Source organism: Neobacillus sp. D3-1R (genome assembly GCF_052180215.1).
GTDB lineage: Bacteria > Bacillota > Bacilli > Bacillales > Cytobacillaceae > Pseudoneobacillus.
The window spans coordinates 633,458-691,128 of sequence record NZ_CP197471.1 but is presented as its reverse complement, the minus strand read 5'-3'; the positions used below and the strand labels follow the sequence as shown (position 1 = coordinate 691,128).

Sequence of the window (57,671 nt, the reverse complement as noted above, 5' to 3'; positions counted from 1 at the left end):
ATCAAATGTGACGGTATATCTGCTGCCTTTTTCAAAAAGTAAATCCTTCTGAAAAATCTGAGGTGAATACGAGGCATATCCTACTTGCTTAATAGCTACCTTTAACTCACCTGACTCGGCTGATATCGTTCCTTCTGCATATCCACTCCATTGGTCACCCCACCAGGAGGACCAGCCTTCAGTGCCTTGATCGAAGGTACCATTATCAATTCCCGGGGTAGATAATTCAACCTCAGGTTCGCCAGCATCCTTTACCTTAACTACAACATGATCGATCATGATATCATGTGCACCAACTGGAGATTGAGAAGATTTCCCCATTAAGAATTTAAGGGCAGCAAGGTCATCCGTTGGCATTTTAAACGTAAATTGGTAACTCTGATTTTGTTCTGTGAGTGCTATTGTCTCACTTAAAAATCTTATATACTGGGCATTTTCAATAGAAAGCTCGATATCCCTTGGTTTTGTCGATCGCGCTTCAAAGGAAACCTCATAATTGACCCCTTTTGCAAGTGACATGTTTTCCTGTTGGAGGATCACACTCCACGTTTCATCTCCCTCACTTCCGATGGCTGCTTTTGCCTCACCATTTTCCAAAGTAATGGCTGCATTGGCATCATAGTGAACGTATTGACTCCATGAAGTAAATCCATCTTCAAAATCGCCATTTTTTAATGGAAAAAGATCAATATTTCCATAGTCAGGTTTGTCACTTGTTTTGATTAGCACGATATCATCTAAATAAACATCTGCATCATTTCCACCAAGATTAAAAACAATCTGACCATTCGGATCCGTTATCTCTTTAGGCATTGTAAAGCTTACCGTTTTTTCTTCCATATTTGTAGTAAGCTCTATCACTTGCGGACTTGAATAGCTTGTATTACCATCCTCACTCTTAAAATCAACTTCTATCGTTCTCGGTTCGGTAGCTCTTGCTTTAAATGTAGCTTTATAGTCATTGCCTTTTACAAGATACAATCCTTTTTGATTTACTTTTATATTGGATGGATGACTACCCCCATTTTGTATAGCAACCTGCAATTCTCTTGATTCCTCATTAACAGATGCAAACGCGGTAGCTTCTTCTACTTCGAAATTCCAATAATTAAATCTACTCATATCTCCTTGATCAAATGTTCCATTATACACATGGTTTCCATCAGCTAAAGGCTGTTTAGAAGCGTTATAGTCTTCTGGCAATCCCGTAATATCCTCGACTCGAACATTCCCAATCCAAACAGGATTGGAACCATTTCCTCCAAGGTTAAATTCTAGTCTCGATTGAATATCCGTTTCATTGAGCATATCAAAGGTAAATTCATAGGATTGGATTTGATCGGTCAGTTTATAGGTTTCCTCATTCGAGTATTTCACCCAACCTCTCGATGCACCTGCACCGACTTTTACCATCATATTTCTTGAACCATTTGACTTAGCATCAAAACTAACTTTATATTTTCCACCATTTCCAAGAGAAAGGTTCTGTATTAGCTGTAAGGAATACAACTGAGAGCCTGGATTGGTGATAGTCGTTTTAGCGAAATTGGTTTCATTCAGCGGTTCCACACTTAAGGCTCCACTGCCACCAAATTCAGGCAGATGAACAAAATTCCAGTAGGTTGGATGTAAATCGATCTCTGGACCGTCGACCACTGTAATGTTTTCAAGATAACGATTGTCATAGATCAAATTGCCATCTTCCAATGGCTGCTTGGCACCCTCAGGTAAGACAATCGGCTCTGCAACAGGTTCAATCGGTTCTTGATAGTCTCTCTTCTTTAAGTCATAAACGCGGACATAATCAATGGACATTTCTTTTGGAAAAAGTGTTGTTTCATCAGGGTCGCCATCAAACCAGCCCCCAACTGCTAGATTCATAACAAGATAGAATTCCTGATCAAATGGTGCTGGAAAAGCATATTTAGCTGCTGTATCCTTCCCTTTTGAATACCAATTGTTTTGTGTTTGATATAACTCTCCATCTACATACCAACGAAGCTCTCCCGGCTCCCATTCCAAGACGTATGTATGCCATTTATCGATCCCTCTTTGTTCTGGAAGTTCATATTCTTTACCTGAATATTTATTATTCGGCCAACCTTCACCATAATGAATCGTCCCCGCTACTGTATGAGGTCTACTGCCCCATGCCTCGACAATGTCTATTTCACCTGATGCAGCCCAAGCCCCATATTTGTCCGCTTCCGGAAGCATCCATATTGCTGGCCATAGTCCTTTTCCAACAGGAAGCTTTGCTTTTATTTCGTATCGGCCATATTTTTTACTAAATAAACCTTTTGATTTAAGTTTGGCAGAGGTATAATCATATGTTCCGAATGCATCTGATTTCTGTTCTTTTTTTGCTTTTATAACAAGATTTCCGTCTCGGATGAAGGCATTTTCTTTTGAATCTGTGTAATATTCTTTTTCGTTATTTCCCCATCCAGGAGTAATGCCGTTTCCTTCACCGTCTACAATCCAGTTCCCAATATCATATGTCCATTTACTGCGGTCAATTTCATTACCGTTAAATTCATCTGACCATACAAGTGACCATTCTGATTTGTTAGACTTTCCCTTTGGAGTTACCTCATTTTCATCCCCACTGCTTGAAGCCGCAAAATTTGTCCCTGGTAAAACCAGTAAAGTACTCATTAAAATGGCTAATGTTTTCCTCAAACCTTTCCCTCCTTTGTATTTATTATTTTGGCTGTGTTATTACTGAATGTTGATTTCAATGTGTTTGAAAAATAAACGGAAAAATTCCGTTTATTTTGGGAAATATCCATATTTCCTTAAAAATAAGGGAAGTTTTTCCGTTTATCCTATCCAAACCTTTGGATTTCCGTCGTTTTTAGAACACTTAAACGGAATTTCTCCGCTTATATCTGCTTCTATAGCTTCCACTATATACATTAGCCGGAATTTCTCCGCCTATTAATTCTCATACCTAAACAAAAACCAACAATGAATAATTTTTTATATCTATTAATCTTCCAATCTTTGATAGACACGAATATAATCAATCATCATCTTTTGTGGAAAAGTGGTGGATTCATCAGGATATCCTGGCCATTTTCCGCCTACTGCCAGGTTCAATTGCAGATAAAACTCCCGATTAAATGGAGCTGGGTAAGGATGTTTAGACCCATCATTTATATTTTTGCTAAACCATTCTGTTTGCTTGGCATATAGAACATCGTCTACATACCATTTGAACTCATTTGGTTCCCAGTCTAAAGTGAATACATGAAAGTCATCCGAAAATTTCTTATCTGGAAGTGTAAAGCTTTTACCTGTATATGTGTGAGGTACACCATAATGAAGTGTGCCATGCACAGTCTCAGGTTTATGTCCAACCAATTCCATAATGTCGATTTCCCCACAGGCGGGCCAGCCAGAATAAGCTTCCATATCTGTTGGCATCATCCAAATAGCTGGCCAAATCCCCTGGCCTTCAGGAAGCTTGGCACGAATGGAAAAACGACCATACTTCCAATCTGCCTTCCCCTTTGTCGTAAGCTTGGCAGAAGTATAGAATCGCTCTTTGTACGTTTCCTTATGGGCTTCCATCACGAGTTGATGGTTTTCGATTCGGGCATTTTTAGTTCGGTTAGTATAATATTGCCACTCCTCATTTCCAAATCCCCAGCCTCCATCCACAAAGTTCCATTTCGTTGTGTCAATCTCTGGAGTGTTAAAAACATCTTCCCAAACTAGCTTCCACTTTTGATCATCGGTGTCTCCTTCGTTTGAAAGCGCAATCATTTTTGAGTTTTCTTTCTCCAAGCCAACCATCCTCCTACAAACATGACTTTATAATTCATTTTACCTTTGAAAAGAAAACTTCTTGAGATAGATAATTTTGAAAAAGGGCTCAATATTTTAGAAACGAAAAGCGGAAGCGCCTTGATTAGCCCCGACAAGCAAATGTTCTCTAGCGTAAGAAGTCTGAACTTTGACTTCTTACGCTAGAGGTTATTTGACCTCGAGGGGCTAGGCGCTGGAGCTAGACAATTTTCAAAGTCCCAAAAAGTTATACTTTCTTTCCTATAAAAAAAAATGAGCTTCTCAAAAAAGCTCATCTTTACACATGTTCCCGATATTCAGTTGGTGAGATGCCTTCGATTTCTCGAAAAACTCTTGTAAATTGCTTTGGATTTTTGTACCCAACCATTTCACTTACTTCAAATACTTTATATTCTGGTTGTCTTAAAAGGATTTTTGCCTCTTCAATCCGAATTTTTTTCAAGTAATCCACAAAGTTTTGCCCCGTATATTCCTTAAACATATGACTGAAATAAGAGTAATTGAGAGAAATATGATTAGACACCACGGCAAGATTCAAATCTTTATAATAATTTTCTTTTATAAAACAAACTGCCTGTTCCAGGTATTTTTGCTCTGAATACACTAATTTTATTTGTTTGTTATATTCGTGCAATCTCATCAGTAAGTCTTCTACAGCTTGAAAATATTCGTTGAAGTTATCAAAGTTATACATATTTTCTACTTTATTAAGCATCTTAAAAATTTCAACAGACTCATCCCCCAGCTTTGAGAAGAAACATTCAAAAACAAGTTGATTGAGCGACTGATTCAGTGACTCCATATATTCTATTGGAGAACCGGATATTTTTTCATAATCAAGTACTTTTAATAACGTAGATTTTAATTCTTTATCTCTTTCTGTACCTAGCATATTCGCAATCTTTTTAATCAGATCAATTGGAATTTCCATAGATTCCGGTTTGTATTCCGCAGCTTGAAATGAAAAAAGTTGATTTCTTGGGAAAAGAAAATGATATTTAAGAGCATAGTCTGCTTCATTATAGGCTTCTTTAAAATCTCTTATGTGTCTGTGGTGTTTACTAACTCCAGTGGAAAAAGTAATATATTTTTCTTTTTTCAAGTGATCCTTTATTCTCTTAAAAATACTTTCCTCTGATATAACTACCACACGGTCGTTACTATCGATAAAACAAATCGTTTGATAATCTGATTCAATATTGCATTGGGCAATGAATGGTTTAATTCTAATTAGTAAATCTTCCCCATCCATTTCCCTTTTATGATCAAATATTCCCACATAATAACCATTTTCAAATGGAGGTAATTGCATTTTTTGAATTAAATATTCGATAACTCCAGGTTGAATATTTGGATTCAGTAAAATGAAATTAAGTTGACTAGTTCGATATTCTTCTAGATGTTGATAGGTTACTTGATTATTTTTTTCTAATTCTTCTAAAATATTGGTTAACGTATGATATAGTTCATTTCGATTAACAGGCTTAAGTAAATAATCTTTCACCTTATTTTTAATAGCGGCTTTTGTAAATTCAAAGTCATCATAGCCACTTAAAATGACCATAGCAGGTGCTTTTTGATCGGATTGTTGAATGTGTTCAATTAGTTGTATGCCATCCATCCTCGGCATTTTGATATCTGTAATGAGGATATCTACGTCCTTTATTTTTTCAATCGCCTCAAGACCATCCATTGCCGTTTCGACTTCAACTTTACTTTCAAATTGCCTTTTAATCATGGCTTGTATCCCTAAGCGAATATTCTTTTCATCATCTACGATCAAGAGCTTATACATTTAACTCGCCCCCTTGATGTTTTTATGTGGCAAAGTAATGGTTACCATTGTACCCTTTGTTTCTTCACTCGTGAAACTCATACCATATTCTTTCCCATATCGTAATTGAATTCTTTCATTCACGTTTCTTAAACCAATTCCATTTCCCGTTTTTCTGATGTTTTCTTGGACTTCAAGTTCAGGATTGATATTATCATTGAGTTTTTTTATTTTTTCTTCTGACATACCAATACCGTTATCAATTATTTGGATAAAGATGGTATCCCTTTCTACATAGGCTTTTACAAGAATGATCCCTGGCTGGAAAGGGATATTGGGTCTTACTCCATGAATAACAGCATTTTCTACGATTGGTTGAAGGGACATTTTTAGAATTTCTTGATCTAAAAGCTGAGGTGGAATATCAACTTCTAAGGATAATAAGCCATCCAATCGTAAATTCATAATTTCTATATAATTTTGAATGTGTGCGATCTCCTCATTACAACTCACAACATCGTTTTTCCATTTTAGGTTATAGCGCATCATTTCTCCCAATGAAGTCACCGCATCCGATATCGAATAATTCCCCTCTATTTCTGCCATCATCTTAATATTTTCCAACGTATTATAAAGAAAGTGTGAATCAATTTGTGTTTTGAGAGCCTTTAATTCAGCTTCTTTTGTTGCAGCTTCTTTATTGACGGCATCTGCTATTAATCCTTTAAGCTTATTAAGCATATTCCGATAATGGGTAGCCAGTTGACCAATTTCCCCATGACCATTAATATCCACTTCTACGGAAAAATCACCTTTTTCTACCTTTTTCATCGAATCAATAAGCTGAAACATTTTCTTGAACAGAATCGAAGTTAAAAAGAAAGTGAGCAGCGAAAGGATACCCACTAATAAAACAATACCCGCAAAAACAATATATCTCGTTTTATTTGTTTCTTTATATACGTCATCCAATGAGATGATATTTAACATATACGAATCCAGCCCATCAAGATAGGTAGACACAATCATATAAACCGTACCATGATCGTTAAATAAAAAGTGAAAGGGGACTTGTTCTTTATTTTTTTCAAATTCCTTTTTTAGTTTTTTTAGATTTATTTTTTCATCTTCTAAAAAGGTATTATAGGGACTGCTAATGATTTTCATATACGGGTCAAAGACGATTAACTCTGAACTTCCGTCATTTACGGAACTAAACATTTTCGGAAAAAAATTGTTTAATAGCATACTAATTTCAATAATGCCGAGATGCTCGTCTTTTGGATAGTCCAGTTCTCGCAACACCGACACTTTTGAGCTATTCTTCGACACAAGACGTCCTAGAATATCGTTATTCTGATCAAACCACCAGAGCTCTCTTCCATTTCGCTTAATGACTTCTTGTCGCCATGGTTCGTTTACGATCCGATTTTCACGGAATAAAATCGGCCACAATTCCGTTACGTAAGGATTAGAGGTATAGAGGTGAATATATTCGATTGTGGGGTTATTTACTTGAAGCTTTGTAACATCAGGAAATTCATTCATCTTAAAATCGATTAATTCGCTAATATTCGTTTCATTACGAGTTCTAACGAAATCGATAAACTGGCGATCTGCTACAACCATTTGGGCTGTTCTACGCATTGATTCAATATTATTCATAATATGAATTTTTTCGATTTCTAATAAATATTCATTTTTATTTTTAATATCTTTTAAGACACTATCAAATATTTGTCTAGTATAGATGAGGGTAAAAGCCATAATGGGGATTAAAATAATGAGAACGTATAAGCCCACTAGCTTATTTTGTAACGATAATTTACTTACCATCATGTTAGCTGTCTGTACTAGTTTACTGAGCTTTTTTATGAATGTCCCCATCATCGCTCACCTACCTTTCTACTATCTTTCTACTATGTTATCATTATAGTTTTTTACATTTATAAATAATAGCCTATTAACAAAATGGTCATAAAACGACTAATAGAGACTACCCTAAAATAAATTTTAGGATAGTCTCTGAAATGACGGTATTAGTTACCAAGCTTCTTTAAGTTAATTTCATACATATCTTGTTGATATTTTTCAACTTTGTCATAACCGTATGAATCACGTTTCTTTAAGAAACCTTCATATAACTTATCAAATTCTTTATCTGATTTGGCAAGTAATAATTTAGGTAATGTTTTACCCCATTCTTGTGCAATTTTACTTGCTGCCACACCTTCTGCAGATGTTCCGGTAGGACTGATACCGTCAAAGGCTGCAAAGCTAACTGTTTTACCTTTTGTCCAATCTTCCATTTGTTTGAAAGGTTCAGCTGCAGGTGGAGCCCATTCAAGGTTCATATTTGTATCCATTAACATCCAATATTTATAAGAAGCTCCATATTGTTGATCAAAAGCTGCACGGTCCTTGTTTAATAGGTCTAGTACTTCTGATTTAAATTGAGGCTTACCATCTACTACATCGTAAGTTTCGCCTTCTTTACCTAAGTAAAGGTCTTTTTGTCCTTCTTCACTAATTAGGTAACTTAAGAAGCGAATCGCTCTTTCCTTATCTTTCACGTCTTTAGAAATTAACGTAACGGTCCATCCAGCAATGCCGTCTCCTGCAAGAGTTGGTGCATCACCGTTTGAGTTTGCTGGTCCATCAACTGCCATGTAAATGGAATTAGGATCTTTTGCATATAATGCTTGTTGCTGAGCAGCTAAATCACTGCGTTGATATAACATCGCAAAGTATCTACCTTGGGCAATTTTTTCTTCCATTTGTGGACGCTTATCAATAAAAATATCTTTTGCTAATAAACCTTTGTCGTTTGCATTTCTAAACGTTTTTAACCAAGCTAAATATTCTGGATCTTGAGAACGGTCATAAACCTTTCCGTCTTTTTCCATTGGAATCGCTAAGAAATTTTGTAAATAACCCTCAAGCGAAGTGTTCCCAACATCTGTAAATTCATTTAATCCGAATGGAATTAATGGTGCACCATTTACTTCTGGGAATTTCTCCTTAGCTGCTTCAAGTGCCCCTAAGAATCCTTCAGGTGTACTCATATCAGGACTTCCAATTGCTTCATAAATATCTTTTCTTACTAAGAATGTTTGGTTAGATGGTTTAAGGTCCTTATAACGGTCAAAATCTTTTGGTGATGAAGACGCGTTTGGATAACCATACGTATTTCCGTTTTCTTGTTTATACCATTCGATTTTTGAATCATCTGTAACCTTAAAGAAATAAGGATCGTACTTGTCTGCTAGTTCATTTAATGGAAGAACTAGTTCTCCCTCAATCATTTTCTTAACTGCATCTTCCCACCAACCGATGGTCACGAAATCAGGTAATTGACCAGAGGCAATCATCGTGTTCATTTTTTCTGCTTCATTTCCTGCTGGAGAAATGAAGTTAACGGATACACCCGTTTTATCTGTTACATATTTAGAGACAAGATCATCTCCCCATTTTGCTGTATACCATGAAAAGTTTACATACCAATCAAATGTAATTGGTGATGTATCTAATTTCCAACCAGGCTCATCCGCAGATACAGGTGTTTTTGATTCTTCTTTATCCTCGGAAGCGGTTTCATTTGTCTTGCTAGTACATCCTGCCATCATAGCTAAAAATAGTGCCATTACAAGCATGAAAGTAAAACTTTTTGACATCATACTCTTTTTCATACTAGACCCCTCTCTCTCATTTTTTAGCCATGTTATCTTTATATCATTACTTTATTTTCAGTCTCTGAACAGGATCAATGATGAAAAATTCCTGTTCAGTTTTTTCTCAAATCATTTAGTAACTAATTATAAAATAACACGGCCATTGCATATTTTTTCTTTTACTATTTAAATTTCTTCTCAAGAAGAAAATTTAAAACGAATCATTATAAATCAACCTTTTACAGATCCAATCAGCATTCCTTTTACAAAATATTTTTGTAAGAAAGGATAAACTAACATGATTGGTAGTGTCGTTACCACCATTGTGGCTAATTTAATAGATTGTGAGGTTACTGTTTTCGTTGTGATTCCACCTGGTGCATTCATCATCATTTGGTTTGAACTGGACTCTGCCACAACTTTGTATAAATAGGTTTGAATCGGTTGTAAATCAGGATTGTTTACGAATATAACCCCTGCAAAATAATCATTCCATTGGTAGACTCCTTGGAATAAAGCGATCGTTGCGATAACGGGCATTGATAATGGAATAATAACTTTGATAAAAATCATGAAATCATTTGCTCCATCAATCTTTGCTGCCTCTTCAAGTGAAGTCGGTAATTCTCTAAAAAAGGAAACGAAAATGATTAAATGGAAAAAGTTAAACATGGTTGGAAGGATATACACAAGAAAGTTATCAAATAATCCTAAATCTCTAATAAGTAAGAAATATGGAATTAATCCTCCACTAAAGAACATCGTAATAATTCCGATGACCATGTAAATATTTCTTCCATATAAATCCCGTCTTGATATCGCGTAGGCAACCATAGCCGTAAAAAATACATGTGATAAGGTTCCAATGACTGTTTTAGCGATGGTGACTCCAAAGGAAGTAAGAATCCCCGGATTAGCAAAAACAGCTTTATAGTTTTCAAGGGTAAATTCTCTCGGCCACCAATAGATGCCACCACCCATTGCGTCAATTCCATCATTTAGAGAATTCACGACCACATACCAGATAGGATAAATCGTGATGGCGCATATCAGGATCATGATGAGAACATTGATATTATCAAAAATATACTCGCTCTTTGTTCTTCTATTTAGTTTAAAAAGTTTAAACATGCTCCCCTCACCTCCCTAGAACAATGATGACCCATTGATTTTTTTACCTATTTTGTTCGCTGATAATAATAAGATGAAAGCAATGACCGCTTTGAGTAACCCAACTGCCGTTGCATAGGAATATCTGGCATTTTGAATACCCAATTGGTACACATAAATATCGATAACATTGCTAGCGCTTTCATTAAGAGCATTACGAAGAATCAATATTTGGTCGAAGTTAGAATTAAGTACACCACTTACAGCTAAGATAAATAGAATCGTGATGGTTGGTCGAATCGAAGGTAACGTAATATGCCACATTTTTTGTAGCCGATTTGCTCCATCAATGGTAGCGGATTCATATAATTCCGTTGATACACCAGCAATCGCTGCTAAATAAATAATGGCTGACCATCCAAGCTCTTTCCAAATATCAGAAAGGATCACAATAGACCAAAAGTTATCAGGTTCTGCCAAGAAGTTCGTTCTTTCATCAATGACACCCATTCCCATTAAAATATCATTGATAATTCCAATATCCGCTAACCAGGTTGTTAGGATTCCACCTAACACGACCCAAGATAAAAAGTGAGGAAGATAAGAAATAGTTTGTACTGCTTTCTTAAACCTCAGTGAGGTTAATTCATTTAGCATTAAGGCAAATATGATTGGAAGGGGAAAACCGATAAACAATTTAATTAAACTAATTCCCAGTGTATTTTTTAATACAATCCAAAAATTTTCATCTTGAATAAATTCCTTAAATTGCATTAACCCTACCCAAGGGGCCTCTGATATTGGTTTAATAATGCTGTATTCCTTAAAAGCAATAATCAATCCATACATCGGAATATAATTGAATATAAACATCCAAACGACTCCGAGCAGTGCCATGGCTTGCAAATACTTCTGCGATGCTAGCTTCCTCAACAACCTTTTTCTTTTTTCCTTTTTTGTACTGGTGTCAATAAATGCTTCTGATGCTGGTAATTCTGTTGGTTGAACTTTGACATCCATGGTTTCACCACCTAAGCTGTGATTTCTTAACTTAATATTAAAAAAGTATAAAGAAGAATATAAGCTATCAAATTTTGCTTAAGGGTGCATAATTTTAGGTTCCTAGTATCTTGCCAAAGAATTGATACCACAGGAATGGTATCGTTTACATTCGGCAAATGATAAGACCGTTTTTCGAATGGAATCACTAATGTAAAAAAATGCTGCATCCCCAACTTTTTAAAAAGTGGGGATGCAGCATTTCTTCGTGTCTATAAAACTTCCTAAATAAGCCCTGTTACGATTGCCCCCGCTGGAACCACGAACTCTGTCACTTGACCAGCTAAACGTAAAGCAACTGGTACTTCTTCAGTAGAGCGGTTCAACATAACCACACATATTGAACCATTTGGATTTTTCAACGCAACTACGTTCATTTTATCTGTATATTTGGTTGAAGCGATTCGTTTCGCTCCTGGCTCAATATAGCGACTGAAATGTCCGATGTACGTGTAGGAAAGCTTTTCTTGAACTATATCGTTATCTGTATCACACATAATCGGAGCATCACAGAAGTTGCCTACGTGATTAGGTCCACCCTCTTTATTTAAAAGAATGTTCCAGTCGATAAACGCATTCATGCCAGCATTGATATTACCGATGATGTCATACGCATACATTTGCGCATTTTCTAGTTGTCCTGCCTCGCTAAACCGGCTATATTCCACACAACCTTCTGTAAAAATTAATTTCTTGTCAGGAAACTTTTCACGAACAAGTCGGATCGCATCAAAATGTTCACCTGTGTACCAATGGAAGGCAACCCCTGCAACCATCTTGTCTGTCTCAGCATCAATAATGGTACATGCCCGTTCAAACATTCTTTCTTTATTGTGATCCCAAATGCTAACCTCAATGTCTTCTAAGTTGTTTTTTACAAGTGCTGGATATAAATAATCGCGTAAAAATTCTTTTTCTTGCTCAGCTGTATATAAACAAGAATCCCAGGTTTGAGTGGCATTTGGTTCGTTTTGAATCGTTAGCATATCGATGTTGAACTCTTTATCACGATACTGTTTAATGTAATGGCAAATGTAATCGGCCCAAAACTCACGATATTCGGGTTTTAATGAGCCGCCAAATGTCCGTTGACCATTGGTTTTCATAAAGGCAGGCGGGGACCAGGGGGATAACATGACACTTAATGGTTGAACTGCAGTTTGCTTGGCTTGTGTTAAAAAAGGGATGATATATTTTTCATCTCGTTCTAGTGTAAAGGTTTTGAACTCTCTATCCTCAGGATCTTCGAGAGCGGCGTATTGCCCTAACGAAAAATCACTGCTATCGATGTGAGTTCGAACGAGGTTGTATCGATTTCCAGTAGGACCAAAATAGGCCTCTAAGATTCGTTTTTGCTTTTCCTCACTCATCAAGGAAAACGTGTAACCTGCCGCTTCTGTAATAGCTCCTCCAAACCCATCAAATGTTTGGTATTCCATTTCTGGGTATAGATTAACAACTTTCATCTCCACCCCTTGGTCAGTGGAAAAATCTTTGGTATCTTCATAGGTGTTTTTTTGGTCATCATGGTAGGTGGTTGTGATTAGTTTAATATTCATCTTTGTTAACTCCTTATTTTTGTATTAAAAAACATAGAGCGTCTAAAGAATACAACTGGATGAAAAATTTGGCAATCATCTTTTTTAAAAGATTTGGAGGTTAAAGGGATAAATCTCTTATCCAGCCTAGTTGAAATTTTTTTAATAGATTCTGTTTTAAGAAGTGGTTTTTATACGGTGAAGGAAGGCTGGTGGATGGTGGCTGATTCCTATCGGACACAGAATCCGTTATTTGTTCAAAAATTACCTTTTTTCGAGTCTTTAAGGACACAGGATCCATTATATGCCCAATTTCATTGAAAAAAACCGTATTTTAATGAATTAGCGGAACCTCTGTCCGATAACACCCAAAAATTACGGCTTTTTATTAAAATAACGGATCCTATGTCCTATATCTCGATCGGCAAACATACGCAAACTTCACAAAGCATCATGAGCAATAAAAGCATGAACTCCTTTATTTCCATTCACAATTTGGGTAATCCGTAAGTCCACTACCATTGACGCATAGGCATAAGCTTCCGCCCTGGGTATTCCGTACAATTCGCTCATTAAATCTAGCATTTCATTTAGAGCCATCCACATGGCTTCGTTTAAATCCTCGTGTATGCCCATCGTTAACCATCCTGTTGGCGTTTTAGCGCGCGGCATTTTTATGGAAACATCTTCGGAAACAGTTAACGTTACATCCACCTTCTCCATTGCACATTCTAAAGCTGGGCCGCACACCTCCCCATCACCCTGGGCCGCATGACCGTCACCTATTGAAAAAAGTGCTCCCTCTACTGGAATAGGCAAATAAAGCGTACTGCCAGCAATTAATTCTTTACAGTCGAGATTTCCACCCCATGGTCTCGGTTCAACCGTCGTATGCCTGCCTGGCAAATTCGGAGGCATCCCCATAATCCCCATAAAGGGACGCATCTTAATGCGATAATCAAATTTCCCAAACCTGCTTTTGGCTATTAGATTTTCTCTATCAAGATCAAAATCTAGTGTTACTTCATCTACATCCAGAAGATTTGTCTTCTGATTCCAATAGCTTGGGAAGCCTCCTGCCGAAACCCAGCCATAGTCCCCAGGTATGATTTCATTTATTTGAATTTCCAATGTTTGGCCTGCCTTTGCTCCATTAATCCATACGGGACCTACTAAAGAGTGTCCAAATTGATTGTGCACTCTTTCCTCGGCAAGTCCTGTGAATTTCTTTCTAGGACCACCTAGTTCTAATCGTTTTTCAATGGCCCAGGCGGAATCAAGTGTTTGAAAAATGACGGAGTCACCAGAATTGATTTCTAACGCCGGACGAAGATCCCTATCGAAAAAACCATGTAACGTATGTGAATCAGGATTAAGATAATGAGTGGTTGCCATTTTTATCATCCCTTTTTTCTAAAATTATCCAACTAAGCACATTATAAAATAGATTTTTTACTTTATAAAGTAAAATAATTACTTTTTGGAGAATATTTTAAATAACCTTAGGAACATCATTGTAACTAGAAGAAAGACTACTATTTAGGATAAAATTAGTAGGACAAATCAAAGAATTCGTTTCATAGACAAATCTAAACAAGAAAGGTTGATTACAATGAATGAACGGGATAATGAGACCCTTTCTCTGAAAGAAAAAGCCGTATCGTTTCTGAAACTCGTGGCGTCAGGAGAAGTTCGAGAAGCTTACCAAAAGTTCATCGGCCCAGATTTCCGCCATCATAATGCTTATTTCAAGGGTGATGCACATTCCCTTATGATAGCGATGGAGGAGAATGCTACCCAAAACCCTGACAAGACTTTTGAGATCAAACGATCGATTGAAGATGGGGAATTTGTTTGGGTTCACTCTCATGTGAAGCAAAATCAAAATGATCCAGGAGCCGCTTTGGTACATATCTTCCGTTTCCATAATGGCCTTATTGTTGAAGCATGGGACATTGGAATGGCTATTCCGGTGAATTCTCCTAATGAGAATGGGATTTTCTAAAAGGGAAAACCTATTTTGATTCTCAAGTAAATATTTTCAAAAAAAATAGTTGTTTTCCTATCAAGAGGAAAACAACTATTTTTCTAAATATGGTGATACTTGTAGAATTGGTTGTCATTTGCAAACAGTTATACAACTACTTATTTTGTTGTTTGATTAACGACATAATGAATCGCCTCAAGTACATACTCCGGACGTGGCATTTGCAAGCTATGTCCTTTTCGGTCACTCGTCTTGTGAAAATGGTTCTTTGAACGTGAAGCAAGCTCTTTCTGCATTTCTGTCCAGTTTCCGCCAAATCCTGGGTTGTTAACCACTGCAATGGGTAGGTCGCCAAATTGGGGATTTTCCTTACTTGTATTTAATCTTGATGCTGCCACTTCAATATGTGCTTGAGCCATTTTAAACTCTGCACCAGCTGTTCTTCCTGCAAAAACCTGATAAACCATTTCTTTCCATTGTTTAAATTCAGAGGAGCTAATTTGCTTACGATAATACGATTGTTCACTCCCAAACATGGGAAGGATTCCTAATACATTACCAAAGAAGCGAGGAATTCCCAATGGAGAAAGTATTCTCAGTATTTTTAACATGACACCCAGAGCAGCAAATCCTTGTTTAAATTTAACATCATCTTTAAGAAATTCGTGAGTTGAGTCTAAAAAGACTAAACCAGACACTTTTTCTGGATATTCCATTGCATAGAGACGGGAAATCAGCCCTCCTAAGGAGTGGCCTACAAGTATGCAGGGTCCCGTAATCGCCATTTTTTCCAATAAATCGTGTATTTCTTTGACAGTATGATCTGGGGTCGGGTCCGGGCCTAGATCACTCGATCCCATACCAGGTCGGTCAAACGTAATGACACGAGTAAATGTTGACAGTTCATTTCTTATATGTGTCCACGAATAAGAGGAATCACCAGCACCATGAATGATTACCACCGTAGGCCCATCTCCCCCAGAATCAGTAACGTGGAGACGGCGTCCTCCCATATCAATCATTAGACCGGGAATCGTCTTTTTTCTTACATTGCGACGTGAAAGTTGCTCATACAAAACCCCCACAAGGGCAAATATAATAATGGCAATAACGATTTTCATTTCAACACCTATCTTCCTATTAAAACTTTTTTATAATGTCATTTGTTAATAGGATTATCCTTAAATAGGATAAATTTACTAAATTAATATTATAATAGCATACATTTGATATTTTCAGAAAATAGTATAAAAATCCCTCTAGTAGGAATCTGCCCGATTTTGCTCTAATACGATTATTTTCAGATCCTTGTGGAAATACTTATAGGGTTATTTCAAAATATTTGAGGAAGTAGCAGGAGTAAAGTATGTACTTATTTTTGAAGATTATCATTTGTGTCGCCTTTATCTTTCTATGGTTGCGTGCTTGCAGAAAAGATATAGTACAGTCTTTAGGGCATTATTTTTTTATCCTTTTTATCACGAATCTCCTTTATGATGTGCTTGCCCTGAACCATGGGTGGATTACGATTAAAGAAAACAAATATAGTCTCATCCATCTCATCATGGACCGGATTATTTTACTGCCGTTTTCTCTTTTCTTTTTACAAGGAATTAGTAGGAATCTCTCTATCAAATTCTCCTTATCTCTATTATGGATATTATTATTTAGTCGTTTTGAAACCCTAAACGAGATGTTTCACATCGTTGAGTTGAAGAATATGACTTTTCTAAAATGGAGCTATATGGGAGGTTCTATAACGCTTCTCTCCCTAGCATTCGCCTATTTTTTAAACGAATTAGGAAGGAGTCGAATTCATAATGCCCATTCCAAGTAAATTTGATGAAAATGAAATTTACTTACTTATACTAGGTGTTCCCTTAATGATCGTATTCGTGAACCTATTACCTAAACGATTTCATTACTCCACAAGTACGGTTATTTTTTTATTGAATATTTCATTAGGAATAGCTGTAGACCATATTCTCGCCGGACCACCACTGGATTTCTACGATGTACTCGATACAGAAAAATTCGAGTTATTTGACTTAGTTTTATACTTATTTGTGTATGGACCATTCACTTATATTGTTGTTTATATATATTATAAATGGTTTTTTCATAAGTCCAACCTAAAGAAACTTCTTTTTTTGATCACTCTTACTATACTTAGTTTGGGATTGGAAATAATCTCAGCCAAACTCCATGTTTATGTTTACAAAGGGTGGCATGTTTATTATTCCATACCTTTTTACTTTTCTTCCTATCTTTTGAATTTTTGTTTATTGCATTTGTTGAAGATAAGTGAGAGAAGAATTTAGTGTAAAAAACAAAGCGGCTAGACTCCTTTATAGGAATCGGCCGCTTTTTCATCTGAATTTAAGCTAAAAGTTGATAACTGTTGGAAACCGGTTGATAAATGGTGGATTTCGGTTGATAACGCTCCTGTTCCGGTTGATAAAATCTTCAAAACGGTTGATAAGCATTTTTTTACCAAAAAATACATGTCTCGGAACCCTTTCCTTTCTTAGATTAATTTATTCCAATTTGGGCAAATTACTGTAAAAGTATCGAAAGGAGTGTCGAATAGTGAAAAGGTCTCTTTGGATTATTTTAACGATATTTGCTCTGATTCTTGGCGGTTGTAATACAAATCAAGATTCAAAGAAAAAGGAAACTGCTTCAGAAAAACAAAAGAAGGAAAACAAGGGCGAGGATAGCGTGCAGGGCCCCGATGATAATAATCCTAAGGATGAATTGACTAATACAGATAATCATTCTTATCAGCATATGGATTATAAAGCGAAGGCCGCTCCTAAATTTGATTCGAAGGAGTTAACCACTCCTCCATCTGGGAATTGGGTGACAAATGGTGGAGATATTCACAATAGCCGCTATTCTCCGATTAATAAGATTACTTCTTCTAACGTAAAGAATTTAAAAGTAGAATGGGTGACGAGTTTAGGCTCTGGATCTGAATTTAAATATTCTGGTGAGTCAACTCCACTGGTTTATGATGGCGTGATGTTCAGCATTACTGGGGCTGATCATGTCCAAGCTATTGATGTAAAAACCGGGAAAATCATTTGGGAATATCGACCACAGCTTGCCGAAGGTCTCAATACGGTCTGCTGCGGGTGGACGAGCCGTGGTGTTGCATTAGGAGATGGTAAAGTCTATGTTGGATTATTAGATGCAAGATTGATCGCTTTAGATCAAAAAAACGGTAAGGTTGTTTGGGAAACGAGAGTGGATGATTGGGAAAAAGGCTATACCATAACAAGTGCCCCCCTCTATTATGATGGTAAAGTCTATACGGGGATCGCTGGCGGTGAATATGGAATTCGCGGGTATGTGGCCGCTTATGATTCAGAAATGGGCAGACAAATCTGGAGAACCTATACACTGCCTGCACCAGGTGCTAAAGGAAGTGAAACATGGCCAAAGGATAGTAAGAACTGGTTAACAGGCGGAGCACCGGTTTGGCAGACTCCAGCTATTGATCCAGAATTAGGGTTTATTTATTTTTCCAGTGGGAATACCTCACCTGACCTTGATGGAAGCAAGAGGGCAGGCGATAATTTATTCGCCAACTCGATTCTGGCGCTTGATGCCAATACGGGTGAATATAAATGGCACTTCCAAGAAGTACACCATGATATTTGGGACTTAGACCCGGCTAACCCGGTCGTTCTTTTTGATGTAAAAATGAATGGAAAAATGCGCAAAGGGATTGTCCAAGCTGGAAAAACAGGATGGCTCTATATTTTAGACCGAACCAATGGAAAGCCGCTCATTGGGATCGAAGAAAAACCTGTTCCCCAGGATAAAAGGCAAAAAACATCTCCTACTCAGCCGCATCCAATTGGGGATAATTTTGTCCCACAAGAAGTGACGAAGGAAGATGTCGAACGAGATTTACCTAAGGATTTTAAAGGTCAATATGGGAAAATGTTTACTCCATTTTGGGATACACCGATTACCCTTAAGCCATCGCCTCAAGGGGGAGCAAACTGGCCGCCATCGGCTTATAACCCGAACACAGAGTATTTTTATGTGTTAGGAAATGATAATTACTTTGCCTATGCTCATTACGGCGAAGAAGAAAAGAATCGCTTTGAGGAAGGGAAAGAATATATCGGAAGTGTCTGGCAACCGGTTCAAAATTCCCCAAGCCGCGGAACCGTTACGGCACTCGATATTAAAACGAATAAGATCGTGTGGCAAAAGAACTGGGATGCGATTGCTTATAGTGGTCTTTTAACAACGAAAGGTAACCTATTGTTTACAGGGCATAATGATGGACGTATTATTGCCTATGATGCCAAGAACGGCAAAGATTTATGGGAGTTTAAAATGGATGCCGGTGCCAATGCGCCACCAATCACTTATGAAGTCGATGGAAAGCAATATATTTCGATCTTCGCTGCTGGAAATACGTTAGCAGGTTCCAAACATGGTGATAAAATCTATACCTTCTCCTTAGAAGGTAAATACGGATCTTTAGAAGATATCCCTAAGGATGCGATTAATATATCACCTGTTAAAAAAGATACAGAAAAACAGCAAGCAAATAATAATGAAAAAGCCAATAATGAAGGCGTTGATACGGCCGAAGGAGAAAAAGTTTATAAAAACAATTGCTTAGCCTGCCATGGTGATGCAGGAGCCGGCGGACATAATGGTCCAAACTTACAGGAAAGCAAAATGGATCGTGACGCGATCATCAAACAGGTGCAAAACGGTAAAGGTCAGATGCCTGGATTTAAAGATACATTAAGTGAAGATGAAATAAAAGCTGTTGCCGATTATGTATTGAGTCTTAGAAAGAAATAAGCAGTAAAAAAGGTAATCGTCCTATATTGGGCGATTACCTTTTTGATTATTTTTTATTGGCCGATGCCTTTTCTGTTAAAGATAGATGTATTAAACGGTCATCTTTTGCAGTTGGTTTCCCACGATTGTCACGATTACTCGTAATCGTATACAATTCATTGTTTTCAACCAACACATCTCTTAATCGACCAGCTTCTCCATAGAACTCATTAAATTGTTTGTTGGCAGGCTCATACGTAAATATTTTTTTACCCGCTAAAGAAGCCATATACAGTGTTCCATCATGAAAAGCCATACCGGATGGTGCCCAAGTTTGATCACCAGATTGAAGAACTGGTTTCATCATACCCTTTGCTTCTTCATCCCCTTGGATAACAGGCCAGCCATAGTTTTTACCGGCTTGAATCAGGTTAATTTCATCATGTCCGGATTCTCCATGCTCTGAGCTATAGAGGTTTCCATTACCATCCCAAGCTAATCCTTGAGAGTTACGATGGCCGTATGAGTAAACATAGGAATTTTTAAAAGGATTATCCACTGGAATATCACCATTAAGGTTCATTCTTAAAATTTTCCCAGCTAAACTAGCTAGGTTTTGGGCATTTTCTGACTTGCCTACATCACCCGTTGTAGCATATAACATTCCATCCGGACCAATTTTAATGCGTCCGCCATTATTAACCGTGCCGCCTGGAATTCCATCTAACAGAATCTTATCTTCCATCCACACATTGTTTTTCAAATGTAGTGAAACGATTCGGTTTAGCGTCTTACCGTCTTTCTGATAAGTGTAATAAGCAAACCCTTTGTTGGATTTTGCAAAATCAGGAGCTAATGTAAAACCAAGAAATCCTCCTTCTCCTTCATGGAAAATCTCCTCTGTCGCCTTTACATTCTGTACCTCAACTAAACCCATGTCTCCATCAATTTGAATAATGGATCCTTCCCTTTGGCTTAAGAAAAAAGAACTACCATTTTTGTTAATCGTCCATGGGATATACAAATGGTTGGCATTTACACCCCCATCATCTGATACAGATACCTCAACTGCTTTTTTCATGACTTCATTAGCTTCCTGCTGAAAGGCATCCTGCTTTTTCTCAGCATCGTTCGCCTCTTCTTTACTATCCCAAAAAGCAAGTCCAAGCCCCGCTACTAAAACAACCCCGAGCACACTATAAAATACTGACCTTTTCAAACTATCACCTCAAAATAATAATCATATCACCTACAGTGTAGACATCATTCAGATTATTCAAACACAATGGGATAACAAAATTACAAAACCATTGGAATTGAGTGGTAAAATGGTTTTAAAAAAGTTATATTGGTTGTCTTTTTACTGGCAATCAGTGGGATAACACCTGTTAGAAAGGATGCAATTATGAAAAAGGTATTTATCGGTATAGGAATTGGATGTTTTGTATTTGCTACTCTATTATTTGGCACGTACAAATTGATGAATGCAAGAACCTTTCAACTATTTGGAGGTTTAACCTACCAAGTAGAAACGGATCAAAAGGTAGTGGCCTTAACGTTTGATGATGGTCCGACAAAGAACGTTGAGCAGATATTACCTTTATTAGAAAAATATCAGGCAAAAGCGACTTTTTTTCTTATCGGAAATGACATCGAAAAACACCCTGAAGAAGCCAAAAAATTAGTCGAAGCTGGACATCAAATTGGTAATCACACCTTTTCACACAATCGAATGGTGTTTAAATCACCTTCTTTTATTAAAAAAGAAATCGAAAAAAACGATTTTCTCATTCGCAAAGCCGGATATAAAGGCGAAATTGACTTTCGACCTCCAAACGGAAAAAAATTAGTCGGATTGCCATATTATTTACATAAGCACAATCGAGATACGATTATGTGGACCTTGGAACCTGATACCTATTTCGCAACAGTTTCTGAAAAAGTTGAATATGTAAATGATAATATGAAACCAGGGTCGGTCATCTTGATGCATCCGATGTATGACCAATCGGGAGAAGAGCTGAAAGCAATCGAGGAAATATTAAAAGAGCTCACCAATGAGGGATATCAATTTGTTACAGTGAATGAACTTCAAGAGATAGCATCACCAATAAAATAACCTCGGGAACAATACCGAGGTTATTTCTTTTTATTTCATTTATCCGTAAAACTTGATGCAAAACGTTCCGCCTGTTTTTTAATAGGCTCTGCCTTCTGTACATCCCCTTGAACGCTTTTCTATCATTAAACGCTTCGCACATTTACACGAACAAGTTCCTTTTTCGGCTGTTCTATTTTCAAAGTAAGTTCTCCCGTTTCCTTTTCATAGTACCAGCCACTATCTGTATGATTCAAAGCCTCTTTATTGGAGACGGCAGCAAAGTCTTCAATCCGGTAGTCTTTTATTGGAAGATGCTTAAATTGAATGGTCCAATGCTTTCTATTGCTTTCGTAGCCATGTTTCTTTGTTTTTATTTCCAGGTTAAGCTGGCCTTCTGTTTCTTTCATCGAAAGATCAAAAAGGTTGAAGACTCCTTGCTCATAAGCTAGTGTTAATCCATCGTCCTCATATAATTCAAATACTCCATTTGCGGAACCAGAACAGTATACGGTCAGTTGTAAATTTTCTGGAGATTCCGACATCGTTGAAGGAACAGATTCGGTGTTAGGCATAATGGCACCGGCTTTTACATACAAAGGCATTGTATGTAATGGGGCATTCGCTAGAATATGATTTTTCCCCTCGTATTTTTCACCAGTCCAATAGTTATACCAAGTTCCTTCTGGCAGATACACCGCACGATGATCCGTATTTGGACGATAAACAGGTGCCACTATCACGCTGTCCCCCAATAGAAACTGATCACAAAGATTGAACACATTCGGATCTTCTGGATATTCTAAAATCAGCGGGCGCATAATGGGCAACCCATTCTCCGCAGACTCTCTGAATAGAGAATACAGAAATGGAAGCCACTTGTATCTTAATTCAATGTAGTCCTTACAGATTTTTTCAACCTCTGGACCAAATTGCCACGGCTCCTGACGAATGCTTGATAACTCACTATGGTTTCGGCAATATGGGAATAGGGCACCCATTTGAGTCCAGCGTGCCAACAGTTCTCCAGAAGTGTGGTGGGCGAAGCCGCCAATATCTGGTCCAGAGAACGGTATTCCTGATAATCCCAGGTTAAGTACCATTGGCATAGCCATGGCCATATGCTCCCAAAAGCTGCGATTGTCTCCTGTCCATACGGCCGCATATCGTTGGATGCCTGCATATCCTGCACGTGTCAGCACAAACGGCCGGTGTCCATCTAAGTGGCGCTTTAAGCCTTCGGCAGTTGCTTTTGACATCAGCAAGCCATATAAATTATGAATTTCTCCATGTGTGACAGGATTCCCGTTGTTCCCGTGCATCGTATCGACATCCATCGTTTTACTCTCGTTAAAAACGGCAGGCTCATTCATATCATTCCAAATACCTTCGATTCCCATTTCAGTATAGAAACGATGTAAGTCACCCCACCACTCTGAAACCTCATCTTCGGTAAAATCAGGAAACGCACTTATTCCTGGCCAAACCGGTCCCATAAAGGGTACGCCATCTTGCTTTTTACAAAAATAATTCCCATTAGTCCCTTGCTGGTAAATTGTATAGTTCCCGTCTACTTTTACTCCTGGGTCAACAATAGGAACAACACGGATACCCATTTCCTTTAATTCAGCCATCATCTCTTTAGGCTTCGGGAATCGAACAGGGTCAAAGGTAAAGACTCGATACCCATCCATATAGTGGATATCAAGATAAATCACATCACAAGGTATCCCCTTTTCACGGAAGGTCCGTGCAAGCTCCAATACCTCATCCTGATTCATATAGCTATAACGAGATTGATGATAGCCAATTGCCCAATGAGGTGGTAGTGACATACGTCCAGTTAGGGTGGTGTATTGACTCACCACATCCTTTAGTTTTGGACCAGCTATGTAATAATAATCAAAGGCTCCCGTTTCGGTTCGAACGGTCATCGCATCTGCCTGACTGCGCATATCAAAGAACGAACGACCAGGATTATCTAGGAAAATCCCGTAAGGACTTGTTTGATCATGAACGATGACAAATGGTATCGATTGATACAAAGCTTCAATTTCGGGAACATGTGGAGCAAAGACATCGGAGTTCCACATTTCGTAGCGTTCTCCTCGTTTATCTAAAAACCCTGTTTTTTCACCCAATCCATAATAATGAGCGTTCAAAGAGGTTTGAAACACTCCTGTTACTGCCTTGTTAACATCCCAATGAAGGGAAACATTCTCTGCAACCATTTGTTCATTTACATCTAAAAAACGAATTGAACTATTTTCTTTTGTGATTTCAACCTTTACATCAACCGTGTCCCAGATAAAGACCGTATCCGTCTCCTTTATACTGGCACCATCCGGCTGTTCCGAATCGTGTTTGACAACTGCTACGGTCGTTTTCATATCCAATGAATCTGTTGGATGTTCTCCAATGAATAATTTAACTCTAACAATCCCTTTAGATATTTTACTTAATGCCATCTTGCCATTTTCACCTTGAACGACAACTAAATTCCCTTTATTCTCAACACTCACTACTTTGCCAATGGAATAGGCTTCTACCTTTTTTTCTATCTTCACTTTATCTGGACTAATGGCTTCGCTCGTTAACATTAGGAATCATACCTCCCTACTAATTTGTCAGTACTTCATATCAACCATTGATTCATTTTGCATTATAAACAGTGTTCCGCAATTAGCCTATATGATTGGATTTTGTCCTCTAGGGAATGGGTAATCGTGACGATCATGATTTCATCCGCTTTATACTGTTCTGCTAGTTCAGCCAATTTCTCTTTAACTTTATGAGGGTCGCCAATCATCATCTTTTGCTTCATTTTTTCTATTGTTTCCTGTTCTGCCTCATTTAGTGGATATTGCTTAGCTTCTTCAATGGAAGGAACTCCAGCCCCACTACCTTTTCCTCTTTGCAGAGCCCAAATAAGGGTACTTAAAGCTACCTCTTCTGCCTTTTCATTCGTTTCCGCACAAATGGCGGATATCGTTAAAACAACTTGAGGAAGGTCACCTTGTTTTCTTGGCTTAAAGGAATCCAAATACTGCCCGATAATAGCTGCACCATCTTGATCACTCATAAATTGTCCAAAGGTATACGCCATCCCATATTCAGCCGCCAGCAAGGCACTTTTTTTACTCGTGCCTAAAAGCCATGGAACAGGTGCTATTTCTGGCACTGGAGCAGCTGATAACTTTGTAAACTTATGTTCGTGTGGGAAATCATCGTCTAGAAATTGGAGAAGCTCCTTAACCGAATTCGGCATATTCCAAACTTGCTGTAAAAATTGATCTGACAGGGCATTCGTTGCTTCTGCTGACCCACCAGGAGCCCGTCCAATGCCAAGGTCTATTCTTCCAGGAAATAATGTAGCTAAAAGATTAAACACTTCTGCTACTTTATAAGGCTTATAATGTGGCAGCAAAACAGCGCCAGAGCCAATCCGTATTTTTTGCGTCTGTGCTCCTATATAACCAAGCATCACTTCTGGAGCCGGACAGGCTAGTCCTGGCAGATCATGATGTTCAGCTATCCAATAACGTGTATAGCCCAGCTCCTCCCCAACTTGCGCCAATCTCACCGAAGCGTTTAATGCTTCTCTTGCGGTCTGATTGTCTGAAATGGGGGCTTGGTCTAAAATACTTAATCTCATCGTTCAATTGAGCCTTCTTTCTCCGTTTCAATAAAGCTTACATGAAAATCCCCAACCTGATCTTTTTCATATAAATTAGTTACCGACGTATAGTATTCCTGAATCCTTCCACGGAACGTCTGCTGATGTTCAGGGACTTTAATAGTGAAAGTACCTTTATATAATAAAGTGGTCACATCATGATATTCTTCATGTGTTACTTTAAAATCTATCGTGATTAGCTTACGTCCATTAACTTCAGCTTCTTGATAGGTTTCAACTTTTAGTAAAAAATCATCTAAAACGATTTCTCTTACCATCTAATCGCCTCCGCCGAATTTTATTATTTCAATTTTTCTCCAGATAGCCCTATTCGGTTCTTTATTTAGTATATATTTTTGGAAATAAACTTACCAACTGGATCATTTCTTCGTACTTTTTCATCTGTTTGCTATCATTTTTTTAGTAATTGACTTTTTTGGAAAGTTTTTCTATTATTAGAGTCATTGATGACTCTTTAAAAGGAGGATACAAGTTTGTCACCGATTGTTTCAAATCAGCATAGAGAAGAACGGAAAAATTTAATCCTGCAGGCAGCCAAAGAAGTTTTTATCAAAAAAGGGTTTAACGGAACCACGATACAAGATATTATCAACCATTCCGGAGTCAGTCGAGGAGGTGTATATACATATTTTAAAAATACAGAAGATGTCTTTATTGAACTTTTAAGAAAAAGAGATTTGGAAGATGTTTGGGATATGGAGAAAATTTATAACCCAGGGCGAACGAATTGGGAAGCACTTATTTATATTTTAGATATCATTCAGGATAACATTGTTGCCCAAGAGGACCGTTTAGTTCCTGCAATTTACGAATATTATTTCACTACTGGTTGGGCAACTAAGAAGCATCTCCCCTTTTTGGAATCACGAGTGGATCAAGCATGGAAAAGTTTAGTTTGGATCCTTCAAAAGGGAATAGACGAAAAGGAGTTTAGTCCTTCGGTCCCGATTGAAGATATAGCCAAAACAATTGTTACTTTTTATGATGGAATCAATTTAAGCTGCTTGCAACTTGGTCCTGATAAATTACATTTACCGAATCAATTTAACGTCTTTCGAAGTTTTCTTTCTACTTGTTTATTTCATTTTAAAAATGAATAATGGGAGGTTTCTATGAAAAAAACAACATTAGGTGGAATTTCCGCCATTCTTGTAGGATTGCTTTATTTGTTGACAGTCATCATTGTCTTGCTATCTCCACCAGGAGAAAATGCTGTCGTTGACCATGTCACCTACATGAATCAACTCATACTGGTTCATTATATATTAGGATTTTTGGGGATTTTGGGTGTTATGGTTGTCTTAACCCTCTCTCGAACGATAGAAAAACAAACCTCCCACAGTGAATGGTACCCTTACTCCAAAGTAATGGCGATTATTGGGTTTGCATTACTCGCTATCAATAATCTTCGGCAAACTGGATTGGACCATGAACTAAGCCATGAAGCGTTACATACTGGCGGAGCTGTTTTGGATACAATCGTTCTCGCTTGGGCAGGTCTAGTAGAATTAAGTCCACAAGGTTGGCTTGATTTTGGATTCGTAGGTATTTGGATTTTTACAGTAAGTGTTTTCTCTCTTAAAAGGAACAATCAAAAACTATTATCCTATTTAGGTTTAATTGGTGGAAGCTGTTTTATCTTAACCGTACTTGGAAATGTAACGGGGCTTTCTTTACTTGTTATGATTGGAATGGGCTTAGGTGGATTAGTGATCGTTCCTGCCTGGTTTATTTATAATGGTGCCTTATTATTGAAGAAGTCTAATTTAAACACTAGCATAACAACCAATATGAAAATTTAAATGTGGCATAGTGCAATTATAAAAGGCCATTGTCGTGGTATGAATACGGAAGGAAGCCACCCTGCTGGTCAGAAGCAACGGGTGGCTTTTTTAAAGCTACGGGGCGAAGCTGTAAAGGACACAGAATCCGCTATTTGATGAAAAATGACCTCTTTTTGGATCTTTAAGGACACAGGATCCGTTATTTGCCTAATTTTCATAGAAACTACCCTGTTTTATTGAATTAGCGGAACCTGTGTCCGATAACACCATTAAAAATGGGCTTTTTGCTTAAATAACGGATCCTATGTCCTATCATCAAGTCAAGTCCTAACAATTGTGTAAATTCCTATCTCCAATGTTACAACCTATATATGTTATTTAGTGTTTTATAATTTGGATTACTGGAAAGGGGGGCCCCCCTTTCCAGTAATCCAAATTTCGCTTCGAGTTTCTCTATATTAATTTCGTTGCGTGTATCTTTTATTTAACACGATAAGATTTTCATTCTCCATTAAAAGTGCTCCTATAAGACGAAATGCCGACTGTGTATTGGGGAATATACGAATCACTCTTTCTCGTCTTCTGATTTCTTGGTTTAATCGTTCTAATGAGTTTGTACTCGCAAGATGACGATGGTATGTCTCTGGCTCATTAAAATATTGGATGGAATCTTCGAATCCATCCTCTAATATTTCAATTGCATTTTTAATTTTGGGGTTATCTTCGTAACGTTTAATAAATTCATCTTTAAATAATCTAGCTTCTTCACAAGATATAGTTTGAAAGATTCTTCTCATATCTGCGATAACTTGACTCATTTCCTTTTTAGGGAGCTTGTTTATGATATTACGCTTGAAATGAACGGTACACCTTTGCCAAGCCGTTCCAATAAACTCGCGTTCAATTGCTTTCTTTAATCCTTTATGAGCATCGGAGATAACAAGTTTAGGGGACTGTAGACCTCGCGCTTTTAAACTCTGCAAGAAGCCTTGCCAGGCTTCAAAACTTTCAACATGATCAATTTTCAATCCAAGAATCTCTCTTTTTTTCTTCTCATTCATAGCCGTAACAATATAAACTGCTTTTGAGACGACTTTATTATGCTCACGCACCTTAATATACATAGCATCTGCAAATAAATAAGGATAATATTGAACATTAAGAGGGCGATTAGCCCACTTATTTACAATAGGATCAAGCTTCTCCGTTAATGATGAAACGAAAGATTTTGAGACAGCTTCACCACAAAGCTGTTCAATTATATTTGTAACTTTACGTGTAGAAACACCGTTAACCACCATTTCTAACATAGAGAGAACAAGGGCTTGATCAACCCGTGAGTATTTCTCAAAAACTGTTGGAGAGAACTCACCCTCCCTAGTCCGAGGGACTCGTAATTTAATCTTTCCAATACTGATAATAAGTTCTCTTTCATAATAACCATTTCTGTAATCACGGCGCTCTGATGAGCGTTGATAGGAACCAACTTGTAAATAATTATCTCGTTCTTTTTCCATATACTCATTTAAAACTAAAACGATTGCAGACTTTACCACTGTTTCAATATTAGAATTCATTATGGAGTCTTTTAAAAGGTCCATATCTAGGTTAAACTGTAATTGAGTCATTTTATATACCTCTTTTCAATGTTTTTCTTGGTCGTTAAACATTGTTGACAAGAAGGAATAAAATGACTCATTTTCTTTTTACACAATTATAAGGACTTAATCTATCATCAAACATACTGGTCAAACTCAACTATTCTATTAAAAAACGTTTCCCCATTCACTTACGTGGTAGCCGCTGCATTCGAACTATTTCGTCTTTGGATGGCATTAACACCCATGACAACTGCAATTAATTCTTCTGTGGAGAGTTGATCGGAATGATTGGTCAACTGAAACGCAGGCGAGGAAAAGAACCCGCTAATTTTATGAAATGTAGCAACGATGGTTGTTTCGTCCTGATAGACGTCATATTGCTTTGAAAAGGCTTCAGATTCAATATAATAATAGCCTCTACCTTCAGCCTGATATTCATATCTTTTGGAAAAGAAAGAGAGCTTTTGTTTTAAGGCTCCGATTTCTTGTCCTTGACCATCATAGACTCGCCATTTCATGCCCATAAAAGGAAACTTACCGCTAGCTATCACATTTCCCTCGTTGTCTAATACCTCCACACTAGCAGAAAACATACTTTTTAAATCTAACTCGCCTACTTTATTCTTTGATTCGTTAAAAATTTCCGTTGTGCCAGCTGAAAAAAAATTATCTTGAAAGTAAACAATGGAATCCACAGTGATCAGCTCCTATTAAAGTCTTTGGACTTTCAGAGAATATAATAATGTTTACGAATGAGGAATAGGGGAAGTTTCAATTTTTTCCAAATAGGTAGCATAACCATTACTGAAAATACTACAATGAAATTAGTATAAAAAGATAAAATGAAAAAATGGGAGATGGGAAATTGGAGAAGTCAAAGGTACAAATGGAGATTGAACAATTTTTCAAGAAAAAAGTAGAAAAAGATCCAAAAGTACACAATGCTTATTTACGTGTATATTCACAGAAACACGGTGTTGATATTACTTTGGCTGCTGGAGAAGAAGCGATTCATGCCGAACAACCTTTTTATATCGCTAGTATTAGTAAATTATTTACCTCTGTTATCTTTGGACAGTTAGTCGAGCAAGACCTTTGTTCGTATGAGGACAAAATCTCACAGTACTTAGATTCAGACCTATTAAATAATCTGCATATTTACAAAGAGAAGGATTATACCAACGAGATCAAAATCAAACATTTACTAAATAACACCTCAGGCTTAAATGACTTTTTAGAGGATAAACCGGTAAAGGGAACGTCTATGCCTGACCTGATCGTGGATGAACCGAATCGTACATGGACTCCGCATGATGTCATCCATTGGGCCAAAGAGAATATGAAAAACCACTTCCCTCCAGGAGAAGGCTTCCATTATTCCGATACGGGCTATCACCTATTAGGATTTATTATTGAAAAAATCACAGGCTTACCTTTCCACGAAGTGCTTAATAATAACATCTTTGAACCCCTAGATATGAAACACTCCCATTTCTTCCGTACTGAACCATTAGAAGCAAGCCCATACAAGTTAGCTAAGTTGTATATCCGTGATACAGAGGTTTCCAATCACCAGAGTATGAGCATCGTTTATGCTGGCGGTGGCATCGTATCCACCACTAGTGACTTGTTAAAGTTCATGAAAGCATTAGTTAATGGTCAAATTTTAAAGAAAGAAACGATTGAAAAAATGAAAAGTGATTGGGGTAAGTTCTTTTTAGGAATTGATTACGGATATGGATTAATGAATATCAAAACGGTTCCTGTATTAATGCCAGCAAAATATAACTCTTGGGGAAATGCAGGCTCCACGGGTGCGTTTATGTTTTACCATCCTGCGACTGATGCCTACCTCATCGGAACCTTAAACCATTTTGGATATGGTCAAAAGGGAATTAGATTAATGCTGCAAATGGCGGATAAGCTCTTAAAAGCTACTAAAAATTCAGAGGTATTATCGTAAAAGGAAAGGAGCAGACGATTATTCTCTGCTCCTTTTTCACGAAGAGTAACCTGGCACCCAATAGCTTAAGGATGAATAATCCCTTCTTCCTTCGCCTTAAACACAGCTTTGTGCCTTCCTGTTACTTCTAATTTAGAATAGATATTCGAAATATAGTTCTTAACCGTTCCTTCCGTTAAGTAAAGTTTCCGGGCAATTTCCCGATTGGATGCACCATTCGAAAGTTCTTCTAACACTTCGATTTCTCTTTCAGTAAGGCCAAAGTTGTTTTTGTTGGTTTTTTCCTCTTTCACCTGTTCAGACGGATTAACCCATTGATTAATTAACTGCCTCGCTATCTCCTGAGTAATCAAGGTCCCACCATGATGGACAAGTCTGATTCCCGCTGCAAGATCTTTAGGATGAATGGCTTTTAATAAATAACCTTCAGCACCTGCTGCTAAGGCATCCCTTACATAACCTAATTCCTCAAAGGTTGTTAAAATGATGACCTTAACATCAGGAAATTCACTTTTCATTTGAGCTGTTGCCTCTACCCCATTTAGGATTGGCATATGTATATCCATTAGGACAATATTAGGACTAACCTGTTTCGTTAAATCCATCGCAACTTGTCCATTTTCAGCCGTGCCAACTATTTCAAAGTCTGTTTCCCCACCTAATACGATGGAAAGACTTTCACGAATTAATTCCTGGTCATCCACAATTAACACTTTTATCATCGTGTTTCATTCCCCCCCCCTTAAACGATTTATTGGTAATAAACACGTTATAACCGTTCCTTCATTTAATCTTGATTCAATGGTCATACTACCTTGCAGCGATTCCAAGCGTTCCTTCATTCCGTTAAGGCCAAAACCATAATTTATCTCACTTATCCCTATTCCATTATCTTTTATGGTAAGAACCACATAAGAGGCTAATCCCTTAAGTGTTATGTGAATCTCGGTAGCATGCCCATGACGGATAGCATTGGTCAAAGACTCCTGAAGACAGCGGATAAGGGCTATCGTTCCTTGAGAAGAAATATTCACCGATTCTCGGGTTTCATGTTCAAAATGGATTTCAGTCTTCGTATGCAGCGCAAATTCATCCGCAATATGTTTCAATTGTGAAGCTAATTCCTCTCGTTCCTCATTTGGTGAAATCTGATGAATATGACTTCTAATTTCATCTAACGATTTCCTCATCACAGCGCTTAACCGTTCCACTTGTTCCTTTGCTTTATTTGGAGAAGTTTCCATGAGAAACGCTGCGGCATCAAGTCCCATAATAACGGAGGTATAGGTATGACCGATTGTATCATGAAGGTCTCTTGCCAGCCGATCCCGTTCTTCCAATAAAGTGACTTTTTCAATCTGCTTGGCATACTCTTCTAAAAGTTGATTCTGCCTTTGGTTTTCCTCCAATAAAATTTGCGTTTTCTTTTCTGCTTCAAGAACTTTCGAAACCGCTGTACCTATAGCAAAAAAGAATAGACCCTCAATTACCCCTAAACCCAGATGATCGATACCAATGGCAAGGAAAGCTAGAAAAGGAACAATAGAAAAGCCAGCCCATAAAATCCATCTTTCTTTTCCTTGCCTGCTATAAATGCCGGCACAAAGGGCAGGGAGAGCTAAAAATGAAGAATATTCCCCTAATAAATAACACCCTATGATTAAAAATAATCCGCTAAAGATTAATTCTAAAAATGAGTAGTGTTTGACACCAAAGCTATCAATCTTTGTTCCAGACCATTGAGGGATTAAAAATGCGGCAAAAAACATAGGCATCAACAGCCAAAGGAAAGGTTGATTAGCAGAATAAATAACCAAAAATAATAAATGGAATACAAACCAAATAATCCTTGTGATTTGGGCCGTTTTATATACCCAATGGGTTTCTTTGTGAATCGGCAGCATAGGAAGCTCCTTCTATTAATCTGTTTTTTTATATATTCCACAATGTATTCAAGTTTCCTTTTTTTCAAGCTTTCGAGTCATAAAAGTCATATGACTCCCTATATGACGAAGTTCACTATGAGGTATGACCCCATCTATTTCATAATGAAGATACAAATTGAAGAACAAGGGGAAATTGAAAATGAAAAATTTTTTATATCGTCATGCTTTAGCGTTATTTCTTGTAGTCATGTTTGGAAGAGTCATTCTCGGAATGCTTGCCGTAAAGGGAATTCAATTGATCGATCCAACACTTAGTATTCAAAAGGATTTAGGATGGTTAGTCATGCTGATTTATGCTAGTTTTACTTTTTTAGCTGTAAAGTGGGTCAAAGTCGACAAAGAGATTGGTTTGACCATGCCAAAGTCATCGAAAGATTGGTACGCTTGGATACCGACGCTGATCATACCTTTAACCATCGTCTATCTTCTCGGTTTTAATTCCACCTGGGGACATATTCCGCTTCTACTGATTGCAGCGGTTGGTGTTGCGGTTAATGAAGAAATTTTGTTTAGAGGCATTCTACTTCGAGCTATTTTACCATTTGGAAAAACAGTAGCGATTATCGTTCCTTCCCTATTATTTGGTGCAGCCCATCTTTCTAATATATTTGTAGGCGGTGATGTCACATTTGCTCTTTTCCAATTCGGATGGACGTTTTTTAGCGGTATGGCCTTAACTACAATGGTTTTAGCAAATAGAAGCTTACTTCCTGCGATTGCCTTCCATTTTGTATTGGATGCAACCGAATATGCAGCAACGGGAGAATTTGGTGTCCATAGCGTTGAATACTCTATTAAATGGTTATCGATACTTTTCTTTCTCAACGTAGCATTCTTCCTTTATTCGCTTTACATGTTAAAAAAATCAAATACAAAAAGTCAGAACCTATTTATGGCTGGAATGCCGAAGTAAACTAATCCAATAAAAACGAAGGACAAATCATTTGCGATTTGTCCTTTGTTATTTATTTGTAATAACCTATCAAGTCTTAATAAATGAAAAGTTCTTTCTTCAAAGGAAGATACCTATGCTTCGTGAACCATATTAAGTTACAAGTTTATTCGGGGAATAACAGGTACAAAAAAGTAGCCTATAAAGGAACGTTTGTTCTATAAATTTATTTCATAAAATGATAAAATAATAGTATTACAACTACATAACTCAGGGTGGCGGCTGACACTCCCCAGCAAAGGGGGTGAACGCTATGACGACATACCAAGTACTTACCATTATATTTGCAGCTCTTACTTTTGAAGCTGTATTTATATCAACCATTATAACTATTGTCGTCGCAATAATTAAAAAGAAATAGCCACCCTGCAGACCAAGCAACTGGTGGCTATTTCTTCATTCTTCAAAAGGTCAGCCGCTAAATCCTGCGGCATGTGTGTTGTAATGATCAGGTGTTCTCAGCACCTGATCTTTTTCTTTTATACCCTTATTATAGAAAAGATATTCCCTAAACACAAGATGAATGAATTTCTTCTATTAGTCTAGTTTACTAGGGATCCAGCTTTTCGCTTTTTTAATAACGAAAAAGAAAAGACTTCCAGCGATTAAGAAAAAGACTTCAATAACCCAAATGCTTGGAATGACTTTAATTTGATAAAGTGCCGCAACGAAGTCAATGGCTGCATGGATAAGGATCGCGATAAATAGGTACTTGATTTTTGATTCAACAACCGCTCTTAGCACAATTAAAGAAAATACAATGTGAAAAATGAGGGCAGGAACTCTCTCAAGACCGCCTACTAAAATCAGTCCGAAAGTTTGAGATAAGTATAGGTTTTTAATCCCCTCCACTTGATCACTAGGAAGTGCACTTCCTAGTGTTGCTTCGAATTGGCCAGAGTTTATTAACGAAGAATACACGATGGCCAATACCATATTTAAACCCGCGATCAGTAATACCTCGATTCCCCCATGACCCAATCCGAAAGATAGACCATCTTCATAGGTTCGACTCTTTTTCAAAAAAAAGCGTAATACAATGTATCTACCAACCTCTTCAAAAATCCCGGCGGCTAAAGCACCATATAACGCAAATAAATAAGGATTGGTTGACCATTTCAATGATGGTCCTGATGGATCAATAACAGCAAGATGTAATAATTTTTCCAAAACCTGAGAAAAAACAATAAATGTTATAATACCGGCAACTAACGCTTTCCACGACATCCACTTTTTCTTTACAAAATAAATGACCAAGCCTACTGGGAAAGCAACAGCAAAAACAATGACGATTGCCATAGCAATAAATGAACTTTGCGGAACCAAGGCATTTCCTCCTATAATTTTGTTAATATATTCCTAATTTTCATTATATATTTATTTCAGAAAATTCGACAGAAGAATTTTCCAATATGACCGTAGTAGATTCTCCTTTGGGTAAAGCAAAAGATTTTTGGATAGGACAGAGAATCCGTTATTTCCAAAAAAATGAGCTTTTTTCTTTCTTAAAGGACACAGGATCCGTTATTTGCAAAAAAGCATAGTAAAAAGGCATGCTTGAGGTACATTAACGGAACCACGGTCCTATAACCCCCAAAAAAACAAGCATTTTAGTCAAATAGCGGAACGTGTGTCCTATAAATTAAATCGCTGCGCTCAATGTAAATCCAAGCCTGTTTTAGTCGTAAAAAAATAGCCACCCTGAAGCCAAGTAACTGGTGACTATTTCTTTCTATATAAACGTCATCTGCAAAATCCTTCGGTAACTTAGTTACCCTATAATCAATCCTAACACCTAACATATTTACGTTTGAAGCCAAGTCTCTTCCTATCTACTTCCTTTTGGATATTTTCAGAAGCATTCAGAATGCTGCTTTTTTTATTGTCCCGCTTGATTTCAACTGGCCCAACTGCTTTTGCTGTTTCAACCGCCTTTTCGTGAAGCGGCAAATAGGAAGTCGCAACGGTGTAGATAAAATTATTCATAGAGGATTTCGTTCGGTCTTGAGCATCGTGAATTGTTTTTTCCACCTGATCAAGCATACCAGCAATCTTACTTTCTCTAAATTCACCGTCCGGTCGATTACCCAATAGCCAGCAGTAGCAGCTCCACCCTGCAGACATTTTTAGTTCTTCACCACTTGCGATCCATTTATCGGCAACAGCTTGTGCAATATCCGTTTCTGCCAAAGTAACAGCCACCACATAATCCGATAGCATATAAAAATACGCTGCCTCTATCCAACGCTCGAAGTCCTCCTCCGTCATTGCCATCGGATCCGCAATGATTCCTGCAAAATACATGGCATCATAGTTCCCGGTGGCATAAAGCTGCTCGGCTAAAGCCTGATTTTTCTTGATTATTTTGGCAAGTGGCTTCATTGCACCTGTAGCCACGCCGAAAAGCGGCTCGTGTGCACCATTGCTTATGTAAGTCTTTTTAATCCGTTCCTTGCCAAGCGCTTCCAGTTCCTGCATAACTGTTTCACAATCCATATTTTTGCCCTCCCTTTTCAAGGTAGTTATTTTCAGAATCGTCGCAATAATTAAAAAGAAATAGCCACCCTGCCGGCCAGCATTGGTGACTATTTCTCCCAGAATAAACGGTCAGCCGCTAAATCCTGCGGCATGTGTGTTGTGATGATCAGGTGTTCACTGCACCTGATCTTTTTTGTATACCCTTATTATAGAAAAGATATTCGTTTAACTCAAGTGAATATCTCTCTTTCTAACCACTTCTTTCACCATTAATTCAACATGTTACAGAACGGATTAGGACGAGCAATATATTCTATTTAGAAATTCAGAAAGTGTAGGACATTTTTTCAAAATATGATTGAAGTGCTTACGCTTTGTAAAAGGGGGTTCAATATAGGCTTTGTTAAACTTGGTTGTTGATATTGAAACTTTTTGATTCATTCATCCGTCTGTCTCTAATAGAAGGGGAGATTTTTTTGAAGAAGTTGTTTATTTTTCTCATTTTTATATTTGTCATTGCAGGTTGTTCGGCTGCGAAGGAAGTTGATTTGTCAAAACAACAATTGTATGGTTTCCAACCAAATACCAAATTGCAAAAGGAACAATTACCTTCGTTAACCGAGGAACAACAAGCCGGAGAAAACACGTTGTTAAGATCTGGAGATGATGTTAGTTTTGTCATTACTCCTCAAAACACAATCTTGAGCATAGAAGCTCGTTCGGAAATGAAACCGATAGATAGCAAAGATGGAATCAGACAGGGAGATTCAGTGGATAAAGTAGTACAACGATTCGGCAAATCATTTTCCACTCGTGTAGAACAAGGTTCTAAGATCTATACATATCAGGATTTGAAAAATCATTTATTTCTCGAATTTTGGACCTCTAATGACAAAGTTGATGTCATTCGTTTGAAAACACAATTTAAATAAGAACTCTTTGAGCCACTATAATAAGTGGCTTTTTCTATTGAATAAAAACAGTGAAGACCATGGCACTTCCCCGACAATTTATAACAAATAGAGACATGTACTGTACCTCATCCTATTGATTCGCATATTGTAGTATATAAATTTTTTCGGATAAAAAGAGGAAGTGAAAAAGTGTGAAGAAACTATCCATTATCATTCCTGTTAAGAATGAAGAAGAAAAATTATCAAAAATAATAAAGGAGGTAAATAAATTAAATCCGTTAGAGATCATTGTCATTGTAAATGGTTCTACTGATAACACAAAGCAAATCGCAAGTTCCTCACAATGTAAAATAATAGAATATGATGAACCATTAGGCCACGACATTGGACGGGCAATTGGTGCTTTTCATGCAAAAGGGGAAGTACTGTTATTTTTAGACGGGGATATGATTATTCCATATATGGAGCTAATTCCATTTATCGAAGCCATTGAAAATGGCTATGATATGGCGTTAAATAATCTAGAAAGTATTCTAAAAAACAATCAGCGTCCACATTCCGTTTCTATTGTAAAAAAAGTCATTAACGATGCATTAGGTTATTCCGAACTCTCTATTAATTCTCTAGTCGCAACTCCTCATGCCATAAGCAGAAATGCCCTTCAACATATCGGTTGGAAAAATCTAGCGATACCACCTCTTGCACAAATGATTGCTTTGAAGGAAAAGTTATCCCTCACTTGTCCAGCTTTTGTTGATGTAATTAATAGAAACAAGATAAGATACGAACTTCATATTGACCAATCATTGGAATCTCCCTACAAACCTATTGAAGATATTATTTTTGGTGACCACTTATTAGCCATAAAAAAATTAATAGATTGGAATGGAAAACATGGTGCCCAAGATTCTAGAACCCAAGAGTTTTCAAAACATTATATTCACTTGAAGAAAAATAAGATTATCAAGCAAAGTGCTGTTTTAACTGATACATCCAAAGGAAATGTATATCAAATAACAAGAATCATTCATGCTTTATTCGCAGCTGGAGCTGAAGAAATAGTATATATTTCAACCGAAAATAATCCGAGAAAGCTTAATAAGATTCTTTCAACAGGAGTGAAGCTTATTTCTTTAATAGATGGTACAGCTCCTTTTGTTAGTAGAGCAATTGGTGCCTCGATATCTTCTGGTGATAAGGTTTTATTTATGGATTCTAGTGATTATTGTTCTCCAGAAGAAATCCATCAACTTTTTCGAGTAATAGAAGATGGAGCAGATGTTGCCTTACTTGATCAGAGCCTACAATTAGACAACCTTCACCCAATAAACAAATTAGATTCGCTACAGTACTTTTTAAATATTGTCATGAAAAAACCCGAGCTTTGGAATAATTCTTTAAGTTATTCCCCACACGTAATACGTAAAAAATGTATAGAGAAAATTGGTTTCGATTCGTTATTGTTTCCCCCTTTAGCTTACGTAAAATTACTAGAACATGACTCTAAGTTTTCCCTTGTGTTTACAAAGAAAAGACTCTCTAGTCCAAAAGAATATATAAATGATGAACTTATGGTAGCTGATCATCTATTAGCATTGGAGTATTTCTTATCGAAGACAAATGACCGTGGAAATTTTTCAAATGGTGATAGAAATTTTTCAGCACTTGATGACTTGGTTAACAAAGAATGCTAATGATATAGGACTAAATCATAGGCAAAAAACAAATACGATTTAATTGGAGGTTACATGGAATGACTAATTTTGACGAAAATAGTTGGGAAATAAAAAAAAGGATTGGTTATCCTGAGGAAATACAAACAGAAGGTTTACATCGCGGAGGAGAGCGAATAGTCGAAAACATACTTGGAAGTAATAGAATCCTCCCATTTGAAATCGAAGAAATAATCGAGGAAGGGATTAAAAGCTTATCCCATCATATAAAAGAACTAAAAACTGCCTCCGAAGTAGAAGCAGAGATTATGAAAGCTTTAGAAGCTAAAAAAGGATTCTCCCTTATCCGAATGGGAGATGGGGAATTAACAACCATGGCGCATGACATCATTATCCCAACAAGAGAAATACTCAGTACTCCAAGGTTGAATTTTTTACCTTATGCGGGAGTAACATTACCCGATTCCCCATCAAGAGACCTACTAGCAAAAAATATAATGGAAGCAGATATGGTTGGAATTCCACATTTAAGATGGCCAATGTTTCATCTCCTATTTATTAAACTAGCAAAATATCATAAATGGCCCTTAAATAATATGGTATTGACACAATCTGTTATCAATTATGAACTTCATTTACAAACAAACTTATTTCATCATTTACTATCAAAACATAAGGTCTTGTTAATAGGAAATCGAATGAAAGAGGGTGAAAAACTATTAAAAAATCATGGATATACAAATATAGTAGGCTCTATTCCAGTGGAAAATATTAAATCTGTTCCGCTAGTTTTACAAAGAGCAAATAAATTTGACTATGATGTAGCATTAGTCTCTGCGGGAATATCGGCCAATATCATTTGTGTAGAACTTGCCAAGAAAAACAAGATTGCCATTGACTTTGGTCATTTAATAGATGAACTGATAAATGGAACAAAAGTAATAAAAAACAACTAATTTTCCCCCTGATTTTTTTGCGGTCACAGGTTCTGCTTCCCTTAAAAACCAAGCCTATTACACACGTTTTTTACAAATAAAGGATCCTGTATCCGATAAAAACCATTTTTTTGCGGAACTACTGCCCGCTCAAGATTATAAAGTGAACACAAAAAAATAGCCCCCTTCCTGTTAAGCATAGGTGACTACTTCTTTATCCGCTTTATCCCGCGGCACGAGTGTTCATCAAAGGAACAGGTTCGCACTAGGTTTTCCGGTGTCTCAACACATAGCAATGAGTTATGTTCATCTATTCATTTAGCAAATGCAAAGTGTTGCCCCAACAATGATTAATAGAATAAACAATACAACGATGAGTATAAAATCATTGCATCTATTAACTGGAGCCGCATAACAAAAGGTTGGAGCTTCATAACAATAGGTAGGTGCCACGTAAGTAGGTTGAGGAGGTATGTTAGCACTTAATACTGGAGGTACATTTGCGCCTAATACAGGTGGTGCATTTTCGTTTCTAAACATTTAAACACATCCCTTCGTTTCTAAAGAGGTTTAATATTTCTGGACACTATAGTATACACGTCTAGCAGAAAATGGAGCCCGTCTAGAAAAAAATATCGATTGCTGTTTTTTTCCTGGGACTGTGTCATGTACAAGAAGTATGGGCTAGAACAATGACCTTATGTATGCTTTTCACTTCGTAAAATGAATAAAACCCATCTTCAAAAGATGAGTTTAATTGGTTTTATTATAGGTGTACATATTAAAATAAGATAAATACTTTGCATAAGATATCGAACATTGGTCATGATGTATGACCATACTCTGCATTTTGAAAGTTTGATTAACTCGTGAGGACCAAGAAAGTTTTGCTAAATCATTAAAAGACGGCCTTGTGGTTAAATTGGTCCGATAAGCTGATGTTTGACTTCCTGGCTTTCTTCTTTTATTCAAAAGTTCAATCATTTTTTCAGTTGACCAGATTCCAAATCCATGACCAAAATAAGTTCCATCTCCTAAATCAACAGCATTTTGTCCTCTCCACCAAGGCTGTTTTGGATCCACCTCCGGATTATAAAAATAAACGACATCACCCGGTAATAGATGGTTTCCATAAAATGTGTAAATACGATAATCAGTATCTAGATGCCAACTGTATAAATAAAGATTTTGGAAGTAATAATTAAACGGCGTTTCACCGATTAATTTTAAAAGAGCATAATAATATATAATCACTATAGCCGTTGCACATTCAAATGTATAGAGAGAGCTATTTATGAAAATATCCCGAATTGCATCAGATGGTTTCACACCATTCTTCAAATGAAAGCCACCTAAATTCGTTACCTGCCAGTATTCAGGGTTCGCACGAGAAGCTGCAAAAACATGAAACTTTGCACCACTCTTACTCATCTCTATTGCACTATTTATGATATTTTTCCTTAAACTCAACTCAAACCATAATTCATTGAGGGATGGATAGGAATAGATAACCTTAGCTTCCTGCATTCGTTTAACAATGACACTCTCAATACTTCCAGACTCCCACTTGTCACTTTTTTGAAAAGGCTTCCCTGATACCTGTAGCATATGATCCCCCTCAACTTTAGCCAAAATATCGCCATTCTTATTAGCTAAAGTATTCGAGAATCATTGGGTGGTGAAAATTAGTTGGAGAACAGGATGAGGGTAGGGCATTACTGGGGATTTCAGGGACAGCGGGGACAGGTTCATTGTTCCACTTAATCGAGAAGTAATCGTGCTTCTGGACACGGGGGGTTTTCTTTAAATTCCATTTATAGGACAGAGGTTCCGTTAATTCCCCAAAAATGAACCTATTCTCTTCCTTATAGGACACAGAATCCGTTATTAACGATAAAACATAGGAAAAAGGCACGCTTTTGGTACAATAACGGAACCACAGTCCGATAGCCCACAAAAAATCAAGCATTTTAATCAAATAGCGGAACGTGTGTCCGATAATTTAATTACTCAGCATGGAAAGTAACATTAAAAGAACGTTTGTTCTGTAAAATTAGTATTTAAAATGATAAAATAATAGTATTACAACTACATAACGCAGGGTGGCGGCTGACACTCCCGAGTGAACGGGGGTGAAAGCTATGACGACATACCAAGTAATTACCATTATATTTGCAGCTCTAACTTTTGAAGCTGTATTTATATCAACCATTGTAACTATTGTCGTCGCAATAATAAAAAAGAAATAGCCACCCTGCCGACCAAGCTACGGTGACTATTTCTCCCTGAATAAACGGTCAGCCGCTATATCCTGCGGCATGTGTGTTGTAATGATCAGGTGTTAGCGCACCTGATCTTTTTCTTTATACCCTTATTATAGAAAAGATATTCCATTAACTCAAGGGTATTAATTTTTTCGGTTAATAAGATAGCAAATAATTATTATCTCTATTTGCCATCTTCCAAGTTCGAATCTTATAAGACTCTGTCATACTAGAAACAAAAGGATCAGATTGAGCCATTTTTTCTGCTTCATCAAACGATTCAGCTCGAATCACAATCATTCCACCATCATAATCAGTAAATGGTCCACAAAGAACAAGTTGACCATTATCGTCCAATTCTTTTAAAAAAGCTACATGCTTATGAACTAACTCTTCAGAGAAACTTCTTCCAGGATTCATTGTTAAAAAAATGACAAACACCGTGGTTTCACTCATCCTATCATTCTCCTCTATTCTTACTCCAGCCATCTCTTTTATTTCATGAAATCTACCAATCCCAACAGAATTGTGTATAGACCTTATTAAATCGGAGAGCCAATTTTGTTTAAATATAGTTTCGCAATTTGCTCCTGACCAATGATTCGCCATTTTACATCTTTTTTATAGTTATTCTTCAATTCTTCTAGTCTTTCATCAAATTCTGTCTGAAAATCATCAGATAAATCACCCATGATAAACAGATAAGCCAGTGGAGAATTTGAATTTTTTATACATCTTTCTAAGTCTTCCAGTGGCCTACTAGTTGTCACTTTTCCTTGATAGTTTTTACATTGTACGGGAATATCGTCGTATAATTCTTCCCCATCAATCGGGTCAAGGATTCTCATCGTTAAGTCCCAGCCTAGTTTAGAATCGCCTTGCTTCTTTACTTCAAGTCCAGGGATGGAAGCTATTAAATCTGCGATAAAGGTTTCAAAATAGGCACTCGGATACTTTTGTGAAATACGTTCATAGGTCTGCTTGATCACAGCTTCTTCCAAAGAAGTCCTCTCAAAATCTAAGGAACGTTGACTTTGATTAGCCTTTATGAAACTATCATCTTTTTCCAATGATTTCTCCACTATGGAATCCAATTCAGCCTTCGTATCTTTATCGTATATTTCGTAATAATGCCCTCTTTTGGAGATATGATGGCGAAGGGATTGAGATACAGCTTCTGATTCCACATTGATAGCATTTTCCGTTAAAAGTTTACACTCTATGTAATGATTAAAATCTTTTTCCTGTGGGTCTGTACTTCCGTAATTGCCAACTACTTCAGCAATAAGGAATTGTCGTAATGGGCGACTAAGTTGAATGATGAGTCGATCTCCAGGTGTTAGGCGATTGACTAAAAATTGGGTGTATCTCCAAACGACTTTTTCTTCAGCTGTTCTTTGTCCAGCTTCTTTTGCCTGAATAATTGTTAAATTCGAGCCTGCTGAGCTCCAACCAAATCTAGCTCTACCGCTCTTAAGTTCATTCAGCATCCACTCTTCTTTCCCTTTGCGTATAGCAACGTATTTAAAATAGCGAGTCATGTTGTTCCTCCCCCTGCAACTTTATCTCTTCATAATAACCGCAAAAATCACTACAAACCCATGCGGGATAAACAATATCCTGCACCAAATCTCCATTCGGCATTTCTGTGATGATATCCCACGCATCTTCTATCATTCTTGCACCACAATCAGGGCAAAATAGCAGTCTATTATTTTTCATATACATCTCCTCTTAGGTACGGTATTAATCCTCGTACCTTAGATTCCATCCATTATTCACTGTGTCGTATTGTCTAATGAATCTCGCTTCCAACTGTCTTGCCTCCTCAACACTATGACACAGTTTAAGAGTTACCGATGGCACCCCCAAATTTTTACTTTTTATAAAAATCTTACCTCTACATGCCTCTGCCTTCAATTAAATTCTAATAATAAGTTAATTTACAAAGGTACAAGAATAACCGGGCATTTAATTAAATCTATCCCAGGGGGTGGAACTTGTCCACGGATAGTACCAGGTTCCAAAAATCATTATTTTTTCTTCAGTAATACTAGTATCTTCATATATCTAGCATAACCTAAGTAAATAAGGTTAGGTCCAGGTTGGAGGTTAAGTATTTCCCCAAAATATAGAAATTAATATCTATCAGTGGTAATATGTAAAATTAAGGGTATTATCATTTTAATTGGACACACTCCGAAGTTATATAATTGTTGAAACATACCTTCCCACTAAGGGGTGATACTGTGTTAAAAATGAATCAATTAAAATATTTTGTGAGTGCCGTCGAGGCTGGTAGTCTGACAACTGCAGCTAAGAACCTATTTATTTCTCAACCGGCATTGTCCAAGCAGTTAATGCAGCTTGAAGAAGAGCTCGGTTGCCAACTCTTTGTTCGAAAAACAACTGGCCTTTCCGTCACCGAAGCTGGGGAGCATTTTTATCAAAGGGCTTCTACTATAATAAAAGAATTAGAGCAGATCATGATTGAAATGAGGACTTTTTCTGAAAAAAATGTATTAAGAATTGGGACTCTACCTAGTATTGGTAGTTATCTTATTCCTAGTCTCGTTCCGAAACTGAACCAAACCCACAAAATTGAACTAACGATTAAAGATACCACTTTAGAACTCGTAGAGATGTTAACCAGTGACCGAATCGACTTTGCCTTTGTCCAGGACGCGACTCCCCCTAAGAATATCCTTGTTGAAACTCTATTTAAGGAACCTTATGATCTTATTTTACCTATACATTCACAATCTAAAGATAAAGATGAAATCCTTTTAAGTGATTTTCTAAAGGATCCCCTTATACTACATAAACATCCTTGTGATATAAGAGAATTTTTCGAAAAATACTGCAAAAAGAATGGGCTTGATTTTTCAGTTGCGATGGAGCTGGAATTTAATGACTCCATCCTTCCCTTCGTAAGCAACGGGGTAGGTTCAAGCATTTTACCAAGAATGGTTTCGAGGCAGATTAAGGATCCATCTGTTATCGTCAAATCCTTAAATGATGAAAGCTTTGGGAGGTCCATCGATTTTCTTTATAAACCGTCAATCAAAAAAATCGCCAATCAAATCTATCAATTCGTGAATGAAATGAAATAAACTAATATGATTTCTTCCGAGTTGAATGAGTTATCGTATAAATCAATTAATATAACTCTGATAATCATGAAAAAGCTTGAGGAAACGTTATCCTCAAGCTTTTTTTTAATACTATGACTATGAAATTGAACGAATTCTCTTTGATATCCTTTCCGTTCTAGTCATTCGACCGCCAATTCCCGTTAAAAAGAGAGGAATCAGCAAAAAAATGGTGACACAAAGATACGAATAACCAATGCTATATTCTGCGATCAAGGATACTAGTAAAGAAAGGATAATCGTAAAGGAAAGACTTAGCAAAGAGATGGCCCCCATGATTCTCCCAATATACTCCTGATCTACGAGATTAAATACAAATGACCTAGACAGGACCTTCACATTTCCTACGAAAAAGCCTATTAGTACATAAAAAATAAACGCCAGCGAAAATTGGCCAACTAAACTAAATAGGGTAGTGAACAAACCTAGGAACACAATCGAACTTATTAAAAAGCCCAATAAATTTTTCCGCTTGATTAACAATGTACAAATCACGGCTGAAATGAAACTACCAATTCCTGCACCGCTATCAATGATGCCTAGTGATACCCCGTTTCCCTCAAGAATTTGATAATTATATGGGGCAATTAAAGCATTGATCGCGTAAAAATAAGGTAAAGTCATACTCGTAGTTAACACGAAATAAAAGGCTTGTTTATTTTTAAATAGATACCTCCAGCCATCTTTGAAATCAGATAGATATTGATGTCTGGAGCTTTGATTTTCCATTCCTCTAGTCGTTTTTTGGGGAATTTTAATAGCCAAAAAGAGAACGGCTCCAATTAAATACGTTAAGCTTGCTAATAACACCGACTCATGTACCCCATAGGCGTCGATTATCCAACCAGCTAAAACTGCAGAGGATAATAATCCTATCTGCCAAGCGCCTTGAACAATGGCTATACCTTGTGAATATAACTCCTTAGGAAGTAATTCCTTCAAAACACTTTCTTTCGTTGGTTCTAAAATATACCAAAATATATAACTAAAAAAGATGGAAATAAAGAAGATAGAAATGGTGAAAAAACCTAAGAAATAGCTTAAGGGTATTATCACTAATGAAAGAAATCGCAATAGATTGCATATTATCGCTATTTTATATTTGTCATATTTATCGATTAAAACACCGATAAATGGTGCCAAAAATATGGATGGCAATAAAGTAATTACAAGCATTTTGCCAATCTCTAATATGGAATCTGTTTTCTTTAATACTAAAACGATTGAAGTTAACCCAAAAATCCCTTCCCCTAAAACGCCAATTAATGCCGCAAAAAAAAGATAAGAGAAGTTTTTATTCCTAAACAATTGAATGGTTTGCATACCTTCACCCCTAAACCTTGATACCTCAAGGATAACAACCAATCAATAGGTGCAGGTAATACTTAAATCTAATAACTATATAACTTTAAATTATAATGTATATAAAATATCGCTATAATAGCTTTTGGCTTAAAAACATAATTCCTAAGATTCTTTATTTTTATTATTCCGAACTCTAAATGCATAAAAATAGAGTTGCATATGCAACCCCACTTCAGCAACGATGGAAAGCTCAGGAATGACCTTCCGAATCTCTTATTCTCTCAATCAAATTTTATATACTAAGTTCCTCTTCATAAATATTGTTAGTCTATATTTATTTACTAATTAAGATAGTATTACTAGTTAAATGCTCCGGATTCAATTCTTGCAATTCCGAAAGCGTAAATAGCCCATCCTTTCTAATCAGAACATCATCAAAATAGATCTCTCCACCACCATACTCTGGGCGATGGATTAAGACCATATCCCAATGAATTGTAGAGTTATTCCCATTATCTGCATTCTCATACGCTTGCCCTGGGGTAAGATGAATGCTTCCATTGATTTTTTCATCAAATAAAACATCTCCCATTGGATGATTAATAAGCGGGTTCACACCGATTGCAAATTCACCAATAAAGCTAGCCCCCTCATCTGTCTGAAATATTTCTGTTAATTTTAAAGTTTGATCAGAGTAAACTTCAACAATTTTTCCATTTTTAAAAAATAGAGTGACATTGTGAAAGGTGATTCCTCGATAGATACATGGAGTATTAAAGGTGATGGTACCTTCAATACTGTTCTTGATCGGTGCAGTATAAATTTCACCATCTGGAATATTTTTTTCACCAAAGCAGGCAATAGCAGGCATTCCTTTTATAGAAAAAGTAAGATCCGTTCCTGGTGATAGGATTCTTACTTTATCGGTTTTATTCATCAAATTGACTAATGGCTTCATGGCCATTTCCATTTTCCCATAGTCAATTGTACTAACATTCAAAAGGAAATCTTCAAATTGAGAGGTGTTCATTTTCGCCTTTTGCGCGAGCGATTTTGTTGGGTATCTTAAAAGGACCCATTTTCGTTGATTGATAAAAAATTGGTCTACCTTATGAAAAAGTTCCCCTTTCATTTGAAATTTCTCCGCTGGTACATCCTGCAGTTCTGAATCATTATCTTCACCAATAATCGTGATGATGGCATCAATATCTTGATAACGCTGAAGCTCCCACTTGGCAGACGTCTCCAGTTGCTCTGCTTGATAACCTAATGCCATTTGTCTCTCGATTTCATCATCATAAATCTCAAAATACGGATAGGCACCAACACTGTAGACTTGATCAATTAATTCTAGAATCAAGGGCTTGGCAATGATGTGCCCTCTGATTAAAACTCTCTCCCCGCTACCTAGTTTAGTGGAATGATGGATAAGCATCTTGGCTAATTTAACGAGTCGTTCATTACGCATTTTCTATGGCTCCCTTCCTTAGACACAAAGTTATCTTGATTCATTTGTCCTACCTTAGCTTATCAATTCTATTGAAAAACAAGGTAATACATAAATTGAATACTCAAATAACTGTTAGTTATGGGAAGTATTAAAAAATTCAACAACTAAGATACATATCCATATGGATTCATACACCTTTAATGTTGAATGAGCTAGGTATGTACTTATGAGGGTATCCAACGCAAGGATTAACTTGGTATCTTAACCTTATCCACTAATTTCCCTTCATCAAATTGTCTTCCTCTTTTCTTCACGATCGCTTCTACTCCATCTTTAGTTGGAATTGTTTTTCCTGGTTTCCATGAATGAAATGATTACTGAACTTTTTTTATAAAAAATCCGACTGAAAAATTCCCTTTTAAGCGGACAGAGATTCCGTTATTTCCTAAATGTGTAAGAACTTATTCCAATTTGAGTCATGAAGCCACTCCATTGTCTTAAAACCGGGTATTCAATTAAATCTATCCAATAGCCTGTCCCCTGTTTATAATGAAATATATAGGAACACGAAATAATTTTTCACTTACATTAACAATCTTTAAATCTAGACAGGGGGACTAAAATGGCCACCGCTTCATCTATTCAAGTGGGAAAAGTAGAACAGAAAGACACGAAAACACTCTATAATATCTTGTTTATCATTAGTATTTGTCACTTATTAAATGATTCTTTGCAATCCGTTGTTCCGGCGATGTTCCCGATTTTAGAAAAATCGATGGGATTAACATTCACGCAGCTTGGATTAATTACCTTTTCATTAAACATGGTGTCTTCTGTTTTACAGCCAGTGGTAGGCTGGTATACGGATAAACGTCCAAGACCTTATGCACTCCCATTAGGTCTAACAAGCAGTATGCTCGGTATTTTAGGGCTAGCGCTTGCTCCTTCCTTTTGGATGATCGTCATTAGTGTTATTTTTATTGGATTTGGTTCGGCCGTTTTTCATCCTGAAGGGTCACGCGTAACTCATTTGGCGGCTGGGAAAAAAAGAGGCTTGGCACAATCGATCTACCAAGTAGGAGGAAATTCCGGCCAAGCATTGGCACCCATTTTTACAGCACTTATTCTAGTACCTCTCGGTCAATTTGGAGGAATCTGGTTTACCATTGTCGCATTTATTGCGGTTATGTTTCTCATTTACATTGCAAGATGGTATTCAAATCGTCTAAAGGTTCAAGCCAGTGAGATAAAGAAGAAAAAAGCGGTTAAAGATGGATATGCTCCTAATATGAAAAGTATAAAGTCAGCCATACTTATCTTGATTCTGCTTGTTTTTGCTCGTTCTTGGTATAGCAGTGCGATTTCTAATTTCTATACGTTTTATGCGATTAAGTCATACGATGTCACCATTGCTCACTCACAAATTTTTATTTTCGTTTTCTTATTCATGGGAGCAGTGGGGACATTCTTTGGCGGACCATTGGCCGATCGTTTCGGAAGAAGAAATATCATCTTTCTTTCCATCATTGGCTCTGCCCCAATGACATTATTGTTGCCATATGTAGGACCTACCTTTGCGTATATCCTACTCGCTTTAACTGGTCTTATCTTAATGTCTAGCTTCTCCGTTACGGTTGTTTATGCACAAGAATTATTACCCGGCAAAATTGGAACCATGTCTGGTTTAATTGTTGGTCTTGCCTTCGGAATGGGAGCCATTGGTTCCGTTGCACTTGGTGCTCTAATCGATATGATGGGTATTCAAACCACTATGATCGCTGTATCCTTTCTCCCTATATTAGGACTGTTAACTTTACTTTTACCTTCGGATCAGCAGTTGAAGGAATGGAGTGGGGCTTAATCTAGCTTTTATAGAAGAAACGAGGCTTTGGACAGCGGGGATGGGTTCATTGTCCGGCTTATATGATAAATAATCGTGCTTCCGGACAAGGGATTTGTCTATAATTCCATTGATAGGACAGAGGATCCGTTATTTCCAAAAAAATGACCTATTTTCTAAAATAAAGGACACAGAATCCGTTATTAACGATAAAACGCAGGAAAAAGACACGTTTTTGTACAATAACGGAACCACAGTCCGATAACCCACTAAAAAACAACCATTTTAGTCAAATAGCGGAACGTGTGTCCGATAAATTTTAACACTGTTATTGAGAGAGTATCCTAGCTATATTATCCAATAAAAAGGATACAATAATTGATTGAATAAAAAGTAATTATCTTAAGAACATTTGTTGCTCTAACTTTAAAGTTGTATTTATATCAACAATTGTTACTATTGTTTTCATCGAAATAATAAAAAGAAATAGCCACCCTGCCGGCCAGCATCGGTGACTATTTCTCCTCATATTAACGGTCAGCCGCTAAATCCTGCGGCATGTGTGTTGTAATGATCAGGTGTTCATATCACCTGATCTTTTTCTTTTATACCCTTATTATAGAAAAGATATTCGAATAACTCAAGGGATGAAGTACTTCATGCAAATATATCATTTGTTACTAAAGTGAAACCTTATATATTTTTTACGATATCGATTTTTCAATATTTGCTTAGGAGAAATTGTATATTTCTATTACGTACACACTCTTACGTATTGTCTTTTGTCGATACCTGACACTGGAACTCTAAAAATCCTCGAACTCCTTAGCGTCTACCACATAGGGATTGGAGTCTTCTTGAATAAATCGGACTGCATTTAAACCAATCATTTGCGCAGGTATAGAAGTGTTGCCGTCTGGTAAAATAGGACAGATGGAAAGATCTGCGACTTTCAGGTTTTTAGTACCAAAGACATTGAGATACCCATCAACCACTCCTTCTTTAATGCTCCTAGCCATCCTACATTGTCCACCGAAGTGTTGAATATTGCGATACGTAGCTTTCACATATTTAGCAATTTCTGCTCTTTTTTCTGCCTCATTTGATATCTTAAATACATCTTCAGCAGGGTATACAACCCTATAAATACCTTCAGGATCAAGTTTTTGAGCTTTCTTCATAATTTTGTAAATTTCAATATAACGATCGATCATGAATTCTAAGTCATTCGGATCTTGTAATGGATTGAGGTTAACGGATGGATAAGCTTCAGGATCGCTGTGAGCGGCCAAAATCTGTCCTCTGCTTCTCGGGTTATTGTCGAATATTCCAATGCTCATTACATTTGTCCTTTTTTTAGGATCAAACCCCCAGTTGTTAACGAAGATATCTGCTTGTGGAAGAAAAGAAGGCGTTATGCTGCTATAAATTTGAAGACGGCGACCACCTGTTTTCGCTTCTCCTTTAAAAGCACCAAGTGGAAATGGTAGATCAGGGTCAGCATTATTCACTTCTAAAAGTCGGCTAGTTTCTACTTCAACCCCCACTCCTGCAGTAAATTGAGCTTGAAAATTGTGGCCAACATTAGGACTCTCTACTAATGTCGATACACCAATTCTGGCTAAATCTTTAGAATTCCCGATTCCTGAACGTTGTAGAATAACCGAGGAAAAATTCCCCGCAGAAATAATGATCCCTTTTCTTGCAAAAGCTTTTTTTGATACCCCGTTCCTGACAAACTTAACACCTACAGCTATATTAATGTCTCCTTTTCGCTTAAATAAAATTTTATTGACGGTTGTTTTTGCTAAAATGACCAACTTTCTCCGACCAATCCCCCATTCATTAGGGTGGAACTCATTTCCGTGGGTAACAACATTCTCATTTAAATATCCGGTTGCCGTAGATGAACGGACAAATTTTCCGTCCACCTTTTTATTCATAGCCTGTGATTTATAAAATGTGCAATCTTGTATTCCTGTATTATAATCTTCAACAATTGGGATATTCAGGACTTTCGACGTTGCCCTCGCTAATATTTTAGTTAGTCCGTTATCGCTCTTAGGAATAATTTGTTGTCTAACATGAATGGGTCCATCTGTTCCTCGTTGTTTTGGATTTTCTGTTTTACCTGTATACGTTTCGTTCTTTTTAAATAAGGAACGAATATGATCATATTTCCATTGAGGCCCAACAAGCTCTCCCCACTGATCATAAAGTTCACGACTTCCCCTTACTGCATACATGGCATTATGTTCCGAGCTTCCACCAATCGCTCGACCACTTGAAACCCTTAGCTGGCTATTAATATTGGGTTCCATAGTGGACATTATATTAAAAGAGTGCCTGTTATCAGTAGCTAACAGGCCTGAGCCAGGGTTAGAAGCACTGCTTAACTCTTTTCTCATGTTTGTCCCTGACTCAAGAGTGAGTACGGAGGTTCTGAAATCATCTGATAATTCTTTTGCGACAATCCCACCTGCGGTTCCAGCACCAATCACGATATAATCAAAAACATACTTTTTGTGCTTTTTCTTTTTGTGCTTTTTCTTTTTATCACTCATTAATCTATCTACCTACTTTCATACTTAAATATTTACCTTAAAATTATGATATGTAGGCAGACTCTTATTTGTATAGGTACGTATACACCCCATTGTTATCCGCAGTTAACAAGGAAATCTTCTCCTGTTTGACTTAACTCTCTATGTAGAAGCTTTACAACCTCTAAGGAAATGTATATTATTTCCAATCAATAAAAAAATGTTGACAAATTATAAATAATAATGATAAAATAATAAATTTGATAAAAATTGTAATATGTGTTATACTTAAAAGGATTTCAAATTGGAGGCGATTCAGTGTTTCAAGTTGGTGATTACATTGTTTATCCCATGCAAGGTGCCGGAGTTGTTGAAGCGATTGAAGAAAAGGAAATCTTAGGTGAGAAACAGCCGTATTACATCATAAAAATGCCTATTAGTAAAATACAAGTAATGATTCCTGTTAAAAAAGAAAAAAGTTCACGAATACGCTTAGTTACTGATATTCGTACACTTGAAGACGTATTGCACATTTTCCAACATGGGCAAACCGATATAAATCTTTCAATGAAAGAAAGATTTAAAATTAACATGGAAAAACTAAAAACAGGAAATATGAAAGACGGGGCTGAAGTGGTACGTGATTTAATGCGCATTAACAAAAATAAAACCCTCAATTCAAGTGAAAAGCAAATGCTGGAAAACGCCCGCAAAATTTTCATAAGTGAACTTGGTCTAATAAAAGGGCTCACCGAAAATCAGGCAACTGATTTGTTAAATAACAAGGTTAGCTAAGTGCGTTACTGTTTAGTAGAACTTGGCATCCACCTATAATGTTTTCATATAGCTACTTCTAAAAATCTTTTTCAAAAAATCTAATTGATATTTAACCTCAATTTTCCACTTTGTTAGAATTCAACTTGGTTCGTACAATTCACTAGATATTTTATATATAATACTGCCTGACACAAGCGATTAGGATACACACGTCTTGTGCCTTCAAAGCATTTAAGTTCACAATTCATCCTATTTTTGGTAGTAAATCTAAAAATAATCGGTTTTAACAGGATAGTAGGAGTAGCGAAATGCTGCTCCTATTTTGTTTGGCCAGACCCACCCACAAACTTCTCAAACTCCTTGAAAAAACACGGGACGTATCTTTTGCTCCCTTTGTTTAACAGGACAGCGGGGTGCACTATATTCATTGCCCCACTTGAATGACAAATTATCTCGCTTTTGGACACTGGATTTGTCTCTTAATTCCATTGATAAGACAGAGGTTCCGTTATTTCCATAAATTTGACCTGTTTTCTTTTTTATCGAACACAGTATCCGTTATTAACGATAAAACACAAGAAGAAAGCACTCTTTTGGTATAATAACGGAACCACTGCGACTAGAATAAAAAGTGGACACCTCTTTAACGAAGATCATAATTGGTTATGATGATATTTTGCCAACGAATGGCTGGTGGTTCCTTAAAAGAGGTAACGTTCGGAGCAATTTGCACATGCCCATGATAGAAGGCATGGTTAGAAAAATTAATCAATTCTTTATATCGCGAACTATAAACATATTAAACGGCGGAAGCTGCTTTTCATCTCCAGCCACAACAATCTGCTTAGCCCGGAATACCGATGGAATACCCACTTCAACCGTCAACTGAGAGGCTTCATCGAAAATGACGGGGTCAAATAAGTCCTCGACTAAAGGAAATATTGCCGATACCATTTCCGGTGAGGCTAACCATACAGGTAAAATATCAACTAATCCATCATCAGCAAACGTCATACAATCTACTATTTGAATAATACTATTTTCACAAGTGACATTAATTCATTTTTATTATAAAATAAAATTATAGGGAGGTGGAAATGGATTATGTCTAGAGTAGAACATGTTGCATCTTATTTATTAAGTGTTAGCAAACCTGGTACCTCTTGGTCTATTACTCCACTTAAACTCCAAAAATTATTGTATTATTGCCAAGGTTGGTATATGGCTTTTAGTAAAGGCGAACCTCTTTTCAATGAGGATCTTGAAGCTTGGGAACACGGTCCTGTAGTTCCTGACATATATTTTAAATATAAACACCATAGGTATTTAACAATATCAACTGAAATTTTTGAAAATAAAAACCGCAAAGGTAAAACTATCTTTGACAAAAAACAGCTTGATATATTAAATACGGTTTGGGAAACCTATGGACATTATGACGGTAAATATTTAGAAGAGCTTACTCATCAAGAGGACCCATGGTTAGAGACACCAAAAAATACTGTAATCAGTAAAAATAAGATACTTAAGTTTTTTTCACAACAAGCTCAAAAAGCATGATTCATATAGACGGGCGAGGATTCCTCGCCTCTTTCTTATTTAAAAGGGGATTTCTTCATGTTTCATTTATTTAAAAGGGCAAAACAATGGGTTGGAAATTTACAATTACAAAAGCCAATACTAAAGAAACAAACAAAAAAAAAACTACTATCAATTTTAAATCTATTATCCACAACAATGCTTTATGTTCAAAATAAAATAAATAAAATAATATCAGATAATATCCATATGACTCTCATTGTTTTATATTTATTGTTCATAATTATCTATTTTATTATTCCACCAATTACACAACCAGCTTCTGAATCATTAAAACATCTGATAAACCATATATTACTATCAACGGGTTTCGAAGGATTCGGAGATGCAACAATTAGATACATTATTATTACAATTACCAATTTGTTGGTAACTGTGCTATCCATTTTGTCTGCCATGTATGTTTTTACCCATCGTGAACAAAAATCTATTTCTCCTTCACTTTACAATGAAACGAAAAAAAATGGTTTAGTTGTCTTAGTTGTATTAATTGTAGTTTTCACCATGATAACTGGTCACACACTTGCCTCTAATATAGATTCACTAATGCAGCAAAAGGATTACAAAAGCTATAATCCACTACATGTCACCAAAATGCTTATCATAAGAATTAGCATTTGGACAGCAGGTATTATTTTTGCAGTAATATTTGTAATTGAATTGATAAAATACTTATTCCTTTCAATGAATGCAGATAAAATGTTAAAAAAGTCTATTAAACTAGTCTCCAGATATTTAGATGTTCTAACTGGCTTTTATCGAACAAAAATGTTTGATAATTTCCTAAATGAAAGATATAAAGCATTGCATCATAACGTTGAGAGTATCTTTCAATATCTTAAATTTCTTGGAGATAACAATATGAATAGAGACTTTGATGAAAATATTGATTCTCTATCGTTGGTTATTAATAAACTTAAAAATTTCCATAAAAAACTTGGGGATGAAAATGTTTCTAGTCATTTATTAAAAAGGGACAATGAGCATTTTTTAGGTATTTATAATTCTTTATTAAGAAACACGTTATCCTTGACTTTACACTTGTACAAGAATAATCATTTTAATAAAGGTAAGAAATTATCAGATTTGTATTTTTCTATTTATTTAGACGGAGAGGATAGTCTAAAACAGCATTTTACTTTGAGTCTAAATGAATATTTAGATTCTCTTGACCCCTCGAATGAACGTCAATTAAAGCACTTTCTAAGCGGACTTAAAAACTTGCCAGAAGACAGTACATTAATAATTTACAAAAATTTAATTCAAAGGTTAATTTTTAAAGGAAATTTAGGATTATTGACCAATGTAGTATATGACTTTAAAGAGCATATCATTGAAGGCGTTAATCGAACAAAACCCAAATTAAATCCAATGTTTAAAGCAATTGCAGCGCAAAACCAAATAAAGATGAAAAAGAATGCCATTATCATCCTCTTACAATTGCTGGTAAAGGCTATTGAAATTTCTCAGTATGGAACAGCTGGTTTTCTGGCGAAGTACATGGTAACAAATTTTAATGGCGAGGAAATAAATGAATCTTATAGGAGTTTAAGACAAAATCCCACATCTTTTACCTCTATCCTCGAATCCTCTGAAGATAATAAAATCAAAGAGGATGACCAAGAGATTAGTTTAGTTGGACTAAATGCAGAAACAATAGATTATTGTTGCAAAAAAATGTGGATTTTGCTTTATGGTCAACAACAATTCGCAATAAAAGAAAAACTGTGGTTTATTCGTGATAACAATAGTTTTAACGAGCCTATCAATCTTGAAATGGAATTTAATGGTTGCCCTTATTCAAATTACGTAATGAAAAAGGTCCAATCCGCATCATCAAAATATGGCATGTTATTTTTTAACGATCAAAAGATAATGATGGACATATATCAAAAGTTAAATATTGAACACCACTATCCTATAGAGTCAAAACAACCCCAATTTTCTTAATATTGGGGTTGTTTTTTTTTTACACTTTGCATAACTTTAGAATAAAACTTGCTAAAAATTATTAATAACGTTAGACGAAGTAGGTATATTGCAGAAAATACCCTTTAATAGGCCGACCCCCTGGTCAAAATAACAATATCTATCCAGCGAACGAATAGAATGAATAAAAAGGATGAAAAAAGCCTTTGCAAATTTAAATTAAAACCAATTGATTGGACAATCATAATTTATCCTTGAGATTAATTGAAACAATATCTAGAATAGCCATTTAATTCTTCCCTTATTAAAGAATTTACGTTCTCGTTATGTTCAATTCAAAAAAAACACAGGAACGCATCTTCTACTTCCATTGTATAAAAAAGAAGCGTGAGATATGTCCCCATACATCGTGAAACATATTGTGAAACAAGATAAATTGGTAGTAACAAGCGCGGAATAATACTGGATTTATTGGAGTATGTGAGTATGCAATTAAAATGCAACATATGAAAAACCCTCTTAAGCATAATGATAAGAGATGTGAATCCCCAGTCAAATCACTTCTAGTTGATGCCCTAACAAGAATTCTCGGAAAAGCACTTGTTGTTAAAAACAATGGAACTGTTTGAGCAAAAAGATTACAGCGCGGATTCCACTTATTTCTCTAGTGTAGATCCAGTTATCTTTGCGATTGAAGTGGAAGGAAACATATACCATTCATGCCCAATAAAAAAAGAAAAAGAACGTGATGCAGCATTAGAACAGGATATTTAATTACTAATAAAAAACAACCTAAAAAAGACGCTTAGGGTCTTTTTTAGGTTGTTTGCACTAGTGCATTCTCTGAAGTCGAATAAATTGAGGTTGGTAATATATCCATTAGATTCTTACCAATATTCCACATCAATACAGGAGGAATTGCGTTACCAAGTGCTCTGTATTGTGTTCCTTCCGATTTAATTAATTTATAAGAATCAGGGAAGGATTGAATCCTTGCTACTTCC

47 protein-coding genes (2 of these 47 running past the window's edge) are annotated in these 57,671 nt (G+C 36.6%); 16 read left to right on the top strand and 31 right to left on the bottom strand.

Going from position 1 to position 57,671, the window contains the following annotated elements; all coding sequences use genetic code 11:
- The 9 genes from ACSBPO_RS03315 to ACSBPO_RS03275 all read right to left on the bottom strand — a co-directional run.
- A protein-coding gene (locus ACSBPO_RS03315; protein ID WP_442598665.1) for a carbohydrate binding domain-containing protein crosses the window boundary here: on the bottom strand, positions 1-2,682 show its 5' portion. 252 nt of this gene lie to the left of the window's left edge; the window shows 2,682 of its 2,934 coding nt (coding positions 1-2,682); its start codon is at positions 2,680-2,682; the stop codon falls past the left edge of the window.
- Positions 2,683-2,991: 309 nt separating this feature from the next.
- The gene (locus tag ACSBPO_RS03310; protein WP_442598664.1) at positions 2,992-3,792 is read right to left on the bottom strand and encodes a glycoside hydrolase family 16 protein; all 801 of its coding nucleotides are present in this window, start codon (positions 3,790-3,792) and stop codon (positions 2,992-2,994) included.
- 298 nt (positions 3,793-4,090) lie between these two features.
- Positions 4,091-5,608 carry a response regulator gene (locus tag ACSBPO_RS03305; RefSeq protein ID WP_442598663.1) on the bottom strand — a complete coding sequence of 506 codons (1,518 nt, stop codon included), beginning with the start codon at positions 5,606-5,608 and terminating at the stop codon, positions 4,091-4,093.
- Positions 5,609-7,474: a sensor histidine kinase gene (locus ACSBPO_RS03300; RefSeq protein WP_442598662.1), complete on the bottom strand. Its 1,866-nt coding sequence runs from the start codon at positions 7,472-7,474 to the stop codon at positions 5,609-5,611. It abuts the gene before it with no gap.
- Positions 7,475-7,626: 152 nt separating this feature from the next.
- Positions 7,627-9,276 (bottom strand): extracellular solute-binding protein, encoded by a 1,650-nt coding sequence (locus tag ACSBPO_RS03295; RefSeq protein WP_442598661.1) that lies wholly within the window; start codon positions 9,274-9,276, stop codon positions 7,627-7,629.
- 213 nt (positions 9,277-9,489) lie between these two features.
- Entirely contained in the window at positions 9,490-10,389 is a 900-nt protein-coding gene (locus ACSBPO_RS03290) for a carbohydrate ABC transporter permease (RefSeq protein ID WP_442598660.1), read from the bottom strand.
- Between the two features lie 15 nt (positions 10,390-10,404).
- On the bottom strand, positions 10,405-11,388 hold the full coding sequence (locus ACSBPO_RS03285) for an ABC transporter permease (protein ID WP_442598659.1): 984 nt from the start codon (positions 11,386-11,388) through the stop codon (positions 10,405-10,407).
- A gap of 263 nt (positions 11,389-11,651) precedes the next feature.
- Entirely contained in the window at positions 11,652-12,986 is a 1,335-nt protein-coding gene (locus ACSBPO_RS03280) for a glycoside hydrolase family 30 protein (RefSeq protein WP_442598658.1), read from the bottom strand.
- A gap of 420 nt (positions 12,987-13,406) precedes the next feature.
- Complete coding sequence (locus ACSBPO_RS03275; RefSeq protein WP_442598657.1) at positions 13,407-14,360, bottom strand: acetamidase/formamidase family protein; 954 nt, start codon at positions 14,358-14,360, stop codon at positions 13,407-13,409.
- Positions 14,361-14,577: 217 nt separating this feature from the next.
- Between ACSBPO_RS03275 and ACSBPO_RS03270 the strand changes: the two genes are divergently transcribed.
- A complete protein-coding gene (locus ACSBPO_RS03270) occupies positions 14,578-14,970 on the top strand; it encodes a nuclear transport factor 2 family protein (RefSeq protein ID WP_442598656.1) in 393 nt (130 codons plus the stop codon).
- Between the two features lie 140 nt (positions 14,971-15,110).
- Here the strand turns inward: ACSBPO_RS03270 and ACSBPO_RS03265 are convergent, their stop codons facing one another.
- Together ACSBPO_RS03265 and ACSBPO_RS03260 are read right to left on the bottom strand one after the other, a co-directional pair.
- A complete protein-coding gene (locus tag ACSBPO_RS03265; protein WP_442598655.1) occupies positions 15,111-16,073 on the bottom strand; it encodes an alpha/beta fold hydrolase in 963 nt (320 codons plus the stop codon).
- A 1,217-nt stretch (positions 16,074-17,290) separates the two neighbouring features.
- Positions 17,291-17,458, bottom strand: a complete 168-nt coding sequence (locus tag ACSBPO_RS03260) for a hypothetical protein (RefSeq protein WP_442598654.1) — start codon at positions 17,456-17,458, stop codon at positions 17,291-17,293.
- A gap of 83 nt (positions 17,459-17,541) precedes the next feature.
- Between ACSBPO_RS03260 and ACSBPO_RS03255 the strand changes: the two genes are divergently transcribed.
- Positions 17,542-19,788 (top strand): outer membrane protein assembly factor BamB family protein, encoded by a 2,247-nt coding sequence (locus tag ACSBPO_RS03255; RefSeq protein ID WP_442598653.1) that lies wholly within the window; start codon positions 17,542-17,544, stop codon positions 19,786-19,788.
- Positions 19,789-19,834: 46 nt separating this feature from the next.
- Here the strand turns inward: ACSBPO_RS03255 and ACSBPO_RS03250 are convergent, their stop codons facing one another.
- Positions 19,835-20,986 (bottom strand): PQQ-dependent sugar dehydrogenase, encoded by a 1,152-nt coding sequence (locus ACSBPO_RS03250; protein ID WP_442598652.1) that lies wholly within the window; start codon positions 20,984-20,986, stop codon positions 19,835-19,837.
- A gap of 186 nt (positions 20,987-21,172) precedes the next feature.
- Between ACSBPO_RS03250 and ACSBPO_RS03245 the strand changes: the two genes are divergently transcribed.
- Positions 21,173-21,886, top strand: coding sequence for a polysaccharide deacetylase family protein (locus ACSBPO_RS03245; protein ID WP_442598651.1), 714 nt, complete (start codon positions 21,173-21,175; stop codon positions 21,884-21,886).
- A gap of 125 nt (positions 21,887-22,011) precedes the next feature.
- Here the strand turns inward: ACSBPO_RS03245 and ACSBPO_RS03240 are convergent, their stop codons facing one another.
- From ACSBPO_RS03240 to ACSBPO_RS03230, 3 genes are all read right to left on the bottom strand, one after another.
- Complete coding sequence (locus tag ACSBPO_RS03240) at positions 22,012-24,465, bottom strand: TIM-barrel domain-containing protein (RefSeq protein WP_442598650.1); 2,454 nt, start codon at positions 24,463-24,465, stop codon at positions 22,012-22,014.
- Positions 24,466-24,527: 62 nt separating this feature from the next.
- Entirely contained in the window at positions 24,528-25,520 is a 993-nt protein-coding gene (locus ACSBPO_RS03235) for an LLM class flavin-dependent oxidoreductase (protein ID WP_442598649.1), read from the bottom strand.
- A complete protein-coding gene (locus tag ACSBPO_RS03230) occupies positions 25,517-25,819 on the bottom strand; it encodes a DUF3219 family protein (protein ID WP_442598648.1) in 303 nt (100 codons plus the stop codon). Before ACSBPO_RS03230 ends, ACSBPO_RS03235 begins: the two co-directional genes overlap by 4 nt.
- A gap of 216 nt (positions 25,820-26,035) precedes the next feature.
- Here ACSBPO_RS03230 and ACSBPO_RS03225 point away from each other — a divergent pair, with 216 nt between their 5' ends.
- Both ACSBPO_RS03225 and ACSBPO_RS03220 read left to right on the top strand, forming a co-directional pair.
- Positions 26,036-26,662 (top strand): TetR family transcriptional regulator, encoded by a 627-nt coding sequence (locus tag ACSBPO_RS03225; RefSeq protein WP_442598647.1) that lies wholly within the window; start codon positions 26,036-26,038, stop codon positions 26,660-26,662.
- Between the two features lie 12 nt (positions 26,663-26,674).
- The gene (locus ACSBPO_RS03220) at positions 26,675-27,364 is read left to right on the top strand and encodes a hypothetical protein (RefSeq protein WP_442598646.1); all 690 of its coding nucleotides are present in this window, start codon (positions 26,675-26,677) and stop codon (positions 27,362-27,364) included.
- A 440-nt stretch (positions 27,365-27,804) separates the two neighbouring features.
- Here the strand turns inward: ACSBPO_RS03220 and ACSBPO_RS03215 are convergent, their stop codons facing one another.
- Both ACSBPO_RS03215 and ACSBPO_RS03210 read right to left on the bottom strand, forming a co-directional pair.
- A complete protein-coding gene (locus tag ACSBPO_RS03215) occupies positions 27,805-28,974 on the bottom strand; it encodes an IS256 family transposase (protein ID WP_442598645.1) in 1,170 nt (389 codons plus the stop codon).
- 161 nt (positions 28,975-29,135) lie between these two features.
- The gene (locus ACSBPO_RS03210; protein WP_442598644.1) at positions 29,136-29,642 is read right to left on the bottom strand and encodes an LURP-one-related family protein; all 507 of its coding nucleotides are present in this window, start codon (positions 29,640-29,642) and stop codon (positions 29,136-29,138) included.
- A gap of 170 nt (positions 29,643-29,812) precedes the next feature.
- On the opposite strand from ACSBPO_RS03210, the gene ACSBPO_RS03205 reads away from it, so the two are divergent.
- Entirely contained in the window at positions 29,813-30,910 is a 1,098-nt protein-coding gene (locus ACSBPO_RS03205; protein ID WP_442598643.1) for a serine hydrolase domain-containing protein, read from the top strand.
- Positions 30,911-30,975: 65 nt separating this feature from the next.
- Here the strand turns inward: ACSBPO_RS03205 and ACSBPO_RS03200 are convergent, their stop codons facing one another.
- Together ACSBPO_RS03200 and ACSBPO_RS03195 are read right to left on the bottom strand one after the other, a co-directional pair.
- A complete protein-coding gene (locus ACSBPO_RS03200; RefSeq protein ID WP_442598642.1) occupies positions 30,976-31,632 on the bottom strand; it encodes a response regulator in 657 nt (218 codons plus the stop codon).
- A gap of 6 nt (positions 31,633-31,638) precedes the next feature.
- Positions 31,639-32,814 carry a sensor histidine kinase gene (locus tag ACSBPO_RS03195; protein WP_442598641.1) on the bottom strand — a complete coding sequence of 392 codons (1,176 nt, stop codon included), beginning with the start codon at positions 32,812-32,814 and terminating at the stop codon, positions 31,639-31,641.
- Positions 32,815-32,995: 181 nt separating this feature from the next.
- On the opposite strand from ACSBPO_RS03195, the gene ACSBPO_RS03190 reads away from it, so the two are divergent.
- Positions 32,996-33,769 carry a CPBP family intramembrane glutamic endopeptidase gene (locus ACSBPO_RS03190; protein WP_442598640.1) on the top strand — a complete coding sequence of 258 codons (774 nt, stop codon included), beginning with the start codon at positions 32,996-32,998 and terminating at the stop codon, positions 33,767-33,769.
- Positions 33,770-34,345: 576 nt separating this feature from the next.
- Here the strand turns inward: ACSBPO_RS03190 and ACSBPO_RS03185 are convergent.
- The gene (locus tag ACSBPO_RS03185) at positions 34,346-35,134 is read right to left on the bottom strand and encodes a YhfC family intramembrane metalloprotease (RefSeq protein ID WP_442598639.1); all 789 of its coding nucleotides are present in this window, start codon (positions 35,132-35,134) and stop codon (positions 34,346-34,348) included.
- Between the two features lie 462 nt (positions 35,135-35,596).
- Complete coding sequence (locus tag ACSBPO_RS03180; protein ID WP_442598638.1) at positions 35,597-36,304, bottom strand: DNA alkylation repair protein; 708 nt, start codon at positions 36,302-36,304, stop codon at positions 35,597-35,599.
- A 458-nt stretch (positions 36,305-36,762) separates the two neighbouring features.
- Between ACSBPO_RS03180 and ACSBPO_RS03175 the strand changes: the two genes are divergently transcribed.
- The 3 genes from ACSBPO_RS03175 to ACSBPO_RS03165 all read left to right on the top strand — a co-directional run bounded on the left by ACSBPO_RS03175 (position 36,763) and on the right by ACSBPO_RS03165 (position 39,829).
- On the top strand, positions 36,763-37,218 hold the full coding sequence (locus ACSBPO_RS03175; RefSeq protein ID WP_442598637.1) for a hypothetical protein: 456 nt from the start codon (positions 36,763-36,765) through the stop codon (positions 37,216-37,218).
- Positions 37,219-37,391: 173 nt separating this feature from the next.
- On the top strand, positions 37,392-38,894 hold the full coding sequence (locus ACSBPO_RS03170) for a glycosyltransferase (protein ID WP_442598636.1): 1,503 nt from the start codon (positions 37,392-37,394) through the stop codon (positions 38,892-38,894).
- A 59-nt stretch (positions 38,895-38,953) separates the two neighbouring features.
- Positions 38,954-39,829 (top strand): GT-D fold domain-containing protein, encoded by an 876-nt coding sequence (locus tag ACSBPO_RS03165; RefSeq protein ID WP_442598635.1) that lies wholly within the window; start codon positions 38,954-38,956, stop codon positions 39,827-39,829.
- 297 nt (positions 39,830-40,126) lie between these two features.
- On the opposite strand, the gene ACSBPO_RS03160 is transcribed toward ACSBPO_RS03165, so the two are convergent.
- The 5 genes from ACSBPO_RS03160 to ACSBPO_RS03140 form a co-directional block, all read right to left on the bottom strand.
- The gene (locus ACSBPO_RS03160) at positions 40,127-40,348 is read right to left on the bottom strand and encodes a YjcZ family sporulation protein (protein ID WP_442598634.1); all 222 of its coding nucleotides are present in this window, start codon (positions 40,346-40,348) and stop codon (positions 40,127-40,129) included.
- Positions 40,349-40,561: 213 nt separating this feature from the next.
- Positions 40,562-41,416 (bottom strand): protein-glutamine gamma-glutamyltransferase, encoded by an 855-nt coding sequence (locus tag ACSBPO_RS03155; RefSeq protein WP_442598633.1) that lies wholly within the window; start codon positions 41,414-41,416, stop codon positions 40,562-40,564.
- 812 nt (positions 41,417-42,228) lie between these two features.
- A complete protein-coding gene (locus tag ACSBPO_RS03150) occupies positions 42,229-42,528 on the bottom strand; it encodes a YciI family protein (protein ID WP_442598632.1) in 300 nt (99 codons plus the stop codon).
- 86 nt (positions 42,529-42,614) lie between these two features.
- The gene (locus ACSBPO_RS03145; protein ID WP_442598631.1) at positions 42,615-43,613 is read right to left on the bottom strand and encodes a hypothetical protein; all 999 of its coding nucleotides are present in this window, start codon (positions 43,611-43,613) and stop codon (positions 42,615-42,617) included.
- A complete protein-coding gene (locus ACSBPO_RS03140; RefSeq protein ID WP_442598630.1) occupies positions 43,597-43,794 on the bottom strand; it encodes a hypothetical protein in 198 nt (65 codons plus the stop codon). Before ACSBPO_RS03140 ends, ACSBPO_RS03145 begins: the two co-directional genes overlap by 17 nt.
- A 536-nt stretch (positions 43,795-44,330) precedes the next feature.
- Between ACSBPO_RS03140 and ACSBPO_RS03135 the strand changes: the two genes are divergently transcribed.
- Entirely contained in the window at positions 44,331-45,185 is an 855-nt protein-coding gene (locus ACSBPO_RS03135; protein WP_442600300.1) for a LysR family transcriptional regulator, read from the top strand.
- Positions 45,186-45,302: 117 nt separating this feature from the next.
- Here ACSBPO_RS03135 and ACSBPO_RS03130 read toward each other — a convergent pair whose 3' ends face one another.
- Both ACSBPO_RS03130 and ACSBPO_RS03125 read right to left on the bottom strand, forming a co-directional pair.
- Entirely contained in the window at positions 45,303-46,547 is a 1,245-nt protein-coding gene (locus ACSBPO_RS03130; RefSeq protein WP_442598629.1) for an MFS transporter, read from the bottom strand.
- Between the two features lie 316 nt (positions 46,548-46,863).
- A complete protein-coding gene (locus ACSBPO_RS03125; RefSeq protein WP_442598628.1) occupies positions 46,864-47,997 on the bottom strand; it encodes an aminopeptidase in 1,134 nt (377 codons plus the stop codon).
- Between the two features lie 604 nt (positions 47,998-48,601).
- Here ACSBPO_RS03125 and ACSBPO_RS03120 point away from each other — a divergent pair.
- Entirely contained in the window at positions 48,602-49,840 is a 1,239-nt protein-coding gene (locus ACSBPO_RS03120) for an MFS transporter (RefSeq protein ID WP_442598627.1), read from the top strand.
- 785 nt (positions 49,841-50,625) lie between these two features.
- Here ACSBPO_RS03120 and ACSBPO_RS03115 read toward each other — a convergent pair.
- A complete protein-coding gene (locus ACSBPO_RS03115) occupies positions 50,626-52,383 on the bottom strand; it encodes a GMC family oxidoreductase (protein ID WP_442598626.1) in 1,758 nt (585 codons plus the stop codon).
- A 330-nt stretch (positions 52,384-52,713) separates the two neighbouring features.
- On the opposite strand from ACSBPO_RS03115, the gene ACSBPO_RS03110 reads away from it, so the two are divergent.
- Positions 52,714-53,157, top strand: coding sequence for a CarD family transcriptional regulator (locus ACSBPO_RS03110; RefSeq protein ID WP_442600299.1), 444 nt, complete (start codon positions 52,714-52,716; stop codon positions 53,155-53,157).
- Between the two features lie 750 nt (positions 53,158-53,907).
- Here the strand turns inward: ACSBPO_RS03110 and ACSBPO_RS03105 are convergent.
- Positions 53,908-54,153: an AAA domain-containing protein gene (locus ACSBPO_RS03105; protein WP_442598625.1), complete on the bottom strand. Its 246-nt coding sequence runs from the start codon at positions 54,151-54,153 to the stop codon at positions 53,908-53,910.
- A 90-nt stretch (positions 54,154-54,243) separates the two neighbouring features.
- On the opposite strand from ACSBPO_RS03105, the gene ACSBPO_RS03100 reads away from it, so the two are divergent.
- From ACSBPO_RS03100 to ACSBPO_RS03090, 3 genes are all read left to right on the top strand, one after another.
- Positions 54,244-54,699 (top strand): Panacea domain-containing protein, encoded by a 456-nt coding sequence (locus tag ACSBPO_RS03100; RefSeq protein ID WP_442598624.1) that lies wholly within the window; start codon positions 54,244-54,246, stop codon positions 54,697-54,699.
- Positions 54,700-54,756: 57 nt separating this feature from the next.
- Positions 54,757-56,688 (top strand): hypothetical protein, encoded by a 1,932-nt coding sequence (locus ACSBPO_RS03095; protein WP_442598623.1) that lies wholly within the window; start codon positions 54,757-54,759, stop codon positions 56,686-56,688.
- 582 nt (positions 56,689-57,270) lie between these two features.
- Complete coding sequence (locus ACSBPO_RS03090; protein ID WP_442598622.1) at positions 57,271-57,441, top strand: hypothetical protein; 171 nt, start codon at positions 57,271-57,273, stop codon at positions 57,439-57,441.
- A 43-nt stretch (positions 57,442-57,484) separates the two neighbouring features.
- On the opposite strand, the gene dcm is transcribed toward ACSBPO_RS03090, so the two are convergent.
- Positions 57,485-57,671, bottom strand: the end of a protein-coding gene (dcm, locus tag ACSBPO_RS03085; RefSeq protein WP_442598621.1) for a DNA (cytosine-5-)-methyltransferase. Its footprint extends 839 nt past the window's final position; the window shows 187 of its 1,026 coding nt (coding positions 840-1,026); its start codon lies beyond the right edge, outside the window; it ends in the stop codon at positions 57,485-57,487.

Bases quoted from the DNA above. Each gene is read 5' to 3' on its own strand.
- ACSBPO_RS03280 (WP_442598658.1), bottom strand. From the start codon at position 12,986: ATGAATATTAAACTAATCACAACCACCTACCATGATGACCAAAAAAAC.
- ACSBPO_RS03300 (WP_442598662.1), bottom strand. From the start codon at position 7,474: ATGGGGACATTCATAAAAAAGCTCAGTAAACTAGTACAGACAGCTAAC.
- ACSBPO_RS03145 (WP_442598631.1), bottom strand. From the start codon at position 43,613: ATGACTCGCTATTTTAAATACGTTGCTATACGCAAAGGGAAAGAAGAG.
- ACSBPO_RS03150 (WP_442598632.1), bottom strand. From the start codon at position 42,528: ATGAGTGAAACCACGGTGTTTGTCATTTTTTTAACAATGAATCCTGGA.
- ACSBPO_RS03120 (WP_442598627.1), top strand. From the start codon at position 48,602: ATGGCCACCGCTTCATCTATTCAAGTGGGAAAAGTAGAACAGAAAGAC.
- ACSBPO_RS03165 (WP_442598635.1), top strand. From the start codon at position 38,954: ATGACTAATTTTGACGAAAATAGTTGGGAAATAAAAAAAAGGATTGGT.
- ACSBPO_RS03245 (WP_442598651.1), top strand. From the start codon at position 21,173: ATGAAAAAGGTATTTATCGGTATAGGAATTGGATGTTTTGTATTTGCT.
- ACSBPO_RS03140 (WP_442598630.1), bottom strand. From the start codon at position 43,794: ATGAAAAATAATAGACTGCTATTTTGCCCTGATTGTGGTGCAAGAATG.
- ACSBPO_RS03285 (WP_442598659.1), bottom strand. From the start codon at position 11,388: ATGGATGTCAAAGTTCAACCAACAGAATTACCAGCATCAGAAGCATTT.
- ACSBPO_RS03095 (WP_442598623.1), top strand. From the start codon at position 54,757: ATGTTTCATTTATTTAAAAGGGCAAAACAATGGGTTGGAAATTTACAA.
- ACSBPO_RS03180 (WP_442598638.1), bottom strand. From the start codon at position 36,304: ATGGATTGTGAAACAGTTATGCAGGAACTGGAAGCGCTTGGCAAGGAA.
- ACSBPO_RS03305 (WP_442598663.1), bottom strand. From the start codon at position 5,608: ATGTATAAGCTCTTGATCGTAGATGATGAAAAGAATATTCGCTTAGGG.
- ACSBPO_RS03100 (WP_442598624.1), top strand. From the start codon at position 54,244: ATGTCTAGAGTAGAACATGTTGCATCTTATTTATTAAGTGTTAGCAAA.
- ACSBPO_RS03200 (WP_442598642.1), bottom strand. From the start codon at position 31,632: ATGATAAAAGTGTTAATTGTGGATGACCAGGAATTAATTCGTGAAAGT.
- ACSBPO_RS03215 (WP_442598645.1), bottom strand. From the start codon at position 28,974: ATGACTCAATTACAGTTTAACCTAGATATGGACCTTTTAAAAGACTCC.
- ACSBPO_RS03270 (WP_442598656.1), top strand. From the start codon at position 14,578: ATGAATGAACGGGATAATGAGACCCTTTCTCTGAAAGAAAAAGCCGTA.
- ACSBPO_RS03275 (WP_442598657.1), bottom strand. From the start codon at position 14,360: ATGGCAACCACTCATTATCTTAATCCTGATTCACATACGTTACATGGT.
- ACSBPO_RS03130 (WP_442598629.1), bottom strand. From the start codon at position 46,547: ATGCAAACCATTCAATTGTTTAGGAATAAAAACTTCTCTTATCTTTTT.
- ACSBPO_RS03160 (WP_442598634.1), bottom strand. From the start codon at position 40,348: ATGTTTAGAAACGAAAATGCACCACCTGTATTAGGCGCAAATGTACCT.
- ACSBPO_RS03115 (WP_442598626.1), bottom strand. From the start codon at position 52,383: ATGAGTGATAAAAAGAAAAAGCACAAAAAGAAAAAGCACAAAAAGTAT.
- ACSBPO_RS03125 (WP_442598628.1), bottom strand. From the start codon at position 47,997: ATGCGTAATGAACGACTCGTTAAATTAGCCAAGATGCTTATCCATCAT.
- ACSBPO_RS03230 (WP_442598648.1), bottom strand. From the start codon at position 25,819: ATGGTAAGAGAAATCGTTTTAGATGATTTTTTACTAAAAGTTGAAACC.
- ACSBPO_RS03220 (WP_442598646.1), top strand. From the start codon at position 26,675: ATGAAAAAAACAACATTAGGTGGAATTTCCGCCATTCTTGTAGGATTG.
- ACSBPO_RS03235 (WP_442598649.1), bottom strand. From the start codon at position 25,520: ATGAGATTAAGTATTTTAGACCAAGCCCCCATTTCAGACAATCAGACC.
- ACSBPO_RS03295 (WP_442598661.1), bottom strand. From the start codon at position 9,276: ATGAAAAAGAGTATGATGTCAAAAAGTTTTACTTTCATGCTTGTAATG.
- ACSBPO_RS03105 (WP_442598625.1), bottom strand. From the start codon at position 54,153: ATGACGTTTGCTGATGATGGATTAGTTGATATTTTACCTGTATGGTTA.
- ACSBPO_RS03195 (WP_442598641.1), bottom strand. From the start codon at position 32,814: ATGCTGCCGATTCACAAAGAAACCCATTGGGTATATAAAACGGCCCAA.
- ACSBPO_RS03110 (WP_442600299.1), top strand. From the start codon at position 52,714: ATGCAAGGTGCCGGAGTTGTTGAAGCGATTGAAGAAAAGGAAATCTTA.
- ACSBPO_RS03260 (WP_442598654.1), bottom strand. From the start codon at position 17,458: ATGTATTTTTTGGTAAAAAAATGCTTATCAACCGTTTTGAAGATTTTA.
- ACSBPO_RS03265 (WP_442598655.1), bottom strand. From the start codon at position 16,073: ATGAAAATCGTTATTGCCATTATTATATTTGCCCTTGTGGGGGTTTTG.
- ACSBPO_RS03155 (WP_442598633.1), bottom strand. From the start codon at position 41,416: ATGCTACAGGTATCAGGGAAGCCTTTTCAAAAAAGTGACAAGTGGGAG.
- ACSBPO_RS03190 (WP_442598640.1), top strand. From the start codon at position 32,996: ATGAAAAATTTTTTATATCGTCATGCTTTAGCGTTATTTCTTGTAGTC.
- ACSBPO_RS03135 (WP_442600300.1), top strand. From the start codon at position 44,331: ATGAATCAATTAAAATATTTTGTGAGTGCCGTCGAGGCTGGTAGTCTG.
- ACSBPO_RS03240 (WP_442598650.1), bottom strand. From the start codon at position 24,465: ATGTTAACGAGCGAAGCCATTAGTCCAGATAAAGTGAAGATAGAAAAA.
- ACSBPO_RS03290 (WP_442598660.1), bottom strand. From the start codon at position 10,389: ATGTTTAAACTTTTTAAACTAAATAGAAGAACAAAGAGCGAGTATATT.